General features: G+C 42.7%; 58 protein-coding genes (2 of these 58 only partly in view). 33 read left to right on the top strand and 25 right to left on the bottom strand.

The window, feature by feature from the left end:
- From glyS to AC0L6N_RS20115, 3 genes are all read left to right on the top strand, one after another.
- Positions 1–99, top strand: the end of a protein-coding gene (gene glyS / locus AC0L6N_RS20125) for a glycine--tRNA ligase subunit beta (protein ID WP_473477208.1). Its footprint begins 1,980 nt before the window's first position; only the last 99 of its 2,079 coding nucleotides appear in the window; its start codon lies beyond the left edge, outside the window; it ends in the stop codon at positions 97–99.
- Positions 100–135: 36 nt separating this feature from the next.
- A complete protein-coding gene (locus tag AC0L6N_RS20120) occupies positions 136–576 on the top strand; it encodes an early set domain-containing protein (protein WP_011572959.1) in 441 nt (146 codons plus the stop codon).
- A 73-nt stretch (positions 577–649) separates the two neighbouring features.
- Complete coding sequence (locus tag AC0L6N_RS20115) at positions 650–2,257, top strand: diguanylate cyclase domain-containing protein (RefSeq protein ID WP_473477205.1); 1,608 nt, start codon at positions 650–652, stop codon at positions 2,255–2,257.
- A gap of 114 nt (positions 2,258–2,371) precedes the next feature.
- Here the strand turns inward: AC0L6N_RS20115 and AC0L6N_RS20110 are convergent, their stop codons facing one another.
- The 5 genes from AC0L6N_RS20110 to dnaA form a co-directional block, all read right to left on the bottom strand.
- Positions 2,372–3,070, bottom strand: coding sequence for an aspartate/glutamate racemase family protein (locus tag AC0L6N_RS20110; protein WP_473477202.1), 699 nt, complete (start codon positions 3,068–3,070; stop codon positions 2,372–2,374).
- Between the two features lie 114 nt (positions 3,071–3,184).
- Complete coding sequence (gene gyrB / locus AC0L6N_RS20105) at positions 3,185–5,605, bottom strand: DNA topoisomerase (ATP-hydrolyzing) subunit B (protein ID WP_011572956.1); 2,421 nt, start codon at positions 5,603–5,605, stop codon at positions 3,185–3,187.
- A gap of 4 nt (positions 5,606–5,609) precedes the next feature.
- On the bottom strand, positions 5,610–6,701 hold the full coding sequence (gene recF / locus AC0L6N_RS20100; RefSeq protein WP_473477199.1) for a DNA replication/repair protein RecF: 1,092 nt from the start codon (positions 6,699–6,701) through the stop codon (positions 5,610–5,612).
- 22 nt (positions 6,702–6,723) lie between these two features.
- Positions 6,724–7,827, bottom strand: coding sequence for a DNA polymerase III subunit beta (gene dnaN, locus AC0L6N_RS20095; RefSeq protein WP_473477196.1), 1,104 nt, complete (start codon positions 7,825–7,827; stop codon positions 6,724–6,726).
- A 20-nt stretch (positions 7,828–7,847) separates the two neighbouring features.
- Positions 7,848–9,272, bottom strand: coding sequence for a chromosomal replication initiator protein DnaA (gene dnaA / locus AC0L6N_RS20090; RefSeq protein WP_011572953.1), 1,425 nt, complete (start codon positions 9,270–9,272; stop codon positions 7,848–7,850).
- A 507-nt stretch (positions 9,273–9,779) separates the two neighbouring features.
- Here dnaA and rpmH point away from each other — a divergent pair.
- The 22 genes from rpmH to AC0L6N_RS19980 all read left to right on the top strand — a co-directional run bounded on the left by rpmH (position 9,780) and on the right by AC0L6N_RS19980 (position 28,915).
- Positions 9,780–9,914, top strand: coding sequence for a 50S ribosomal protein L34 (rpmH, locus tag AC0L6N_RS20085; RefSeq protein WP_006994903.1), 135 nt, complete (start codon positions 9,780–9,782; stop codon positions 9,912–9,914).
- A gap of 9 nt (positions 9,915–9,923) precedes the next feature.
- Entirely contained in the window at positions 9,924–10,286 is a 363-nt protein-coding gene (gene rnpA / locus AC0L6N_RS20080; protein WP_006994904.1) for a ribonuclease P protein component, read from the top strand.
- Complete coding sequence (gene yidD / locus AC0L6N_RS20075) at positions 10,247–10,501, top strand: membrane protein insertion efficiency factor YidD (RefSeq protein ID WP_011576991.1); 255 nt, start codon at positions 10,247–10,249, stop codon at positions 10,499–10,501. Before rnpA ends, yidD begins: the two co-directional genes overlap by 40 nt.
- Before the next feature lie 111 nt (positions 10,502–10,612).
- Positions 10,613–12,244, top strand: a complete 1,632-nt coding sequence (yidC, locus tag AC0L6N_RS20070; protein ID WP_473477193.1) for a membrane protein insertase YidC — start codon at positions 10,613–10,615, stop codon at positions 12,242–12,244.
- 110 nt (positions 12,245–12,354) lie between these two features.
- Positions 12,355–12,837, top strand: coding sequence for a YajQ family cyclic di-GMP-binding protein (locus AC0L6N_RS20065; RefSeq protein WP_011576989.1), 483 nt, complete (start codon positions 12,355–12,357; stop codon positions 12,835–12,837).
- Between the two features lie 8 nt (positions 12,838–12,845).
- Complete coding sequence (gene mnmE / locus AC0L6N_RS20060; RefSeq protein WP_473477190.1) at positions 12,846–14,228, top strand: tRNA uridine-5-carboxymethylaminomethyl(34) synthesis GTPase MnmE; 1,383 nt, start codon at positions 12,846–12,848, stop codon at positions 14,226–14,228.
- A 279-nt stretch (positions 14,229–14,507) separates the two neighbouring features.
- A complete protein-coding gene (gene mioC / locus AC0L6N_RS20055; protein WP_473477187.1) occupies positions 14,508–14,945 on the top strand; it encodes an FMN-binding protein MioC in 438 nt (145 codons plus the stop codon).
- A 3-nt stretch (positions 14,946–14,948) separates the two neighbouring features.
- Positions 14,949–15,623 carry a DnaT-like ssDNA-binding domain-containing protein gene (locus tag AC0L6N_RS20050; RefSeq protein WP_011576986.1) on the top strand — a complete coding sequence of 225 codons (675 nt, stop codon included), beginning with the start codon at positions 14,949–14,951 and terminating at the stop codon, positions 15,621–15,623.
- A gap of 19 nt (positions 15,624–15,642) precedes the next feature.
- Complete coding sequence (locus AC0L6N_RS20045; RefSeq protein ID WP_011576985.1) at positions 15,643–16,458, top strand: ATP-binding protein; 816 nt, start codon at positions 15,643–15,645, stop codon at positions 16,456–16,458.
- A 1,057-nt stretch (positions 16,459–17,515) separates the two neighbouring features.
- Positions 17,516–19,417: a tRNA uridine-5-carboxymethylaminomethyl(34) synthesis enzyme MnmG gene (mnmG, locus tag AC0L6N_RS20040; RefSeq protein WP_473477184.1), complete on the top strand. Its 1,902-nt coding sequence runs from the start codon at positions 17,516–17,518 to the stop codon at positions 19,415–19,417.
- Positions 19,417–20,055, top strand: a complete 639-nt coding sequence (rsmG, locus tag AC0L6N_RS20035; protein WP_473477182.1) for a 16S rRNA (guanine(527)-N(7))-methyltransferase RsmG — start codon at positions 19,417–19,419, stop codon at positions 20,053–20,055. The genes mnmG and rsmG overlap by 1 nt, the downstream gene beginning before the upstream one ends.
- Before the next feature lie 111 nt (positions 20,056–20,166).
- Entirely contained in the window at positions 20,167–20,955 is a 789-nt protein-coding gene (locus tag AC0L6N_RS20030; RefSeq protein ID WP_006994914.1) for a ParA family protein, read from the top strand.
- Between the two features lie 33 nt (positions 20,956–20,988).
- Positions 20,989–21,861, top strand: a complete 873-nt coding sequence (locus tag AC0L6N_RS20025) for a ParB/RepB/Spo0J family partition protein (RefSeq protein WP_011576981.1) — start codon at positions 20,989–20,991, stop codon at positions 21,859–21,861.
- A gap of 101 nt (positions 21,862–21,962) precedes the next feature.
- A complete protein-coding gene (locus AC0L6N_RS20020; RefSeq protein WP_011576980.1) occupies positions 21,963–22,349 on the top strand; it encodes an ATP synthase subunit I in 387 nt (128 codons plus the stop codon).
- 48 nt (positions 22,350–22,397) lie between these two features.
- Positions 22,398–23,210, top strand: a complete 813-nt coding sequence (gene atpB, locus AC0L6N_RS20015; protein ID WP_011576979.1) for a F0F1 ATP synthase subunit A — start codon at positions 22,398–22,400, stop codon at positions 23,208–23,210.
- 53 nt (positions 23,211–23,263) lie between these two features.
- Positions 23,264–23,512, top strand: a complete 249-nt coding sequence (atpE, locus tag AC0L6N_RS20010) for a F0F1 ATP synthase subunit C (protein WP_006994918.1) — start codon at positions 23,264–23,266, stop codon at positions 23,510–23,512.
- A 39-nt stretch (positions 23,513–23,551) separates the two neighbouring features.
- Positions 23,552–24,022, top strand: coding sequence for a F0F1 ATP synthase subunit B (atpF, locus tag AC0L6N_RS20005; protein WP_011576978.1), 471 nt, complete (start codon positions 23,552–23,554; stop codon positions 24,020–24,022).
- Positions 24,023–24,036: 14 nt separating this feature from the next.
- Complete coding sequence (gene atpH / locus AC0L6N_RS20000; RefSeq protein ID WP_011576977.1) at positions 24,037–24,570, top strand: F0F1 ATP synthase subunit delta; 534 nt, start codon at positions 24,037–24,039, stop codon at positions 24,568–24,570.
- A 13-nt stretch (positions 24,571–24,583) separates the two neighbouring features.
- Entirely contained in the window at positions 24,584–26,125 is a 1,542-nt protein-coding gene (gene atpA, locus AC0L6N_RS19995) for a F0F1 ATP synthase subunit alpha (protein WP_006994921.1), read from the top strand.
- Between the two features lie 55 nt (positions 26,126–26,180).
- Positions 26,181–27,041 carry a F0F1 ATP synthase subunit gamma gene (gene atpG, locus AC0L6N_RS19990; RefSeq protein WP_006994922.1) on the top strand — a complete coding sequence of 287 codons (861 nt, stop codon included), beginning with the start codon at positions 26,181–26,183 and terminating at the stop codon, positions 27,039–27,041.
- Between the two features lie 31 nt (positions 27,042–27,072).
- Positions 27,073–28,458: a F0F1 ATP synthase subunit beta gene (gene atpD / locus AC0L6N_RS19985; protein ID WP_011576976.1), complete on the top strand. Its 1,386-nt coding sequence runs from the start codon at positions 27,073–27,075 to the stop codon at positions 28,456–28,458.
- Between the two features lie 43 nt (positions 28,459–28,501).
- Positions 28,502–28,915 (top strand): F0F1 ATP synthase subunit epsilon, encoded by a 414-nt coding sequence (locus tag AC0L6N_RS19980; RefSeq protein ID WP_006994924.1) that lies wholly within the window; start codon positions 28,502–28,504, stop codon positions 28,913–28,915.
- Between the two features lie 80 nt (positions 28,916–28,995).
- On the opposite strand, the gene AC0L6N_RS19975 is transcribed toward AC0L6N_RS19980, so the two are convergent.
- Both AC0L6N_RS19975 and AC0L6N_RS19970 read right to left on the bottom strand, forming a co-directional pair.
- On the bottom strand, positions 28,996–32,031 hold the full coding sequence (locus AC0L6N_RS19975; RefSeq protein ID WP_473477177.1) for a 7TM diverse intracellular signaling domain-containing protein: 3,036 nt from the start codon (positions 32,029–32,031) through the stop codon (positions 28,996–28,998).
- A gap of 223 nt (positions 32,032–32,254) precedes the next feature.
- Positions 32,255–32,845: a tRNA-uridine aminocarboxypropyltransferase gene (locus AC0L6N_RS19970; RefSeq protein WP_473477174.1), complete on the bottom strand. Its 591-nt coding sequence runs from the start codon at positions 32,843–32,845 to the stop codon at positions 32,255–32,257.
- 379 nt (positions 32,846–33,224) lie between these two features.
- On the opposite strand from AC0L6N_RS19970, the gene AC0L6N_RS19965 reads away from it, so the two are divergent.
- Positions 33,225–33,569: an MGMT family protein gene (locus tag AC0L6N_RS19965; protein WP_473477172.1), complete on the top strand. Its 345-nt coding sequence runs from the start codon at positions 33,225–33,227 to the stop codon at positions 33,567–33,569.
- Positions 33,570–33,595: 26 nt separating this feature from the next.
- Here AC0L6N_RS19965 and AC0L6N_RS19960 read toward each other — a convergent pair whose 3' ends face one another.
- From AC0L6N_RS19960 to AC0L6N_RS19940, 5 genes are all read right to left on the bottom strand, one after another.
- Positions 33,596–34,327, bottom strand: a complete 732-nt coding sequence (locus AC0L6N_RS19960; RefSeq protein ID WP_473477170.1) for a DUF6445 family protein — start codon at positions 34,325–34,327, stop codon at positions 33,596–33,598.
- Positions 34,328–34,336: 9 nt separating this feature from the next.
- Positions 34,337–35,815: a tryptophan halogenase family protein gene (locus tag AC0L6N_RS19955; protein ID WP_473477168.1), complete on the bottom strand. Its 1,479-nt coding sequence runs from the start codon at positions 35,813–35,815 to the stop codon at positions 34,337–34,339.
- A gap of 27 nt (positions 35,816–35,842) precedes the next feature.
- On the bottom strand, positions 35,843–36,874 hold the full coding sequence (locus AC0L6N_RS19950; protein WP_473477165.1) for a cupin-like domain-containing protein: 1,032 nt from the start codon (positions 36,872–36,874) through the stop codon (positions 35,843–35,845).
- Positions 36,875–36,889: 15 nt separating this feature from the next.
- A complete protein-coding gene (locus AC0L6N_RS19945) occupies positions 36,890–37,624 on the bottom strand; it encodes a SapC family protein (protein WP_473477162.1) in 735 nt (244 codons plus the stop codon).
- Between the two features lie 177 nt (positions 37,625–37,801).
- Positions 37,802–40,843: a TonB-dependent receptor gene (locus AC0L6N_RS19940; protein ID WP_473477159.1), complete on the bottom strand. Its 3,042-nt coding sequence runs from the start codon at positions 40,841–40,843 to the stop codon at positions 37,802–37,804.
- A 366-nt stretch (positions 40,844–41,209) separates the two neighbouring features.
- On the opposite strand from AC0L6N_RS19940, the gene AC0L6N_RS19935 reads away from it, so the two are divergent.
- Positions 41,210–42,376: an HD-GYP domain-containing protein gene (locus AC0L6N_RS19935; protein WP_473477156.1), complete on the top strand. Its 1,167-nt coding sequence runs from the start codon at positions 41,210–41,212 to the stop codon at positions 42,374–42,376.
- Here the strand turns inward: AC0L6N_RS19935 and AC0L6N_RS19930 are convergent.
- From AC0L6N_RS19930 to AC0L6N_RS19920, 3 genes are all read right to left on the bottom strand, one after another.
- On the bottom strand, positions 42,373–42,555 hold the full coding sequence (locus AC0L6N_RS19930; RefSeq protein ID WP_041714157.1) for a hypothetical protein: 183 nt from the start codon (positions 42,553–42,555) through the stop codon (positions 42,373–42,375). The genes AC0L6N_RS19935 and AC0L6N_RS19930 overlap by 4 nt on opposite strands.
- 466 nt (positions 42,556–43,021) lie before the next feature.
- Positions 43,022–43,312 carry a type 2 periplasmic-binding domain-containing protein gene (locus AC0L6N_RS19925; protein ID WP_473477153.1) on the bottom strand — a complete coding sequence of 97 codons (291 nt, stop codon included), beginning with the start codon at positions 43,310–43,312 and terminating at the stop codon, positions 43,022–43,024.
- Positions 43,313–43,453: 141 nt separating this feature from the next.
- Positions 43,454–44,317, bottom strand: a complete 864-nt coding sequence (locus AC0L6N_RS19920) for a YicC/YloC family endoribonuclease (protein ID WP_473477150.1) — start codon at positions 44,315–44,317, stop codon at positions 43,454–43,456.
- A 179-nt stretch (positions 44,318–44,496) separates the two neighbouring features.
- Here AC0L6N_RS19920 and rph point away from each other — a divergent pair, with 179 nt between their 5' ends.
- From rph to tusA, 3 genes are read left to right on the top strand one after another with little or no spacing between them, the layout of a single operon-like run.
- Complete coding sequence (rph, locus tag AC0L6N_RS19915; protein ID WP_006994938.1) at positions 44,497–45,210, top strand: ribonuclease PH; 714 nt, start codon at positions 44,497–44,499, stop codon at positions 45,208–45,210.
- A 38-nt stretch (positions 45,211–45,248) separates the two neighbouring features.
- Complete coding sequence (gene pyrE / locus AC0L6N_RS19910) at positions 45,249–45,902, top strand: orotate phosphoribosyltransferase (protein WP_473477147.1); 654 nt, start codon at positions 45,249–45,251, stop codon at positions 45,900–45,902.
- A complete protein-coding gene (gene tusA / locus AC0L6N_RS19905; protein WP_473477144.1) occupies positions 45,892–46,155 on the top strand; it encodes a sulfurtransferase TusA in 264 nt (87 codons plus the stop codon). Before pyrE ends, tusA begins: the two co-directional genes overlap by 11 nt.
- Positions 46,156–46,208: 53 nt before the next feature.
- On the opposite strand, the gene AC0L6N_RS19900 is transcribed toward tusA, so the two are convergent.
- The 6 genes from AC0L6N_RS19900 to AC0L6N_RS19875 form a co-directional block, all read right to left on the bottom strand.
- Positions 46,209–46,388 (bottom strand): hypothetical protein, encoded by a 180-nt coding sequence (locus tag AC0L6N_RS19900; RefSeq protein WP_041714154.1) that lies wholly within the window; start codon positions 46,386–46,388, stop codon positions 46,209–46,211.
- 23 nt (positions 46,389–46,411) lie between these two features.
- On the bottom strand, positions 46,412–46,864 hold the full coding sequence (locus AC0L6N_RS19895; protein ID WP_473477142.1) for a hypothetical protein: 453 nt from the start codon (positions 46,862–46,864) through the stop codon (positions 46,412–46,414).
- A gap of 178 nt (positions 46,865–47,042) precedes the next feature.
- A complete protein-coding gene (locus tag AC0L6N_RS19890; RefSeq protein ID WP_473477139.1) occupies positions 47,043–47,807 on the bottom strand; it encodes a class I SAM-dependent methyltransferase in 765 nt (254 codons plus the stop codon).
- Between the two features lie 117 nt (positions 47,808–47,924).
- Complete coding sequence (locus tag AC0L6N_RS19885) at positions 47,925–49,220, bottom strand: metal-dependent hydrolase family protein (RefSeq protein WP_473477136.1); 1,296 nt, start codon at positions 49,218–49,220, stop codon at positions 47,925–47,927.
- Positions 49,221–49,390: 170 nt separating this feature from the next.
- A complete protein-coding gene (locus AC0L6N_RS19880; RefSeq protein ID WP_473477134.1) occupies positions 49,391–49,915 on the bottom strand; it encodes a DUF1285 domain-containing protein in 525 nt (174 codons plus the stop codon).
- 12 nt (positions 49,916–49,927) lie between these two features.
- Positions 49,928–50,767, bottom strand: a complete 840-nt coding sequence (locus tag AC0L6N_RS19875; protein ID WP_011576958.1) for a DUF3014 domain-containing protein — start codon at positions 50,765–50,767, stop codon at positions 49,928–49,930.
- Positions 50,768–51,126: 359 nt separating this feature from the next.
- On the opposite strand from AC0L6N_RS19875, the gene AC0L6N_RS19870 reads away from it, so the two are divergent.
- A complete protein-coding gene (locus AC0L6N_RS19870) occupies positions 51,127–52,365 on the top strand; it encodes a sterol desaturase family protein (RefSeq protein ID WP_473477132.1) in 1,239 nt (412 codons plus the stop codon).
- Between the two features lie 86 nt (positions 52,366–52,451).
- Positions 52,452–52,760, top strand: a complete 309-nt coding sequence (locus tag AC0L6N_RS19865; RefSeq protein ID WP_473477130.1) for a DUF6482 family protein — start codon at positions 52,452–52,454, stop codon at positions 52,758–52,760.
- Positions 52,761–52,766: 6 nt separating this feature from the next.
- On the opposite strand, the gene AC0L6N_RS19860 is transcribed toward AC0L6N_RS19865, so the two are convergent.
- The 4 genes from AC0L6N_RS19860 to AC0L6N_RS19845 all read right to left on the bottom strand — a co-directional run bounded on the left by AC0L6N_RS19860 (position 52,767) and on the right by AC0L6N_RS19845 (position 57,182).
- Complete coding sequence (locus tag AC0L6N_RS19860; RefSeq protein WP_006994949.1) at positions 52,767–52,889, bottom strand: hypothetical protein; 123 nt, start codon at positions 52,887–52,889, stop codon at positions 52,767–52,769.
- Between the two features lie 85 nt (positions 52,890–52,974).
- The gene (locus AC0L6N_RS19855) at positions 52,975–54,099 is read right to left on the bottom strand and encodes an AI-2E family transporter (protein WP_473477128.1); all 1,125 of its coding nucleotides are present in this window, start codon (positions 54,097–54,099) and stop codon (positions 52,975–52,977) included.
- Between the two features lie 123 nt (positions 54,100–54,222).
- Positions 54,223–54,729: a DUF6702 family protein gene (locus tag AC0L6N_RS19850; protein WP_473477126.1), complete on the bottom strand. Its 507-nt coding sequence runs from the start codon at positions 54,727–54,729 to the stop codon at positions 54,223–54,225.
- 2 nt (positions 54,730–54,731) lie between these two features.
- Positions 54,732–57,182: a M1 family metallopeptidase gene (locus AC0L6N_RS19845; RefSeq protein WP_473477124.1), complete on the bottom strand. Its 2,451-nt coding sequence runs from the start codon at positions 57,180–57,182 to the stop codon at positions 54,732–54,734.
- Between the two features lie 301 nt (positions 57,183–57,483).
- On the opposite strand from AC0L6N_RS19845, the gene proB reads away from it, so the two are divergent.
- On the top strand, positions 57,484–57,671 hold the beginning of the coding sequence (proB, locus tag AC0L6N_RS19840; RefSeq protein WP_473477122.1) for a glutamate 5-kinase. 910 nt of this gene lie beyond the right edge of the window; only the first 188 of its 1,098 coding nucleotides appear in the window; the start codon lies at positions 57,484–57,486; the stop codon falls past the right edge of the window.

Below are 57,671 nucleotides of genomic sequence, written 5' to 3'. Positions count from 1 at the left end.
GATGAGAACGTAAGAAACAATCGCCTCGCCTTATTGTCAAAGTTGAGAACGCTGTTCTTACTCGTTGCCGATATTTCCATTTTGAATCAACAACAGTAAGGTAGTAGGATAAATTATGGTTTCAGGTACTCATCTATGAGCAAACTCAAGCAGCTATACAGCCTGATGGCGATTTGCCTACTTTCTGGTTGTGCTAGCTATACAGTAGAACCCTACAAAGATGTTCAGCAACTCCCTGAATTGTATTTGAGAGGGGTGTTTACTTGGTGGGAAGCAGATCCGCAATATATACTTAAAAAACAAGGTGGTAGCACTTATGCTACCACTATTGAGCTTATAGCTGATGGCCAGCCCTATGACTTTAAATTCGCAGATAAGGATTGGACGCCAGGCTCTAGCTGCGGTTACAAAAGCCAGTATCGAGATCAAAATATTTCATTAGGTGAAGCAGTCAATGCAGATTGTAATACCACGGACGAAAATTTTAAGTTTGTTCCTAAGGAAACTGGGCGCTATGAGTTTTCAATAGACTTTACAAATATAGATAAACCCATCGTAATGGTATCTAAGTTATAGACTGACCTTTTGATAGAATTTTCCCTATTTTTCAACATGTTATATTGATTGTAATAAATGGTGGTTCTGTAAATTGATAAATATTAGCGGCAAAATTTATATTAAAGTAGCGCTTTCCATCGCTATTGGCGCTATAGGTACGTCGTTAATTACATCGGTGCTACTTTATTTTAGTGCTGTTAGCAGCGAACAAAGCAAAGCTGAGGCCCTTATCGAGCAAATAGGGGCCACTATCCGTAGCACCGCATCTATCGCTTTGTATGTTCAAGACGAAGAGCTTGGGCAAGAGATAGTGCAAGGCCTAGTTATTAATGACTTGATAGCTGGTGCACAACTAACAGATTCCCTTAGTCTAAAGGTAAGTTTCGGTGACCTAGCCGATACCGACGGTTTAATTCACACTAACGTTCAGCATCCTTTTATTCCAGAGCAATCCATTGGGCAGTTGCTAATTCACCCAAACCGTCATTACATCCAAAGTATTGCAAGACAAAAAGCCACCAATGACGCTTTACTATTGCTACTTTATTCAGCTATCGTCGCACTTTTCGTTTCTATTTTAGTACATAAACTACTTACCCAACCTATTCAGAACCTTACCGCGAGTTTTCTTAAGATTGACCCGAGAAATACGCAAACGATGCGTACGTTGATCCATCACGATAACGATGAAATCGGACAATTAGTTCAAGGTATTAATGATCTAATGGGTGAATTGAAAGTCACTCTTGAAAACGAAACTGATTTACGTAAAAAAACTCAGGCGTTAGAAAGTAAGTTTAGACTTATATTTGAACAAGCCAGTGCTGGTATTTGCTTAATTAATAGCAACAACTTAGTTACAGCTGCTAATCCTGCGTTCTATCACATTCAACCCAACACTTCGGAAAGTACCCCTTTCATTGATCTTTTCGAAAACTCAAACCAATTAGAAAGTTTACTGATCAGAATGCGTAATGAAGAATCGGTAAATCACTTATCAATCGACCTTAAATGTAAGTCTCACAATGGCGCTGTGAATAAATGGGTTCATTGTCTGTTTTCACGGATCACTAGTCAGCGAGTTCAACAGCGCGATATTGATTCTAGTAATCATGGACCTATTATTGAAGTCATCATGTATGACGTTACCTCTCGGGCTGAGAAAGAGCTCAAAACCCGTTTTGAAGCTGATCATGACGCGTTAACTCACCTTAAGAATCGCCGCGCAGGTGAATTTGAAATCGATAATCTACTGCAAACCGTTAATTTACTTGATTTAAGTTTGGTCATTTTTATGATTGATTTAGACAAATTTAAGCCTGTTAACGACATCTATGGTCATGACGCCGGCGACAGAGTTTTAATTGAAGTGAGTAAACGTTTACAGTCGGTTTTTAATGGCAAAAACGAACTTTGTAGCCGCTGGGGTGGCGATGAGTTTGTAGCAGCTTACGTGGTAAACAGTGTCAATGTTGAAGAAATAAGGGCGTTAGCCCAATCGACACTGAGTAGTCTAAGTCACCCTATTGAAATTTCTGATGAAATAAGTTGTGAAATTGGTGGCAGTATTGGTGTTGTTATCGCTCCACAACATGCCAATAACATTAAAGAGTTACTCGCCTGTGCTGATATGACTATGTATAAAGTCAAAGAAAATGGCCGCGGTCATTTTAAGATCTATGATCCCAGTTGGAAATAAACTCGTTTTGATCATTTTTGTAAGATAAATATTTATTCTACTTACGCCACAAGCTCTCTATATCTTCCTTTAATATTTTTCATTTAACGAATGATTTTACACTTCTTGATATAACTACTCCTTCGTCAGCGCTAAATCGACTGCTGCTAATGCGTGAATTTTAGTTGTGTCATATAGCGCAACATGTGTATGCGACTGATTTACCAACATCGGTATTTCAGTACATCCCAAAACAACACCTTCGCATCCTTTCGCGTAGAGTTTATCAATAATTCTTAAATAGCCTTGTCTCGACTTATCATTGATAACGCCTTTACATAATTCATCATAAATTACGTTATGAATAAATGCTCTATCGTCATCATCAGGAACAATCACATCAATGCCAAATTTAGTTGCTAAGCGTGATTTATAGAAATCTTGTTCCATTGTGAATGCTGTGCCTAATAAACCCACTCGCTTAAACCTATCTGTTTTAAGCACCTGACCCGTAGCATCAGCAATATGTAAAATTGGAAGGCTTGTCGCAGCAGCAATCTCAGGCTCTACTTTGTGCATGGTATTGGTACAAATAATAATAAAGTCGGCTCCAGCGTGTTCCAGACTCAACGCGTCTGCACTAAGAATATCGGCCAAATTGCACCACTCAGCGGCTGTCTGTAATAGTTCTATGTCGTTGAAGTCTACGCTATTTAACACTATCCTCGCGCTATGTAGGCCGCCTAGGCGACGATTTAATTCTCGATTGATTAACTCATAATATTGAGCCGTTGATTCCCAACTCATTCCCCCTAACATGCCAATTTTCTTCATAATATTTATCCCTCGCTTTATTGAACCACTGCAGCTTATATTATTTCGAGCATAAAAAAACCCGCAAGTGGTAGCGGGCTTTTTATCGATGTATCACTTTATGAAAGAGTAAACCTACACATCTAGGTTCGCTACTCTTAGTGCATTTTCTTCAATGAACGCTCGTCTTGGCTCTACGTGGTCCCCCATAAGCGTTGTAAACAGTTGGTCAGCAGCTATCGCATCTTCCACTTTCACTTGAAGCATACGGCGAGATGCAGGATCCATAGTCGTTTCCCAAAGCTGGCCGGGGTTCATCTCACCCAATCCTTTATAGCGTTGAATATACTGACCTTTCTTAGATTCTGCCATCAGCCAGTCTAAGCCTTCGGCAAATGATGAAATTGCTTTTACTTTATCATTTCGCTTAACATAACCACCTTCTTCAATCAGCCCATTAATAGACTCATTCAATTCGCGAAGACGTGTATATTCAATTGATTCAATAAACTCTTGATCTATTTTATACTCAGTATCGATTCCGTGTAGACGAATAATCAACGCAATATAGTAGTTCTTACGCTCGTTGTTCAGTCTAACTTCGTAACGATACGTAGCGCCATCAACTTCATTTCTTGTTAAGCTTTCAGTATAGCTCTTAGCAACAACTTCCAAGCTTGCTTCGTCTTGTAAGTCTTGTAATGTAATAATCTTGCTATAAATTAGACTGGTTAGAATCACCTCAGGCATAACACGACTAACGCGTTTTATCATCTTCATACCGTTTTGATATTGGCTAACAAGCTTTTCTAAAGACGCACCGCTCAAGCCAGGTGCTTCTTCGTTGACGTGAATTGAAGCATTGTCTAAAGCAATAGCTGTTAAATATTTAGTGAGTGAATCATCATCTTTCAGGTACTGTTCCTGTTTGCCTTTCTTTGTTTTATACAAAGGAGGCTGCGCGATGTAAATATAGCCACGTTCAATAATTTCTGGCATTTGACGATAAAAGAAGGTCAATAACAATGTACGAATATGTGAACCATCAACATCAGCATCGGTCATGATTATAATGCGATGATAGCGTAGCTTCTCTGGGTCATATTCGTCACGCCCAATACCGCAGCCCAATGCAGTGATAAGCGTTGCCACTTCTTGAGACGATAACATTTTGTCAAAACGTGCTTTTTCGACGTTAAGGATTTTACCTTTAAGAGGTAAGATTGCTTGGTTCTTTCTGTTTCTGCCCTGCTTGGCTGAACCGCCAGCAGAGTCCCCTTCCACTATATATAATTCAGATAGAGATGGGTCTTTCTCTTGGCAATCTGCTAACTTCCCTGGCAAACCAGCGAGGTCCAGCGCACCTTTTCTGCGTGTCATATCACGTGCTTTTCGCGCCGCTTCTCTGGCGCGTGCTGCATCGATAATTTTACCAATAATAATTTTGCTCGCAGATGGGTTTTCTAATAGGAATTCATTTAGCTTTTCGCCCATCACCGTTTCAACGGCGGGACGCACTTCAGACGATACTAGTTTATCTTTCGTTTGTGACGAGAATTTTGGATCAGGTACTTTAACTGAAACGACCGCAGTTAATCCTTCTCTAGCATCATCACCGCTAGCGCTGGTTTTGTTCTTCTTGTTATGCCCTTCCTTCTCCATGAAGGTATTAAGCGTTCTCGTTAGCGCACCACGGAACCCAGCTAAGTGACTCCCACCATCGCGCTGAGGAATATTATTAGTGAAACAAAATACATTTTCTTGGAATGAATCATTCCATTGCAGCGCAACTTCTACTGAAATACCATCATCACGCTGGCTATTAAAATGGAACACTTGTTGGTGAACAGGTGTTTTGTTCTGATTCAAATATTCTACGAATGCTCGAATACCACCTTCATACATGAAGTGATCTTTCTTACCATCACGTTCATCTTCTAATATGATGCTAACACCTGAATTTAGGAAGGATAATTCACGTAGACGTTTAGCCAAAATATCGTAGTGAAACTCTATCCCCGTAAATGTCTCTTCGCTTGGCCAAAATCTTATACTTGTGCCGGTAGTATCGGACTCACCAATAACTTCTAGAGGCTTTTGAGGTACACCATGTTGATACTCTTGCTCGTGTACTTCACCAGCACGGCGTATCATTATTTGAAGTTTACGAGATAGTGCGTTTACGACTGATACACCAACACCGTGTAGTCCACCTGAAACCTTATAGGAGTTATCATCAAACTTACCACCGGCATGAAGAACGGTCATAATAACTTCGGCTGCGGAAACGCCCTCTTCTTCATGAATTTCAGTTGGTATGCCGCGTCCATCATCTTTAACTGACACGGAACCATCAGTATGAATTTTCACATTGATGTTAGTACAGTGACCGGCAAGTGCTTCATCAATAGAGTTATCTACAACCTCAAATACCATGTGATGTAAGCCTGTACCATCGTCAGTATCACCGATATACATACCAGGACGTTTACGTACGGCATCCAGTCCTTTTAATACTTTAATACTCGACGAATCGTACTTATTCTCTTCTGCCATTTGATTAACTCTCCTCTCTCACCTGGCCATGTTCCACGTGAAACATTTTTTTATTTTGGTATTTATCTATAAATTCTAGTTGATGCTCTTCTATCGCCGTAACGAAAAGTTGAGTATTTGATTCAAGAAGTCTATCAATAAACGCTTCTCGTTTTGCTGCGTCTAATTCCGCACCAACATCATCTAATAAGAAAATACAGGTCTTTTGTGTGTAGGACATTAAACACTGTGTGGTCGCTAACTGTAAAGCAGCTACAAGCATCCTCAGTTGCCCTCGAGACAACACCTCATGTGCAGGTTTGCCACTTATTTTAAATCTGACGTCAGCCTTATGTGGACCAACGCTAATGTAACCATTTTTATAATCACGGTCCGCCGACTTCGTTAAGGCTTCATTTAATTCGAGACCTTTTTCCCATCCCCTATAATACGAGATTTCGACACAAAACTCAGGTAAAAATTGCGCAAGATTGGAAGTAATTAACGGGATAAGCCGCGTCATCATCGCGTTTCGAAACTCTGTTAGCTCCGAGCCATATTGTGCAAGTAAATCCGTCCAATATACTCTTTGCGGACTCGCATACCCTACTTGTTGTTTGCGACATAGCGCATTGTTATGTTTAAGCAATCTCGAGTAAGCATTTGAGCAAGTAAGGAAACTATGTTCCACGTGAAACAAACACCAATCTATGTATTTCCGCCGGAGTTTTGGGGCCCCTAATAAAATATCGGAACTTTGAGGAGTAAATATTTGAACGGGTAAGAGACTAACTAAATCCGAAACCTTATTACCTTTTATGCCGTTAATACTGACGCTAACGGTGTCGTTGATGCTGCGAGATAAGCCTAATCGTTGAGTCGTACTATCTTCTAGACACTCGCAAAAAACAGTAAAAGATTCTTGCTCGTTTTGAATGACATTTTTATGTTTCGAGGTACGGAAGGAGCGGCCAAACCCAAGGTAGTGTATGGCCTCCAAAATTGAAGACTTACCACTACCATTGATTCCCAAGATGAAATTTACACCATGACTAGGTTTAAATGTAACATGCTGCAGATTACGCAAGTTGCGGATCTGGACTGAGTCCAGCTTCATAATAAATTCAACAAGAAGAGGACTACAGCCTCATTGGCATTATAACGTAAAGTGCAGAGTCATCGGACCCATCTTCAATTAGTGCACTACTATTTGAATCCGCAAGGGTAAATTTCACTTCTTCCGCATTCAGTGCATTGAGCACATCAATTAGGTAGGCAACATTGAACCCTATCTCTAAATCACCACCTTGGTAATCTACATCTACAATCTCTACCGCTTCTTCTTGTTCTGGATTATTAGCAGTAATTTTTACTTCACCAGATGATAAATTTAAGCGCACACCTTTGAACTTTTCATTTGAAAGGATCGATGCACGAGAAAAAGCATTTTTAAGGCCAAGCTTACTAGCAATGATATTCTTGTCACCGTCTTTTGGTAAAACTCGGCGATAATCAGGAAAACGTCCATCAACCAATTTACTGGTAAAAATAAAGTCATTAGAAAAAATACGTATATGGTTTGAACCCACCTGTACCTTTAATGATTTGTCACTGTCTTCAATAAGCCTAGTAATCTCCATAACCCCTTTACGAGGGATAATTACTTGACGATTAGGCAATGTAGCATCAGTGTAATTTAAGCGGCATAGAGCCAGCCTGTGGCCGTCTGTGGCAACTGTGCGAATAACATTGTCTTCAGTTTCCAAAGACATCCCATTAAGATAATAACGCACATCTTGTTGAGCCATTGAGAAATGAACACTGTCAATCAAGCGCTTGAGGTTTGCCTGAGAAATTTCAAATTCAAGTTCCCCTTGCCAATCCTCAAGATTCGGATAATCGTTCGCAGAGAGGGTAGATAAACTATATTTGCTACGACCACATCGTAGGATAGCTTTGTTGCCATCTACATGAAAACTAATCTCGCTACCTTCAGTCAAACCACGAATGATATCTAACAGTTTCTTGGCCGGTACTGTGATTTCACCTTCTTCAAAATCGCCCGTCAAAGTCACATTTGAAATTAGTTCAACTTCCAAATCGGTGCCTGTTAGCCACAAAGCACTATCGCTTACTTTGACCAATACATTGGATAGAATAGGTAATGTGTGTCTGCGTTCTACAGCGCCAGAAACTAATTGGAGCGGTTGTAGAAAATTTTCCCTGCTTATACTGAATTTCATCTAAATTCTCGTAACTTTTTTTATGAAGATAAGGTGCGAATTAAATTTTGATAGTCTTCTTTTATATCATGACTCTCTTCTCTAAGCTGCACAATTTTCCTACATGCATGCAACACAGTTGTGTGGTCCCTACCGCCAAAAGCATCGCCTATTTCTGGCAAGCTGTGGTTGGTTAACTCTTTCGACAAAGCCATGGCCATTTGCCTTGGCCGAGCCACACTTCTACTTCTGCGCTTAGATAAAATATCCGCCATCTTGATTTTGTAATACTCAGCCACCGTTTTTTGAATATTATCTATCGTGACGAGTTTTTCTTGTAACGCTAACAAATCACGTAACGCTTCACGAACAAAATCAATAGTGATAGGTCGGCCGGTAAAATTAGCATTAGCGATGACTCGGTTAAGCGCCCCTTCAAGCTCTCTCACATTAGATCGAAGTCGTTTAGCAATAAAGAAAGCCACCTCATCTGGCAACACAATTTTATTCTCTAACGCCTTACGCATTAAAATGGCAACTCGAGTTTCCAATTCTGGGGGTTCAATAGCAATTGTGAGTCCCCAACCGAACCGAGATTTAAGCCTGTCCTCTACCCCATCAATTTCTTTAGGGTAACGGTCAGAAGTCAGGATGATTTGCTGATTACCCTCTAACAAAGCATTGAAGGTATGAAAAAACTCTTCTTGTGACCGCTCTTTATTAGCAAAGAATTGAATATCATCGATCAGTAATGCGTCAACCGAACGGTAATAACGTTTGAACTCTTCAATCGCGTTGTTCTGCAACGCTTTAACCATATCTTGAACAAATCGCTCGGAGTGCATATAAACGACAGTTGCGTCTTTTTTGTTATCAATAATTCCATTACCGACGGCGTGTAATAAATGTGTTTTACCTAAACCGGTGCCACCATAAATAAATAATGGATTATATGCCTTACCTGGATTATCAGAAACTTGCTTAGAAGCGGCTCTTGCTAACTGGTTTGATTTACCTTCTACGAAGTTATCAAACTTGTAATTAAAATTGATATTGCTTTTATGAGACGCCGCAATTTTAACGTTAGGCGGGCTATTATCTGCCTGGACATTAACGTTACTTCGAGCGGCTTGATGCTTTTGTAAAGATTTAATGCTGTTTTCTACTGCTGAGGATTGATGAATGGCAGGAGCAGGATTTTGCGAATAACTTTGTTGTACGCTGGCAGCAGATTTTACCTCTATTCTAAGTTGAGGTACCGCATCATTGGCACAAAACTCAGCGAATAATGCTTCAATCTGAGCTATGTATTTATCACGTACCCAATCTAAAACGAATCGATTAGGAGCAAAAAGAGTCACTGCAGCAGCCTCTTCATTCGCTACCAAAGGTCTTATCCACATACTAAATTGCTGGGTCGGCAAATCTTGCTGAAGCCTTTCAAGACAACGATTCCATAAAGACATTAAAAAACTACTCCGAACCAACAAAATAAAGGGGAAAAAACAAGTCGAATAAGACAACAGAAGAATATCGAAAAAATAAAAACTGAGTTTAAGCGATTAATTATTCAGCATTCTTTGCAAAACAGGCGTTAATTATCACTCTAAACTGTGCATAAGTAAAATAACCTTTTCAGCATCGCTTAAATATTCTTTAAAAAAACAATAAGATTTTGTTTTATATATATATTATTATTTCAGGCTCGCATTGAAAAAGTCAGAACAGTTAAATATATAATCAAAAATCGAGCCAGGAAACACTCCCAAACTCAAATAATAATAATAACTGTGGATAAAATAGCTACGCATAGACGAGTTACCCAAAGACCATCAAAAACGCTAGATGATCATTAATTACACAATGATCTCAATAACTCATTGACAAACGTTAGGCGGATCTCTAGAATTCAGCGTCCTTTTTGAGCATGCAAGTGTTCATTTGTTTTTAACCTTATGTAGCGGAACTAGGTCATGAAAAGAACTTTTCAACCAAGTAACTTAAAGCGTAAGCGTTCACACGGTTTTCGTGCCCGTATGGCGACTAAAAATGGCCGCAAGGTTATTGCCAATCGTCGTGCTAAAGGCCGTGCTCGTTTAACAGCTTAATCATTTAAAGTGGGTGAAAATTCATTTTCTCGGGAGTTGAGACTTTTAACTCCCACCCACTTTGAATTTGTTTTCAAAAATGCCACTCCTGCCGTATCCCCAAACTTAACATTACTTGCTCGTCACAATGATAGTCCTAATCCCAGACTAGGAATAACTGTCGCTAAAAAACGTGTCAAAAAAGCACACGATCGCAATCGTATTAAACGCATTGTGCGTGAAAGTTTTCGCAATCATCAGCAAAGCTTACCTAACATTGATATAGTAGTGGTTGGTAAAAGTGGGCTTGATAAGCTCTCGAATCAGGAACTATTCCTAGTTTTAAGTAAGTTATGGAAAAAGTTAGCCAAGCGCTGCGAAAAATCCCAATAGGTTTGATTAGACTATACCAGCTATGGCTTTCACCCATGCTGGGGCAAAACTGTCGATTTCATCCAACTTGTTCTTACTATGCAATTGAAGCAATAAAACAACACGGAATCATAATTGGTGGTTGGTTAAGTATCAAACGCATACTAAAATGCCATCCGCTGCATTCTGGTGGAATCGATCTGGTGCCCGACAAGAAGAAGCAAAACAAGCACTAAAATATTTGAATTTGGCCCGTATAAAGATTACGGACAAATTTACAATCGAATGAAGGTCGTCGCCTAGGCAAAACGGCTTAAATTAATAATGTAGTTAATATAGAGTATTTTATGGAATCCCAACGCAGCTTTTTATTAATTGGCCTTGCCATGGTCAGCTTTCTTTTATGGCAACAATGGCAAGTGGATTATGGTCCTCAACCTGCCCAGCCAGTAGAAAGTCAACGAACAGCGGGGAGCGATGCCCCAAATAGTAATGGCGATGTACCTATTGCTACGCCAACAAATAAAAGTGCGCTACCGACTCAAAGCGTAGTTGGTAAGGTCATATCTGTGACTACCGACACGTTACAACTAAGCATCAATACCGTAGGTGGTGATGTTATTTCAGCAAACTTGCTTAAATACCCACTTGAACAAGGTTCACAGGGTACGTATAGCTTACTTCGCCCAAGCGGCCCAACGATTTTTGTGGCTCAAAGTGGATTGGTCGGTACCAATGGAATAGATAAAGGCTCACGACCTACTTATTCTGTAAGCCAAGATAGTTTCGTTATGGAAGGTGACTCGCTGACAGTCCCTCTAACGTATACAGCTAAATCCGGTTTACTCGTGACTAAAGAATTTATATTCAGTAAAAACAGTCACGAAGTGAAAGTAAATTATCACGTTGAGAATACCTCTTCAGATGTAAAAAGTGTTAAACAGTTCGGACAGTTAAAGCAAAGTACAGCGGATCAAGGCGGCAGCATGTTTATGCCAACTTATCGCGGTGGCGCATTCTCCACTGAAGACGAGCGTTACGAGAAGTACTCCTTTGATGACATGCAAGACAAAAACCTGAATCAAGTAACTCCTGCTGGTTGGACAGCAATGATTGAGCATTATTTTGTTTCAGCGTGGGTACCACCACAGGACCAAACTAATAGCCTCTACAGTAAAATGACCCAGAACGGTAATGCGATTATCGGCTTTATTGGTCAATCTGTAGATATAGAACCAGGTCAAAGCGTTGATATTCAAAGCTCACTTTACCTTGGTCCTAAAGACCAAGATACCTTAGAAAAAATCGCGCGCGGCTTAGATTTAACGGTTGATTACGGATTTCTGTGGTGGATTTCTAAATATCTTTTCGCCTTCTTGCAGTTTATTCACAGCTTAATTGGTAACTGGGGTTTCTCTATCATCCTCATCACTATCGTCGTTAAAGGCGCTATGTACCCATTAACGAAAGCACAGTATGAATCGATGGCAAAAATGCGTGCCTTGAAACCCAAAATGGACGCGTTGAAAGAACGTTACGGCGACGACAAGCAGAAGATGCAGCAAGCCATGATGGAAATGTACAAGAAAGACAAGGTAAACCCTATGGGTGGTTGCTTCCCTCTTCTTTTACAAATGCCTATCTTTTTAGCCTTGTATTGGGTGTTGTTAGAAAGTGTTGAATTACGTCACGCTGACTTCATTTTCTGGATCACTGATTTGTCTGTTAAAGACCCTTACTTTGTCCTACCGATATTAACTGGCCTTAGTATGTACCTTCTACAGAAGCTGCAACCTATGACGATGACAGACCCTATGCAGCAGAAAATAATGCAATTTATGCCTGTGGCTATGAGTTTGTTCTTCTTTATATTCCCAGCAGGTCTAGTGCTATATTGGTTAATCAGTAACATCATTACCCTTATACAGGCGAAGATCATTTATGCATCAATGGAGAAGCGCGGTTTAAAAACCAAGTAAGTCGCCACTCTCTATAAGCAAATAGCCCGCCTTACACAACTATGTAGGCGGGCTTTTTTATATTCACACCTAGCATTACAATGTGTTCATTTAATCAATAGGAAATCAACATGCCCTCATTTGATATTGTGTCAGAAATTAAATTAGAAGAAGTGAGAAACGCCGTCGAAAACGCTAACCGCGAGCTTTCCACCCGTTTTGACTTTCGTGGCGTAGAAGCCAGTTTCGAGCTTAAAGAAAACATCGTTACTATGTCTTGTGATAGTGATTTTCAGTTAAAACAAATGCTGGATATCTTGCGCGGCACTTGTGTAAAACGCGGCGTAGATACAGCAGCCTTTGAAGAAAAAGACGTTCAGCACATAGGTAAGATATACAAACAGGCTATCGCGTTTAAAGAAGGCATTGAACAGCCTGTGGCCAAAAAGCTGATCAAGATGATAAAAGACGCCAAGATAAAAGTGCAAGCTTCGATACAGGGCGATCAAGTGCGTGTCACGGGTAAAAAACGTGATGATTTACAGCAAGTCATGGCGTTAGCGAAAAGCAGTGACCTAGAGCAACCCTTACAATTTACCAATTTTCGAGATTAGGCAATACCGTGACAGTTGAGCAAAATACTCCAGACCAAGACACCATCGTCGCCCAAGCAACCGCAAGTGGGCGTGGCGGGGTTGGAATAGTGCGCGTATCAGGCTCGCTAGCAGCAAAAGTCGCCGAGCAACTAATTGGCCATGTACCGCCCGTTCGTAATGCCCAATACGTACCATTTAAGTCCAATGCCGGCGAACCGCTTGACCAAGGTATAGCGTTATTCTTTAAAGCGCCCCACTCCTTTACTGGCGAGGATGTTTTAGAACTACAAGGCCATGGTGGCCAAGTTGTTTTGGATATGCTCATCAAAGCAACTCTACATGTTCCTAATGTGCGTTTAGCAAGGCCAGGTGAATTTAGTGAACGCGCCTATTTAAACGACAAACTAGATTTAGCCCAGGCTGAAGCCATAGCGGATTTAATTGATGCCAGTTCAGAGCAAGCCGCTCGCGGGGCTCTACGTTCTTTACAGGGCGAATTTTCAACACAAATTAACTCGCTTGTTGAGTTGCTAACGCATTTGCGTATATACGTTGAAGCAGCGATTGATTTCCCTGACGAAGAAATCGACTTTCTTAGTGACGGCAAAGTACAAAATGACCTTAAGGCTATAACGAAACAATTAAGCTCAGTAAAAAGCAAAGCCCGACAAGGCAGTTTGCTGCGAGAAGGTATGCGCGTTGTTATTGCTGGTCGACCCAATGCAGGCAAATCGAGTTTATTGAATGCTTTAGCGGGGCGTGACGCAGCAATTGTTACCGCAATAGCAGGCACCACACGTGACGTGTTGAAAGAGCACATCCACATTGATGGCATGCCACTGCATATTATCGACACTGCTGGCCTTAGAGACAGCTCAGATGAAGTAGAACGCATTGGCATTGAGCGCGCTTGGCAGGAAATTGAGCAAGCAGATCGTGTTTTGTTCATGTTAGACAGTACCGAAACCCATGAAAACGACCCATATAAAATTTGGCCAGAATTTATGCGCCGCTTACCGAAAAATATGGGGCTAACCGTTATTCGTAACAAAGCGGATCTCTCTGGTGAAAATGTTGGGAAGGTACAATACGATGACTATCCGGTTTTCCGACTCTCAGCGAGTCATAAACAAGGCATAGAGGTACTGGCAGAGCACCTTAAGGAATGCATGGGTTTTCATTCATCAAATGAAGGTCAATTCATCGCAAGGCGGCGCCATATTGATGCTATTGAGCGAGCAGAAGAGCATTTATTATTGGGTAAGCAGCAATTAGAAGACAACCTAGCGGGTGAGTTGTTAGCTGAAGAACTGCGCCTAGCCCAAGCATATTTGAGTGAAATAACCGGTGAATTCAGTTCTGATGACTTGCTAGGCAAGATATTCTCATCTTTCTGCATAGGTAAATAACTCTTAGCACGCTCTAATCTGCTGGCCGGTGCTAGCTAACCACTTTATATCGAGACACACTGACTCGCGCGGCTCGTTACTATTGTTTGACATATCATGTTGAAAAAACACTCAGATTAATCATTAACTTAATCACGAAGTGATTAATGGCAAACACTAGGTTAAATTTACTTTACTTGGTTATATTTATCAGCCTATCTCTTTTATGACTTGAGTTAATACGTAGTCGCGCCAATCTATGCAAGGTACAATGAATTCAGTCAATAACGAGAGAGAATAATGGTAGATTTTGAAATAATTGTCGGCAGCATGCTCGGTGCCAGCGAATACGTTGCAGAAGCGTTACAGGAAACATTGAGTAAACATCAACTAGCTTCGAATGTACATTTGACTCCTGACTTACCTGATATTTCTCATTCAGCTATTTGGATTATTTGTACCTCTACTCATGGAGCAGGTGATTTACCAGACAATATTCAGCGCTTCGCAAAGCAAATAGAAACCACAGACGTCAGCGATGTATCTTTTATCGTCATTGGATTGGGAGACAGTAGCTATGACACTTTTTGTTATGGCGCAGCCAAAATGGAACAAGTATTAAAAAACAGTGGTGCAAGATTGGATGCTCCAGCACTACATATTGATGTACTTCATCACCCTATTCCAGAAAACACCGCCGTGGAGTGGTTAGAAACTTGGATAAGCAGTAGAGGTTAACAATTGGACACCTGGTTAAACGAAGCAGAGCAAAAAGCACTTAATCAAGCCGTGAGCAACGATGCCAGGGTGTTATATTTGATGGGTTTGAGACCCACTGTTGATAGAACAACAGGTAATACGCCCGCATTAAATTACAAATCGCTATTAAGCATGCTCAATGCAAAAGAAAGTAAATTCAACCTTGGCCGACAAGTGAATAACCTAATCAAAGAATTGCTTCATGTTGAGTTAGTCAGTTTTGTCGAAGAGGTTGATTTGAATAAGAGTTTTAATGGAAAAATTCTTACCTTACCCTTACTCATGATCAAACCTGATGATTACAGCCAGCTCCATTTACAGTGGCAAAAGATGAGTGCAAACTGGACCCCAAACGCAACTTTGTATCAAGATTTAGCTAAACTAGTAGGCATCATTGATAGTGACTTCTCTGACCACGAACTGGGTGATTTTGTAGCCTACTGGTTAGGACGCCCTCAAACTCAATTTACGCAGTTTCAGTGGACGCAGAAATTTGTATTTAACGTTAAACAAAAACGCTTAGCTAAAAACATCAAGGCTATTCACAAGGTGGGTAATCAAATCGTCACGGCCAAAGCAGGCGTTGTTGCGGATGAAAATGCCAAAAACCTTGTTGCTAAATACAGTAGCAAAGCAAAGACTACCTCTAACTCATGATCATTAGCGGAAAATTAACATGCTAAGTTTGAAAGACAGAATCGCTCAACTCGGTAAAACGCTTGGCAGGAAACACATTCCTGATACCTATACTGATTATAAGACGGTAAGGCTCGAACACGAAGCCCTTGCCAACCGTGACGTGCGCCAACTACAAAAAGACGGCAAACGCGCTCGAATTCAAACTTTACATGGACGTTCTGATCTTAACCCTAAGTGGACCTTCGACAACCTTATTCAAGACAGTGACGATGTAAAAGAAGCGATAAGTATCGCTCATTCCTTTATCGCAGCCCATGAGGATCCCGCTTGGCGCAAAAGTGGCTCGCATATGATGATCTTTTATGGGGATTATGGCCGTGGAAAATCTCACACCGCTGGTGCTATTGCGCACGAGTTGATCAATCAATACGAGATCACCGTTTTATACAGACAACTTTCAACACTGCTAGAAATGCGCTTCTTCTCATACGATTACAGTGCGACAGATAAAGTAGGCGAGAAATTTCGTGAAATAAACCAAGAACTACTCGACGTCGATTTATTAATATTGGATGAAGTGTGTGTCAATGAGTCTTCACTTAAGAAGAACGCCCAAAGCTGGTTGGGGAATTTATTAAGACAGCGTCTAGCACACAATAAAAACTGCATACTGATCACCAACCATAACCTGGCTGAACTCGAACAAGCCCTAGGTAGCTACTGTTTTGAGTCAATCAAAGAATACGATACCTACAAGGTTCGCTTTGAAGGGCCAAGTCGCCGCAAAGAGATTATTCCTTCACAAGTAGAAACTCATCGAGCCACCGGTTATCAGCCTAATCAAGTAAAATAAGGGATAGTAATTCGTCGCTAGATATACCCATATAGCGGCGTTTTCTTGGCGACAAATAAAACCGTAAAAGCCATCTTTCGATTTCTGCTCTCAAGTTGGCCCTATAATCACGCGCTATCCCTATCCTCTTGTCCCATAAAATTAAGCTAGTCAATGCGGCACAAGTGGTTACATCTCTTTAATAAACCATGTCCGCTCACGAGTATTTAATCTGTGCGTTTCACGCTTAAATAGGCGATATGATCCTCACTCAACCATCATCGTAGGTTATGCCGAACGGTATAAGTGGACACCTTTAACATTAAGAAATGCAGATAAATAGCCGGAAAAGAAAGCTCATGCTTATAAGAAAGGATCCTCAGAAACAAGATCTTTGTTAATTGGATCTTACTTTAGGATCTTTCTAGCCGCTCATTTACTGTCTTTTATAAAAATTTTCAGAAAAATTGCGCCCCAATATCTTGCTCAACTCTAGATGAGAAATGCTCTAGCGGCCTTAATTAAGTATTTTTAGCGCTGTTTTCCATTTATTTTAAAAAAATCGTAATTTAATTTTTGCTTAGATCCAGCAGTTATACACAACTCGATCGAAAATCGTGATCTAAAAGGTATAGGTCATGTAGAATAGGGTTTCTGGACTGATCTTGCGGAAGAAGATCACATTTTATACACAGTTAGATCAAACCTTATCCTTTATTGTGCACAAAATACTGAATAACTGCTGTATAATCACTACATATCCACTTGATAAATATAGGCGCGGATCCGCTTGTGGATAAGATCGCTACTTACCCCCAAGCTATACAAAATAGATCAATGAATGATCACAACAAAAAGTTCAACGTAAGTTACTGATAATATTGTATTAATAATGCTTACACACAGATCCAGCGATCACTAATAATAATAACATTAAGTAAAGATCTAAATAGATCATATAAAGATTAAGCAAGATCGGTTCGATCTTCTGAATGAATTTTAAGCATTTCACTTCTGCAAAATAACATATAGAATACGCGCCCCTTTTTTGGGATATACATGATTGAAGAGGTACTAAATGTTTTATCAACAACAATTTGACGTAATCGTAGTTGGTGGTGGTCACGCAGGCACTGAAGCGGCCCTTGCTGCTGCGCGTATGGGATCAAAAACCCTGTTACTGACACATAACGTTGAAACTTTAGGTCAGATGTCATGTAACCCAGCAATTGGTGGGATCGGCAAAGGTCACCTTGTAAAAGAAATTGATGCTTTAGGTGGCAGTATGGCTAAAGCTATCGACAAAGGCGGGATCCAGTTCAGAACACTGAATTCAAGCAAAGGGCCTGCCGTAAGAGCAACGCGCGCACAAGCGGATAGATCCTTATATCGATCAGCTATTCGCGATATCGTTGAACATCAGGACAACCTCACTCTTTTCCAACAATCTTGTGATGATCTTATCGTGGAAAACGATCAAGTCACAGGTGTGGTGACTCAGATGGGTCTTAAATTCCGTGCGAAATCCGTTGTAATCACTGTAGGCACGTTTTTAGGTGGTACCATTCACATCGGCATGGAAAATTACAAAGGAGGCCGTGCCGGCGATCCTCCTTCGATTGCGTTAGCAGATCGCTTACGTGCTTTACCTTTTCGTGTATCACGTTTAAAAACGGGTACTCCCGCACGTTTGGATGCCAGAACACTTGACTACAGTGTGATGCAAGAGCAATTAGGTGACAGCCCTACTCCTGTATTTTCATTTATGGGAAAAAGGGAAGACCATCCAAGACAAATCGCGTGTTACATCACCCATACAAACAGTAAAACCCACGATATCATTCGTGGTGGACTAGACCGCTCCCCTATGTACACTGGGGTGATAGAGGGAATTGGCCCACGCTATTGTCCTTCGATAGAAGACAAAATTAATCGCTTTGCAGATAAAGATTCTCATCAGATATTTGTAGAACCTGAAGGCTTGAACAGTATTGAAGTATATCCAAACGGAATATCGACAAGCCTCCCATTTGATGTTCAGTTTGAGCTCGTTCGTTCAATCAAAGGTTTCGAAAATGCACATATTATTCGTCCAGGATATGCGATCGAATATGATTTCTTTGATCCGCGAGATCTAAAACAAACTCTTGAGACCAAGTTTATTAAAGGCTTGTTCTTCGCTGGTCAAATCAACGGTACCACGGGCTATGAAGAAGCTGGGGCACAAGGTTTAATTGCCGGAGCAAATGCATCTTTACAGTGTCAAGGTAAGGATCCGTTGATCCTGCGTCGCGATGAAGCATACATGGGAGTACTGATCGACGATCTGGCTACCATGGGCACCAAAGAACCCTATCGCATGTTCACTAGCCGCGCTGAATACCGCTTGTTGTTACGTGAAGATAACGCAGACATTAGGTTAACGGCCAAGGGTCATGAGCTAGGTTTAGTTGACGAAGAACGCTGGCAAGCATTCAATATTAAACTGGAAGCCATCGAGCTTGAACGTCAGCGTCTGCGCGATACTTGGGTACATCCTAAGCATGCAGCAGCAGAAACACTGAATCCATTGTTGAAAAATGCATTAAGTAAAGAAAATACCTTAGAAGATTTAATCCGTCGTCCTGAAATGACGTATGAAACGTTAATGAACGTCACTGAATTTGGCCCTGGGATCACCGATCCTAAAGCGGCGGAGCAAGTAGAAATACAGATCAAATACGCGGGCTATATTGAACGCCAGCAAGATGAGATCGCAAAATCACGTAAAAATGAAAATACTTTGATCCCTCTTGATTTCGATTACAGCCAGATTTCAGGTCTATCAAATGAAGTTGTGGCGAAGCTAAGCGACGCCAAACCTGAAACATTAGGTTTAGCTTCACGTATATCAGGTATTACCCCAGCCGCTATTTCTTTGCTTCTGGTCTATTTGAAAAAGCACGGCTTGCTTAGAAAAACAGAGCGTAAAACTGCATAATGTCAGATAACACAGAGTACTTAACAGGTTTACTTAGTACACATATCAAGCGCACTGATCTACAGGTAACAAAAGATCAGATCAGCCAGTTAGTTGGTTTTGTGCAAATGATCGATAAATGGAATAAGACCTACAACCTAACGTCAGTACGAGACGTTGAGTCTATGTTGTTAAAACACATCATGGACTCCATCGTTGTTGCACCGCATCTTTCTCAACGTCACTACATTGATGTGGGAACAGGTCCTGGTTTACCAGGGATACCACTTGCTATCATGTTACCCAAAACGCATTTTACCTTGCTTGATAGCCTGGGGAAGCGTGTTAGATTCATGAAGCAAGTTGCTTACGAGTTGAAACTCGATAATATTCAACCTGTTCAATCTAGAGTAGAAGATTATGTCAGCCCTCATCAGCTCAATGGTGTTTTAAGCCGAGCGTTCGCGTCACTAAATGACATGTTGAACTGGTGCCAGCACTTGATTGGAAACGATGGAACTTTCATCGCACTTAAAGGGCAATTACCTCAACAAGAAATAGACGATTTGCCTGCGGGCTTTGCTGTCACTGAGATTGTTCAGTTGCAGGTACCTGAATTGGATGGCGATAGGCATCTGATAAAGATTGTTAAGTCATAAATGAACATTTCTTTTTAACGTTAAAAGCATTATCTTCTGCAGATAATTTTTTTATCGCGCTATTTGACTGAATGTCACTCAATAGCGTCAAATAACCACTGGAATACTATTTTGGGAAAAGTCATTGCCATAGCCAATCAAAAAGGTGGCGTAGGTAAAACCACTACTGCGGTGAACGTGGCTGCTTCAATGGCGGCAACTAAGCGTAAAGTCTTATTGATCGACTTAGATCCACAAGGTAACGCCACCATGGGTAGCGGTGTTGATAAATACGACGCCCCCAATACCTGCTATGAACTATTGATCGAAGAAAAACCGATCAAGGATGTGGTTATTTCAGATACGTCAGGTAAATACGACTTGATTGCCGCTAACACAGACGTTACCGCTGCCGAAATTAAACTGATGGAAGTGTTTGCTCGCGAAGTGCGGTTGCGCAATGCACTCGCTCCTGTACGCAATTACTATGACTTCATTTTTATTGATTGCCCTCCTTCGCTTAATCAACTAACCGTTAACGCTATGGCGGCGGCTGATTCAGTTTTAGTACCTATGCAGTGCGAATATTATGCGCTTGAAGGGCTAACCGCATTGATGGATACCATTAAAAAGCTTGCTTCAGTGGTAAATCCAGAATTAACAATTGAAGGGGTGTTGCGCACCATGTACGATCCGCGCAATCGCCTTGCTAACGATGTATCCGAGCAATTAAAGCGTCATTTTGGTGAACAGGTATATCGCACGGTTATTCCGCGTAATGTACGTTTAGCGGAAGCCCCAAGTTTTGGTACTCCTGCAATGTATTACGACCGCTCTTCAACAGGGTCAAAAGCGTACTTAGCACTTGCCGGTGAAATACTGCGTCGTAGTAAAAAAGAAAATATAGCTAACGTTAGTTAACTTAACATCAATACGGGTCGAATAGAGAAATACATGTCAGCAAAAAAACGAGGATTAGGAAGAGGGCTAGATGCGTTGTTGGCAACAAGTCAGGCATCACGAAATGCGGAAGGTCAGCAGTCGCAACAAAATGACAGCGAATTACAGCAGTTAGCTGTTGAGTTTCTTAAGCCCGGAAAATACCAACCCCGTAAAGACATGTCGCCAGATGCCTTGGAAGAATTAGCATCTTCTATTCGCTCACAGGGTATTATTCAACCCATTATCGTGCGCGCGGTAGGCATTAACGAATTTGAAATTATTGCCGGAGAGCGTCGTTGGCGTGCATCGCAGTTAGCTGGTTTAGAGACGGTGCCTTGCTTGGTCAAAGACGTACCCGACGAAGCTGCTGTTGCTATTGCGCTTATTGAAAACATTCAGCGTGAAGATCTTAACGCAATGGAAGAAGCTCAAGCATTAGAGCGCCTCATGAGCGAATTTGAATTAACTCACCAAGAAGTGGCCACCGCAGTCGGCAAATCTCGTACGACCGTGACGAACTTATTGCGCCTCAATAATTTGCATGACGATGTTAAATTATTATTGGAGCACGGTGACATTGAAATGGGTCATGCTAGAGCGTTACTTGGCCTCGAAGGTGATTCCCAGCTAGAAGCTGCTCATATCGTGTCAGGTAAAGGCTTGACCGTCAGAGACACTGAAAACTTAGTTCGTAAATTCCTAGAGCCAGCCAGCCCTAAAGAAGAGAAAAAACTTGATCCTGACGTGGTGCGTTTACAAGACGAATTGTCGCAAAACTTAGGTGCTCCAGTACAAATTGCGCACAATGCTAAGGGGAAAGGCAAAGTCGTGATTAATTTCTCCAGTTTAGATGAATTAGACGGAATTTTGTTGCACATAAAGTAATGTTACAAATAGGCAGTCGAAATACCCTTTTCAGTTGTAAATTCGTCGCAGATAAGTATACTTTCGGCGCTTTTGAAGGTATCAGCAAGTAGAGGAATAAGTTGATAGCGAGTTTAACCGCACCAGGTCGAGCGTTGGCAAAAAATATTTTTTACTGCCAAATGACTATTATCATCGCCTTAAGTGCATTTTTTGCCGTAATTTACGGACAAAACTCGGCAATATCATCCTTGTTTGGTGGAGTTATATGTTTACTCCCAAACGTCATTTTCGCTTACTTTGCCTTTAGATACGCAGGTGCTAGTAAGAACAAACTGGTTGTGCAGCAATTTAACAAAGGCTCAAAACTCAAATTTTTCGCCACCATAGTGTTATTCATCGTGGCATATCAATGGAAAGATCTTCAGCCTCTACCATTGATGTTGAGTTACGTAGTGACTTTGGTAAGCCAGTGGCCAGTAATATTATTTTTAGGTCGCGTTAAATAGTAACGAGACCAACACAGATTTTTTAACTTTACATACTTGGGTGGCAAAATGGCAGGATCTGCTGGCGAACAAACCATTAGTGGTTATATTCAGCACCATTTGACCAATGCATCGGTCGGCGAAGGTTTCTGGACCTTTCACGTCGATACATTAGCGTGGTCTGTGGTACTCGGATTAGTATTTATATTAAGCTTTCGCGCAGTTGCGAAAAAAGCAAGTGCAGGCGTGCCGGGTAAATGGCAAGCCTGTGTTGAACTGATTGTTGAGTTTGTTGACGACACAGTTAAAAGTACTTATCACGGAAAAAGTGCCTTAATCGCACCGTTAGCGTTAACCATATTCGTATGGGTACTGCTAATGAACTTGATGGATTTAATTCCAGTTGATTTCCTTCCTACGGCTGCGGCATTAATCGCTGGTGAGTCGATGGACGTTATTGCTGCTGGTCAGTCTCATACTTACATGAAAGTGGTACCAACCACTGATGTAAACATGACTTTTGCATTGTCGTTAGGCGTGTTTGCACTCATGATTTTTTACTCTGTAAAAATCAAAGGTTTCGGCGGCTTCATGAAAGAGCTTTATGCTCATCCGTTTAATACGCCTTGGTTATACTGGTTCAACTTTATTCTTGAGTTGGTATCTTTGATTGCCAAGCCGTTGTCATTATCACTTCGTTTGTTCGGTAACTTATATGCCGGCGAGCTTATCTTTATTCTTATTGCAGGAACTTTAGGCGTGTGGCAGTTGCCAATTCACTTCTTATGGGCTGCATTTCACTTGTTAGTTATTCCATTACAGGCGTTTATTTTCATGATGTTGACCATCGTGTATTTAAGCCTAGCGAGTGAAGAACACTAGTTTTACAACGTTTTATTTTTTTAACATTAACTTAAACACAAAGGTGAAAATCTATGGAAATCTTAGGAAATCTTTATATCGCGGTTGGTATTTTGATAGGACTATGCGCATTGGGCCCAGCGATCGGTTTCGGTCTTCTAGGTGGTAAATTTCTTGAGTCAGCTGCTCGTCAACCTGAGCTAGCGCCTCAACTACAAGTTAAAATGTTCATTGTTGCTGGTCTTATCGATGCAATCGCAATGATCGGTGTTGCTATCGCTCTTTTCTTATTGTTCGTTGAAAGCGCGAAGTTTGCTGTTTAAGCACCTAACTAGACAATAACGAATATAGGAGGAGCGGTTTTGAATATCAATGCCACTCTATTTGGCGAACTTCTAGCATTTATATTCTTCGTGTGGTTCTGCATGAAGTTTGTATGGCCCCCAATTATGGGCGCGATTGAAGAACGCCAAAAGAAAATTGCTGATGGTCTTGCTGCGTCTGAACGCGGTGAAAAAGATCTAGAACTAGCTCAAGCGAAAGCAACAGAGCAGTTGAAAGAGGCGAAAACTCAAGCAGCTGGAATTATCGAGCAGGCTAAAAAGCGTGGTTCTCAAATAGTTGATGAAGAAACGCAACGTGCCCACCAAGAGCGTGAGAATATCATTGCTCAAGGTCATGCTGAAATCGAAGCTGAGCGTAACCGTGCAAAAGAAGATTTGCGTAAGCAAGTCGCAGCGTTAGCTGTTGCCGGTGCTGAGAGAATTCTTGAGCGTCAAATTGATGCTGCAGCGCAAAGTGACATAGTTGAAAAACTTGTCGCCGAGCTATAAGGGGAATTTGAGCTATGTCTGAATTGACAACGATTGCTCGCCCTTACGCAAAAGCTGCGTTCGATTATGCGGTTGAGCAGAAAATCATTGCAGGCTGGCAGGAAATGCTAGTTTTTGCAGCGCAAGTTGCACAAAATCCGGATATTAAAAACTTAATGTCCGGTGCGGTTGCTCCTGAGTCGCTAGCAGAGATTTTTAACAAAATCTGTGGTGAACAACTTGACCAACATGGTCAAAACTTTGTGAAAGTTTTGGCTGAAAATAAACGCCTTCAAGCGTTACCTGATATCGCTGAATTGTTTAGTGAATTCAAAGCTGAATTCGACAAAGAGATTGAAGCTGATGTTACATCAGCCACAGAACTCAATGCCAAACAACAAGCAGACATCAGTGCGGCTCTTGAAAAGCGTCTTGCACGAAAAGTTAAGCTGAATTGTAGCGTCGACCCTACTCTGATTGCCGGAGTTAAAATAAAAGCCGGTGATACAGTGATTGATGGATCGGTTAAAAGTAAATTAAACCGTCTCACAGACGCGTTACAAGCATAACGGGGAAAAGAGCATGCAACTGAATTCCACTGAAATTGCAGAACTGATCAAACAGCGAATTGAACAGTTTGAAGTAGTAAGTGAAGCTCGTAACGAAGGAACTATCGTTGGTGTAACCGACGGTATTATCCGTATTCATGGCCTTGCAGATGTAATGCAAGGTGAGATGATTGAGCTTCCTGGTAATCGCTACGCTATCGCATTGAACCTAGAGCGCGACTCTGTAGGTGCGGTTGTTATGGGTCCTTACGCTGACCTTCAAGAAGGCGCAAAGGTGACTTCATCAGGCCGTATCCTTGAAGTACCAGTGGGTCGTGGTTTGCTAGGTCGTGTTGTAAACACACTTGGTGCTCCGATCGATGGTAAAGGCGCAATCGAAGCTGATGGTTTTGAACCTGTAGAAAAAATTGCCCCTGGCGTTATTGAACGTCAATCGGTAGATCAACCAATCCAAACTGGTTATAAATCAGTTGATGCCATGATCCCAGTAGGTCGTGGACAACGTGAATTGGTTATCGGTGACCGTCAAACAGGTAAAACTGCTTTGGCCATCGATGCGATCATCAACCAGAAAGATTCTGGCGTTAAATGTGTTTACGTAGCGGTTGGCCAAAAGGCATCAACTATCGCTAACGTAGTACGTAAGCTTGAAGAGCACGGCGCAATGGCTCATACCATTGTTGTTGCAGCATCAGCTTCTGAATCAGCAGCATTGCAATACCTTGCTCCTTATTCTGGTTGTACTATGGGTGAATACTTCCGTGACCGCGGTGAAGATGCGTTAATCGTATACGATGACCTATCTAAACAAGCTGTTGCGTATCGTCAAATTTCACTATTACTACGTCGTCCGCCGGGTCGTGAAGCATATCCTGGTGACGTTTTCTATTTGCACTCGCGTCTTCTAGAGCGCGCTGCACGTGTTAACGAAAACTACGTAGAGAATTTCACCAAGGGTGAAGTAAAAGGTAAAACAGGCTCTTTGACTGCATTACCGATTATCGAAACTCAAGCAGGTGATGTATCAGCATTCGTACCTACTAACGTAATCTCAATTACCGATGGTCAGATTTTCTTAGAAACTGACTTGTTTAACTCAGGTATTCGTCCTGCGGTTAACGCCGGTATTTCAGTATCACGTGTTGGTGGTGCAGCCCAGACTAAAATCGTTAAGAAGTTAGGTGGTGGTATCCGTCTAGCACTTGCTCAGTACCGTGAATTGGCAGCTTTCTCTCAATTCGCATCTGACCTTGACGAAGCGACTCGTGCTCAATTAGAGCATGGTGAGCGTGTTATGGAATTAATGAAACAGAATCAATATGCACCGCTTTCAGTGGCTGATATGTCTGTTTCATTGTTCGCTGTTGAAAAAGGTTACTTGAAAGACGTTGAGCTAGACAAAATCTTAGATTTTGAAGCTGCGTTGCACTCGTACATGAACAGCGAATACGCAGAGCTGATAAAAACTATCAATGATACAGGTAATTTCAACGGTGAAATTGAAGCCACGTTAGCTGAAGCTTTAGAGAAATTTAAAGCGACACAAACTTGGTAATCAATGGCACTGCCTTTACTGGCAGTGCATTCGTTGAATAATCGGAGATAGATTTATGGCTAGCGGTAAAGAGATAAAAGGTAAGATCGGGAGTATTAAAAATACTCAGAAAATCACCAGTGCTATGGAGATGGTTGCTGCGTCCAAAATGAAAAAGGCGCAAGACCGTATGACTGCAAGTCGTCCATACGCTGAGAATATTCGAAACGTGATCGGTCACCTGGCTAACGCTAACCTTGAATATCGCCATCCTTATTTAGAAGACCGTGAAGTTAAACGTGTCGGCTATATCGTTATCTCAACTGACCGTGGTTTGTGTGGTGGCTTGAACACCAACGAATTCAAAAAGGTCACGAAAGATGCGAAGAAATGGCAAGAACAAGGTGTAGAAGTTGATTTTGCAGCTCTAGGTTCTAAATCATGTGCGTTCTTTAATCGTTTCGGCGGCAATATGTTGGCTGCTGAATCGGGACTTGGTGATGCACCAAGTGTGAAAGACGTGATTGGTTTAGTGCGTATTATGCTTAACGCCTTCAACGAAGGTAAAATCGACCGCCTGTATTTGGTGTTTAATAAGTTTGTTAACACCATGGCTCAAGAGCCACTGATCGATCAATTGTTACCTTTGCCTAAATCTGAAGATAAAGCATTAAAGCACCGTTGGGATTACATCTACGAACCCGATCCAAAACCAATTTTGGATACGCTACTGGTTCGTTACATTGAATCTCAGGTTTATCAAGGCGTAGTAGAAAATGCTGCGTCTGAGCAAGCAGCTCGTATGGTCGCGATGAAAGCGGCCACAGATAACGCTGGTGACTTAATTGATGACTTACAACTGATATACAACAAAGCACGTCAAGCAGCAATCACACAGGAAATCAGTGAGATTGTAAGCGGCGCGGCGGCGGTGTAGGCAAAGGTTTTAGAATTTAAGAGGAATTAACATGAGTCAAGGTAAGGTCGTCCAAATCATTGGCGCCGTTGTGGATATTGAATTTCCACAAGATTCGGTTCCAAAAATATATGACGCATTGCGTATCACCGAAGGTGATCTGCAAGGTTTGACCCTAGAAGTGCAGCAACAACTTGGTGGTGGCGTAGTGCGTACAATCGCATTGGGTACGACTGATGGCTTGCGCCGTGGTTTGACAGTAGACAATACTGGTGAAGCCATTCAGGTTCCAGTTGGTAAGGCTACTCTTGGTCGTATCATGGATGTATTGGGTAACCCAATCGACGAAGCAGGCCCTATTGGTGAAGAAGAGCGTATGTCTATTCACCGTGAAGCGCCTACTTATGAAGATCAATCAAGTTCAATTGAACTACTTGAAACAGGCATCAAAGTTATCGACTTGGTATGTCCGTTCGCTAAGGGTGGTAAAGTTGGTTTATTCGGTGGTGCCGGTGTTGGTAAAACCGTAAACATGATGGAACTTATCCGTAACATCGCTATCGAGCACAGTGGTTACTCTGTATTCGCTGGTGTTGGTGAGCGTACTCGTGAAGGTAACGATTTCTATCATGAAATGAACGAATCTAACGTACTTGATAAAGTATCGTTGGTTTACGGTCAAATGAACGAGCCTCCTGGAAACCGTTTACGCGTGGCGTTGACTGGTTTAACCATGGCTGAGAAATTCCGTGACGAAGGTCGTGACGTACTTTTCTTCGTAGATAACATCTACCGTTATACGCTTGCTGGTACTGAAGTATCTGCATTGCTAGGTCGTATGCCATCTGCGGTAGGTTATCAGCCTACATTGGCTGAAGAGATGGGTGTGCTTCAAGAGCGTATCGCATCGACTAAGACGGGCTCAATCACGTCTATCCAAGCGGTATACGTACCGGCGGATGATTTGACCGATCCATCACCTGCAACTACCTTCGCTCACTTAGATGCGACGGTTGTATTGTCACGTGATATCGCCTCTCTTGGTATCTACCCTGCTGTTGATCCACTTGATTCAACTTCACGTCAGCTTGACCCACTTGTTATTGGTCAAGAGCATTATGATACTGCACGTGGTGTTCAATCGGTTCTTCAACGCTATAAAGAGCTTAAAGACATCATTGCTATTTTGGGCATGGACGAGTTATCAGAAGAAGATAAATTGTCTGTATCACGTGCTCGTAAAATTCAGCGCTTCTTGTCTCAGCCTTTCTTCGTTGCTGAAGTATTCACCGGTTCACCTGGTAAATACGTATCATTGAAAGATACGATCAGCGGCTTTAAAGGCATTCTTGAAGGCGAATTTGACGACCTTCCTGAACAAGCTTTCTACATGGTTGGTTCAATCGAAGAAGCATCTGAGAAAGCCAAAAAAATGTAAGCGTATCTTCGGATACGTTTAACTTTTTTTGTTAGGAGGGTATATGGCAATGACAATTCAACTGGATGTGGTAAGCGCAGAAGACAGTATTTTTTCTGGATTAGTGCAGAGCATCCAAGTCACCGGTAGTGAAGGTGAGCTTGGTGTTCAGTATGGTCATGCTCCTTTGTTGACTACCATCAAAGCTGGAATGGTTAATGTGGTTAAGCAGCACGGCGAAGAAGAATTGATTTATGTTGCTGGTGGTGTACTTGAAGTACAACCCGGTCATATATCAGTACTTGCAGATACCGCACTTCGAGCTGGTGACCTGGATGAGCAAGCCGTTCTTGAGGCGAAGAAACGTCTTGAAGAAAATATTGCAAATCCTAGTGCTGATTTCGAGTATGCAGAAGCTGCTGCAGAGCTTGCCGAAACCATCGCGCAGTTACGATTGATTCAAAAGCTACGCAAATAATTGAGCAAGTTATTGAGATAGAAATGTTTCATGTGAAACCCGGCTATACGCCGGGTTTTTTATGTCCGCTAGTAACGCTATTACTCTATATTCTTAATATGGCTTTTTAGCGCCCTATTGATGCTCTCCAGCAGACTTCTGACCTGTTGCAGTGCGGTGATGTGATAATCAGAGTTATAATCCTTACGTGCGATTGAGGAGCTTATTTCATCTAACAAAGATGCCCCTTTCTCAAAAGCATAGTGATTGAACATCTCTTGCGCATTTTTAATCAATTGCATCGTCTTGATGTCATCCCCTGCACGTAACGCTTGGGCAATATCTCCAAGTTGGTTTTCACATTGGCTTATGGCATCAGGTAACTGGGCTAGATAAAGTGGAAATGAATGGTTGAAGTTGACTATTGCTAACGCTACATCCACGCCTGGCAAATTAATACAAGCATAAGCATGCCTTAACGATTGAGGAAGCATCGTCAGTAAGGCGACTTCGTCGTTGTTTTTAACTGATGTCTCAATTCGGCTGAAGACATCACCAATATTAGCTAAGCCGAACGAGCCCGCCGCGCCCTTAATTTTGTGTATTGAAGCCGATATTTTGGCTAAATCCCGCTTACCCCAGGCTTGCTCTATGGCACCCAGTTCTTCTCGTAAATCGGTAATATAACCTTGCACAAGTGGCAGCATTTTATCGTTGTCGATATTTGATTGGTCTGCTTTTGCCAGATTTAAATAACGACTGACCTTGCTGAAAAACACGTCTCTATCAATGGGTTTGGCCAAGTGATCAGTAAATCCTATTCTCAAATAGTGGTTTACTTCGTGTTTCATGGTATTGGCGGTTAACGCTATAGCAGGTGTTTGGTTGCCAGAACAACGGATCGCTTTAAGTGTTTCAATGCCGTCTAATTCAGGCATATGAATATCCAGCAATAACAAATCAAACTGGCCGATGTGCATAGCCTGAAGGGCTTGATGGCCATCAGACACTTCCACTACGTTAATATTCATACGCTTAAGTAACAAGGCAACAAGCTCTCGATTATTGGGATGATCATCTGCAAGAAGTACCTTGCATGCTCCAAATTTAGGCACGTCTGTTTCGTGGGTAATTTGGTGAATATTAGACATATCAATTTCACCAACGGTGCTTAGCCAAGGTACGTTTTTGGGTGTGACTAACGTAATACTGACAGTGAATGTGCTGCCTTTTCTGAGTTGGCTAAGTGCGGATATATCACCGCCTAAGCCTTGAGCTAATCGTTTGGCAATACTTAAGCCTAAGCCGGTTCCGCCAACCTGACGGTTTATCACGCTGTCTGCTTGGGTAAAAGGATGAAATAACTTGTGCATATCGCTTTGGCTTATCCCTTCACCTGTATCGATTACCTTAATTATTAAGGTGGTATTGGCGATACTTACATTTAACGTGATATGACCGCTGTGGGTGAATTTAAGGGCGTTATTGGTTAGATTAAACAATATTTGCTTAAGCCTAACGGCATCAGTGATAATTTTATCTGGTAACGGGAAGTCATAATTAACATGAAAGCCTATGCCCTTGTCTCGCGCACGTTTACCTGCGACCGATTCAATCTCTCCTAATAAGGTAAATAAGTGGCAAGGCTGGGTGTCAAATTCCAGTTTATTCGCATCTATTTTACTCAAATCTAATATGTCGTTGATGATGCGAAGTAAATGCGCTCCATTTTGATAGATAATATTTGTTACGCGCTCTTGTTCGGCTTTGTCTATATCGCCTAATAGGATCCCGTCAGCGTAACCTATGATCGATGTGAGAGGGGTACGTATCTCATGGCTCATATTAGCTAGGAAATAATCCTTAGCGGAATTAGCTTCAACGAGTTCGTGATTAGATTTGGCTAATTTTCGATTAGCTTCGCTTAGGGCTTGGGTCCTGATTTTGACTTTGTGTTCCAATTGTTGCTTGAGTAAAGCATTTCTAGAGTTTACTAATCGCATCTTTTCAGCTAAAGCGAAGGCAAGGATCAAGGTATCTGCTGCTATGCCAACAAAACCTAGCAAATATATATCGAGGCTGATATCTGTCAGTATTCTCAGATTAAGTAAATTTCCGATAATATTCGGGATGATGACGCACAGTATTGCGATAGTGAAATAGCGCGCTGGCCGATAACCCTTGATCCAAGACATGATGCCAATGGTCAAGCCTGTCAATAAAACCGCAGAGGTCATAATCGATACAATAATAAGGCCCAGCGCTTGACTGTAAATTGCTAAGGGCAAAAACAACAAACATAGACAACCAAGTACAAGTAATAAGTACATGGCTGGTTTAGATGACACATTTAAGCGAAAAAACGCGATCTGAAAAAAAGCCGAAAAAGCAGAACCCAAGAGAAATCCGGCCATCAGCCAATCTTTAGCGCTGAACATGTGCAAATACTCAAACACCCCGAACACGGCTGCCCAGCTACTGGTATAAAAAAGCGTAGACAGTGCGTAATAAAGGTACTGATTGTCGCGCATAACAATAAATATAAATAAATTGTATATACCTAATGCCAAGCACACGCCGAAGCAGATAAATAAAACAATATTATCTGTTGCGACTATGTCGCGCATTTGCTGTTCGCTTTGTAATGCTATTTTTAGTGGCGCAAAAAAGAAGTCACTGCTAAATACCATCAGCACAGTCACGCTTTGTCCTGGGGGGATCTTAAGTTTGCTTCCGTAATGAAGAGGGTAGACATTAGTGTGATCTAGCCCGCTCAATGACGTAACTACAGGGCTGTAGTCTTGATAAACCGAAACTTGAATTGACTCTACAACAGAGCCATAGGGATGAATAAACCATTCGCTATTTTGCGTATCGTTGTAAATCTCGAACGCGGTGACATATCTGTCTTTGAACACGTCGTGCATGTCGTGTTTATCAAACATCAGCAACCAATCGTCTAGAGGAGATCTGTAATTTGGCAGCTGTGCATGACCGATGCTCAAGTAGGTGAGACGTTGACTAATATCTTGTTGTTGAATTTCAGATGCGGTGAATTGCGCAATTGAAGTGTCTCGTGCTTCAATCTCGAAACTAAAAAATGACAAAAACAAAATGGTAAAAAATACAGACTTCACATTAGCACCAACTAACTAAAGCGGTTCTGAAAGCTGAGCTTTGATCCGCAAACTGTAAACGCAACATCCAGTGATCTAAACCGAAGTATGTCGCTGATCTACGACTACAGTAAAGTATGCACGACAATCACATTATACGGTTAGCGTTTTTACCAATTTGCTCGTATTTCCTGATGATATGACCAAAAAATAGGCACTTATTACATTGATTCAAATCACCCTATTAGGTTTCGTGCTTCGAGGTATGGCGGGCAAAAACGCGATTTTGCATTTCACCAAATGTAGTTACCAACTCACTTGTATCTATCTCTTGGGTTAACGTAAGCGCATGAGCTAAGGCTTCTAACGTTGATAAACCGCCTTCAATGGATGTTTTACGAATGACATATTGACTTGCAGGGGGCTTAGCAAAATGCCACGACGAATATTGCTTTAACCACGGATTTAGCTGCCATATCTTGTATGCCTTACGCCATGTGGCATCAATCAGGATCAGCGTGTCAATTGATGTCCGTTGCTTTTTAGTCAGCGATTCCAACGCTACGCTGTCGTCATTAGGGTACACAACGGCCACCTTCCCTCCACGCGTTTTGATACCTCGATGAAGGTGTGAAAAGTCTTCGGCAGATTCTCCTAACCAGATTTCACTCTCGGGGATACAAAGCTTGACTAACTTTGCACTATTCTTAGCATGCTGTGCCTCACTGGGATGTTGCAGGATGACAATTCGCTGTAAACTAATAATCTCGCATAATAAATCGCAGATACATACGGACAGAGGGTAATCACAACGACGACAAATGGCTCTTTTCACTCTTAAAATCCTATACAACGCAATGCTTCGCGAAGCTTAATGGGGGTAACGTGTAATATAACGCAGTAGAATATTAGTCTGTTTAATACCATTTTACGTTACTAAGTGATTACTCAGCGATAATGTAAAAGGGCGTAAACACGGCGCATGACTGAATGAATAGTTGCTCTCTTTCGAACTCATGCAACGCAGTGTGAGCCTTTTTAAAACTCGCCTAAAAGGAATGTCCCAGCGGCTTTTGCTTTGCGTTCTCACTATTTGAAAGGGAACAACCATTACGACGCCTTAATAAAAACCACTGGACGGATTCTGAGGGGGTACTTAATAATGCGGATTGGTATAATGTCTTACCCACGCTCGCTTTTAGGTAAATAATGCCATGTCACACAATCCCCATTATAAACAAATTTGGCAAACAGTTTGTGCTATTCCCGCCGGTAAAGTCGCTAGCTATGGGCAGATTGCTGATCTTGCTGGTTTGCCAGGCCGTGCACGCCTAGTGGGTAAATCTCTGGGTTACGTTCCCTCTAATATGAACGTGCCTTGGTATCGCGTGTTACGTTCCTCGGGCCAACTGGCTTTTCCTAAAGGGTCAGAGCAAGCCATGAAACAGACAGGATTACTACAAGACGAGAATGTGGCGGTGTTAAGCAACAGAGTCAAATTAGCCAGTTTTCAGTGGCAGCCCACATTAGAAGAGATGCTTTGGAAGCTTCAGAAATGAAGTTTATAAATGATAGTATGCACTTACTAACGGAATTTAATAAACATATTTGCAGTAAGGCGGCCTGACATCGGGTCAGCGTCGATGTCTTTATTATTGATAAGTGCGCTGTGCAAGATATTTCCGGGGTAAAGCAGCAGCCTATTTTGCTTATAAGGTATCTTATGAATACAAGTATAAGCGTGATGGGCCGTTGTGCAGTATTCTCGCGTGTCGGACGAGGCCAAAATTCCGGTCACTTCTGTTCCATAGGCTTGTTCATTGCTCTTGGTGACTCGTTCAATACCACTGCGATTATGGCGGTAGAAACCGGTTCCACCATGCTCGGTTGAATTCAAATAGTGTACAACGGCCAAGGAGTTTGGATCGTTAGTATCGAAATGAGGCAGTGTTTGTTGGGGCAACAATTGGTTAGGTTGTTTCGTGACTAATGAAAAGTAGTTGTCTACTGGGGCGGGCGTTAATTCCGGGGCGATGTCAAAAATATTATACAGCCCTTTCATCAAAGGTTTTAGGCTAGCGAGTACATATTCCTTCGGTAACTTACTACGAACACCTGGATAGTAAGTGGCTTCATCGGGGATAAAATGTGCAGTGTGCTGAGCGAGACCCAGCACACTGGTTAGAGAGTCAAAGTAATCATCTATGATCAACACAGGTGTTCTTTGACGTCCTATCCTGATCACTTGGATCTGATGATCTGGGTTTATCCGCGGTTGTTCTGCGGTGGATTTTATAATCGGCCCTCCCATATTCATTGCCCTCTTTTACTGACAGTAGTAACGGATAAAATCTAAATGATTAGGCAATTGACTAACGCGTCGCTCAGTTTGCTGTTTTATGCTGGCTAAGAATTTAGCCAGCTCTTGTTCTGGCATTAAATCCGCTATGGGGTGATATGCTTTTGGTGTTATACCCTGTCCTAGCATCACTTGTAACCAAGAAGCTTCTCCGAATAGTTCACCATTACCTTGATACACGTGGCCGCTTTGGGCAAATTGTTCCATTCGAGCCTGCAGTGAGTCAGGTATTGGCATATCTTTACAATAGCGCCAAAACGCTGAGTCTTTACGTGCGGTCGCATGGTAGTGCAGAACAATGAAATCACGAATATTATCGATTTCTTCGCGCATGGATGCATTAAATCGAGCGCTGAGCGCTGCTTCCATTTTCTTGGTGGGTAAAGACTGCATTAAACGTATAATGCTTTGTTGTATAAGATGGATGCTGGTGGACTCGAGCGGCTCAATAAAGCCACCAGCCAGACCAATCGCAACACAATTCTTATTCCACAGTTTACGCCTTACACCCGTCTTAAATTTCAGTACTCTTGGGGTATTTAACGTTTCACCCTGAATATTCGATAAAAATTGTGTTTTGGCCTCATCGTCGCTGATATATTTGCTACAAAACACCATGCCGTTACCCATACGAGTTTGCAGCGGTATTTGCCACTGCCAACCTGCTTGATGGGCAATCGAGCGCGTATATGGAACCGTTTCGTCGTTCAATTCAGTTTGAACAGCGACGGCACTATCGCAAGGTAACCAATGGCTCCAGTCTTCGTAACCTGTGTTCAGTGCTTGTTCAATCAGTAAACCCCTAAAGCCGGTGCAATCGATAAATAGGTCACCCTGGATTTGATGTCCATTATCTAGGGTAAGTGACTGAATAAAGCCACTGTCGTGGTCAAGATTAACGTTGTCGATTTTGCCTTCAATTCGCTCTACCCCGCATTGCTGAGCGATATTGCGTAAAAATTTGGCATACAAGCCGGCATCAAGATGAAAAGCATGATTACGCTCTTGTTTCGGTGCCGTTGCGAACTTCCCCATTCTGCAGGCTACGTGCTCTGGGCAGTAGTCACCTATCTCAGATGCGATGTTTAACCTTTTTCCTCGCAACCAAAAATGTTGAAAACCAGCCGCCCAGCAGCCATGGTTGAATCGACCAAAAGAGTGAATATAGGATTGCGGCTTTTGGTACCAACCATCGAATTTTATACCCAACTTAAATGTTGCATTGGTGGCAGCCATAAACTCTGATTCTTTAATTTTCAGCAGGTCGTGGAACAAGTGCAGAGTCGGTATGGTTGCCTCACCGACGCCCACTGTGGGGATAGCGTCTGACTCAACGAGTGTTACGTCTATATTTTTACCAAATAGCTTGCCAAGCGCTGCCGCTGACATCCAGCCGGCTGTACCTCCGCCAGCAATAACGATTTTCTTTATCGCGTCCTGTTGCATCAATTTTTACTCGATTTGTTAACGTTATTATCGTCTGAGTTTATTTTGTAGATCAGCGCGCAGTTTTCTAATGTTTGTGTCATCCATTGGGCTCGCCAGTATGCTTTTGGCTGCCTCTGGGATATGCGAAAAATCCTCTGGATGGTGCTTAAAGACATAATGGTCAAACTGGTTTTTCCACGCACTTCGCTGCTGCTCAGGTAAGTCACGAATACTCATCATGGCTAATAACAAGGCATTCATAGGTCTACCCATTTGTGCTGGCGTGTCGCGCCACCAATGGGTAATAAGCACATTAAACTCGCTTAAGCCTTGCACATGGTGCCACCACAAACTGGGGAGGATAAGTGCGTCTCCTGCTTCTAATTCAGCCATTTGAGCCGCTTCTAACGCCAGTGCGAATTTTGGATATTTCACTAAGTCGGGCTGATTAAAATCCACAGTACTAATTGCTTGACCACCTGGGGCCTTGTCTAACGGACCAACGTATAGATTTTCTAATTGCTCAGGAGGAAACAAGGTAAAGCGTCGTTTACCAACCGCGCAGCACGCTAGGTTTTGGGCAACGTCATAATGCGCGGCTATACGACACGCATTACCCAACCAAATATTCACTAGTGGGGAGTTGAGCTCAGGTAAGGTGTCTATTTGCTCGAGTAAACCAGGCAAACTTTGCTCAAGGCTGGTGGCGCTAACATACACGCTCTGCCCCGTTTTATTGTGAGCGTTGTGCAGAATATCTGTCAGTATTTGTGGCAAGCCTTGTAGGTTTGATTCAAAGTTAAACCCTGTCATTGCAGCATTATAGAACACTCGCCCTTGGGCGGTGCTCGGCAAATAATGAGTATGAAAAGAGGCACCTTTATCGAACTGTAAAAGGTGTTGTGCCGCCGCGTCATCAGAACGTTTAGCGGCTTTTACCAATGGCCAGTGGTTGCAATAACCTTTCAGTACAATGGGTTGTTGGCTGTTGAGCAAAGCTTCGGGGATATTCTTAGGCGTTATCCCCTCAAGATGTTTGACCTTTTGAGTAATCTGCTTCACGTTGGATAAGGGCACGTCAGTGTTCTCCGATTATTCCTCTTGTGTGACTCGCTTGTTTTTCAAGGCCACTAAATCATTGAAATGCACTTGCGAGGCTAAAATCAGATAAGCAGCTTGCAAATACCCAGCTTTATGTAACTGCACTATGTTGTCTGAACTAAGGGTATTGAGTACGTCTTCATTAATGGTATAGAAACCCACTAATTGATGATTAGCGCCATTATCTAAGGTGATATCAAGTGTCATGGGCTCCAATAAATTGAGGCTTGTTAGCGCATTTGCAAAGTTGTCATTGCCTTGCAGGCCATGATGCAAAGTTTCAAGTATGGCGGCAATGTCTTCCAAGTATTGACTATTTCCACCGTATTCTAAAAACAACTCGATACCCTGCGTTTTACTAACGCGTGGAGAATCAATATCTAAGGTAATCACACGTTGCTGCTCAGTGACGCCATCGGTAGTCACATCTTGCCTACCAATGAAGAAAGGCATGCGTTGAACAGACAAGGGGATGTAGGTTGCACACCATTTTGAGGATTCTAAAAATAGATTTTCTTGCTGCTCAAGACCAAAAAGAGCGACCGGTGTGAACTGGCCACTGTTTTGGTCTTTGTGAAATACGATAGGGTAATGCGCTTGTACACTGCGTATCTCGTCAACAAAGGTGGGCGAAAACCAAAGATTATCACCATATTTCTCGCTCCGGGTGGTGATAATTTTTAGGTCGCTGTGTTCAACGCTGTTGAGTAATACATGGTTTGCCATAAAAGCCCCACTTTTTAATTGTAATTGCTGACGTGTTTTTGCGCCTTGTAATGGCCTGGTTCGAGTCATTGGCGAAAAAGCCGCGGCACTCATGACAGTTCGCGGCTAAAATTATTTAACTATAAGACGGCTTCCGATTCTCGAAGCTTGATTCGCAGAGTGCGAACATCTTGAAAGTTAAAACGTGTATCGAGCGCCAATGTTATATCGGGCACCAGTTTGTGTGAGTTTGTAGATCAATTGGCTGTCCCGACCAAACTCATTGGTATATTCATCGGTGATATTAATACCTTCTAAAAATACGGTCAGTCCCTTTAGCTGTTTTATTTCGTAACTTAAGTTAAAGTCAATTTGATAATAAGCATCGGTAAAAACGGGCGCTGTTAAATCTCCATTGACACGTCGCTCATTTAAAAACTCGTCGCGCCAGTTGTATGCAATGCGCGCTTGCAAACCCTCTTTGTCATAGAATAAAACTAAGTTGGCTGTATCGCTCAAACCCACTAAGGATTCGGTATCACCTAACGACGATTTATCATATTTTAAACCTGAATCCACCATAGTGTAGTTAGCGATACCGCCAAAGCCAGATTCACCAAACAGGTGCTGAACGTTAAATTCAATGCCATCAATGGTATGTTCTGTGTCGCCATTGACAGGAACATTAATTCTAAAGTTGACTGTGTTATCGGTGGCTGGATCACCCAAAATAATACCGCCGTCTAATTCGCCATTTTCGTCAAAATTAGGGGTAACGTTAGGGTCATCAGCATAATTTTCGAAAATATACGTCCGAATCTGTTGGTTACTCGCTCCGGCGCCTAAGGCGGCAACAGCGGCGTCAAATTTTTCACCATTCAATGGGTTAGCAAGATTGAACACAGTTGAGTTGGTTGTACCAGTGGTAATCCATTTGGTCACATCTTTTCTGAAATAGCCTAAAGAAACATAGCTTCCTTCATCGTAATACCACTCAGCAGAAAGATCATAGTTTATAGACTCTAAAGGTCGAAGCCCCGGATTACCTGAGGTACCAGAATATCCACTTAAACTGCCTGAGGTATTGATAGTCGTACCCCCTTGCAGTGCGCCGTAACCGGCTCTTGATATGGTTTTCCCCACAGCGGCGCGCATTATGACATCATCTGTAACTGATATATTGAAGTTGAAACTTGGCAAAAACTGCGAGTAATCTGCTTCTTGGCTCAGGGTTTCAATGCCTGTTAGTCCTGTAACCGCAGTCGAAGTATCTTCTGACCATTCAACGCGGTTATAACCCGGTGCCGAAGCGGTTGAGGTAACATCGGTTTTTTCGAAGCGCATGCCTAAGTGAGCATCGTATGGCATGTCCCCTAATTCGCCGTCATAGTGCAATTGAACAAATGCTGCTGTGGTTTCTTCTTCCGTAAAGCGGTTGGTGTCGGCATCCCAATCGGTTGAAGCACAAAAATGTCCTTCTCCATTAGGGCCAGCAGATGCGCCGTCTGGAGCCAAACAATCACCCCATACGGTGTCTACGTTGGCAACCGGATCAGCAAACTCTGCAGCTCTGACAATTTCATCAAAATCTGCATACCAAATGCGGTTGAATAAGTCATAGTCGCCTTGGGTTGCTGTTCCTTCAAAATTCCCAGCGTTGGCGTTGAATTTGTCTAATATTGTGTCTTCCGTCCAGTCAACGTCAGCGAAATCCCCTTCTTTACCTACACCGCCCCAATCTGCTCTTTGCACTTGGGTATGGCGGTAGCGATTATTGACGGTGTTGATTGATACACCGAAGTCGATACTGGCCTCGTCAGTTAAAAAGTACTTACCGCTGACTTGGGTTTGGTCTATCTCTGAGGTGTAAAAATCATTGGCAAACCAACTGCCCGATAAACGCATGGTGTTGGGATTAAAGTTTTCTATGTTACCTGTAGCAATCCCTGGTAACTCTCCTGTTAAGTCTAGTCCGGTTCGGGTTCGCGTGTAAGAGGGGAGTTGCAAGTTGTTACGTGTGCCATGACGCGGATCGGACGCTCTCATTTCAGCTTCTGAACTATGGTGATCTAGTGTGAGTTGCAAGGCATCACTGACCTGCCAGTCTAGATTCAGTCCGATAGAGTCGATGCTTTCTTCTCGGCCCCAAGCGCCAACAGTTAATGAGGTATCTTGCAGATCAGCGTCGCTGTTGATTTCGTATATTTCAGAGTAAATCAAAGGTACAGCATTAGGTTCACCAGCCCATACGGATTCACTTCGATCCCCAGCATAGTTAAACCAAACAGACGCATCTGTATGTTGCTCTTCAATATCATTGCGAATAAGTGTGTAATCTAACGTGGCAGTAAGGTTATCGGTTGGTCTAAATTGTAAAACTAGCTGCCCATTTGTGCGTTCTCGTTGACGCTCTTCGAAGACATATCTTGGTTGTTGAGGATTAGAATAAATGCCGGATGTTGGGCGGTTTATTCCACCTTCAGCGCCTGCAGGAACACCACCCCAGCCGGTATTCGTATATTCACTCGCGCGATAACCTTGGTCTGCTAAAAACTGCTGCATGCCGCTTTCGCGTTCTTGATAACTACCAGATATTGAAATACCAACGGTTTCATCAGCAAACGTTTGCGAGTACAAACCGCTGATCTCGGGTGTGACATCACCCTTGTCTGTAGATTTATCGTCCACTAATTTAGCGCCAAACGTTGCTTTTGTGCCGGGAGAATGGAATGGTCTGTGAGTGGATAAGTTGATTGTTGCGCCTATCCCACCTGAGGTAACGCTGGCATCAGCGGTTTTATAAACCTCAACGCCTGATACACTTTCAGACGCTATATTTGCAAAGTCGAACGTTCTACTACCCGTTGTGGTCGGTAGTTGACGGCCATTTAAGGTAATTAAGTTGTTGGCGGCGCCAAAACCACGAACCGTCACTTGTGACCCTTCACCACTTGCGCGGTCAATAGAGACGCCCGTGATACGTTGTAATGATTCAGCTAAGTTAGAATCAGGGAATTTGCCCATGTCCTCTGCTGAAATTGCGTCCACTATGCCACTAGAATCACGCTTAATGTCCATTGCGCGTAATAAGCTGCCACGAATACCTGTCACCTGTATCACTTCTACATCTTCTGGTGCTATTTGCCCTTGCGCAACCGAAGGCATTATCGCTGCACTACTTAGCAACATTGAAATACTGCTGGTCAGCAATGACTTTTTGAAATTTATATGTGTGTTCATAACGTGTACCTTGTGAGCCCTATTATTATCATCAAAAGAGTCGCGTTCCTTGGTGTTCCAAACAGCCTTACACAAACAACAAGATGTAAACGCTGGATTACGTTAAAGTCATGTTAACTATATGTCAATCTGCAGTATTTAACTTATCATTAACAAAAATTGTTATTAATTTGTTTTTTTTCGTGAATGGTCGCTTTGCAATGTAATTGTAAGATTTTTACGCAAACTAAAACCCAAACATGAATAAAATATCGGCAAATACTCCACCGATTAAACGCCGGAATTGCCACTGGATTTGCGCTAATTTGTAAAATCGTTTATTTTTCTCTCAACCTGCGTTTTTCACCCAATTGGAATCTATTTTTAGTGCTAAAAACTATCCCGGTGAGCGATTTAGAAGTCGGCATGTATGTAGACTCAATTGCAGAGCAAAATGGCAACCTGAAAATCAAAAGCAGAGGACGGGTGACGACAAATACGGCGATTACTGCCATGAAGAAGCAGGGTATTGTTTCGATTGTCATTGATTTGAGTAAGCAACTGGTAAAGGAGGAAGAGCCCGCCCCTGATGTGGAACCACCTTCAGAGCCAGATATTCCGTTTGCTGACGAAATAGGTAAGGCGGCAAAGCTTCACGAGAAAGGTAAAATACTGCAACGGCGAATGCTACAGGCGGCTGACAAAGGCTTGCCTATAGATATTGCCATTCCAAAAGAGTTTACCTCTAATTTAGTGTCTTCTATTGACCGTAATCCAAATGCACTTTTGTGCATGACTAAAATTCGTGAAAAAGACAGTTACCTGCTTGAGCATTCCTTAAACGTCGCTATCTTGCTAGCCAACTTTGCCAATTACTTAGAAATGCCAGAAGAAGAAGTGCAAGAACTCGCGTTATCAGGTTTCCTGCATGATATAGGAAAAATCAAAGTCCCCGATGAGATCCTACATAAGCCGGGTCGTTTGACTGACCAAGAAATGGTGATTATGCGTGATCACGTATATTACGGTATCCGAGTGTTAGAAGAGATGGGTATACCAGAGCGTATGATTGAAACTATTTCACAACACCATGAGCGACTCGACGGTTATGGTTACCCAGATGGTGCCCGGGGAGATGAAATAACCAAATTTGGTCGTATGATAGCCATAGTGGATACCTACGATGCCATCACCGCAGATCGTTGCTATAAAGCTGGAATGCCTTCGCAAAAAGCGCTGAAAATACTTCATGAAGAAACACCGTTAAAGTATGATCAACACTTAGTCGAGCAGTTCATAAAATGTATTGGTGTGTACCCAGTGGGAAGTTTAGTGAAACTTTCTAGCGAGAAAATAGCTGTTGTGATTAAGCAAAATGAGAATAACCCCCTTAAACCACAGGTGAAGGTTTTTTATTCAGTGCGCAGCGCTCACTATTTGCCACCCGTGGAGATTGACTTACTTCACTCTCAGTATCGCGTTGAAAAGGCGGTGCTGGCCAGTGAATTTAAATTAGACTTCAATCGTTACTTCAACGAATCTATCGCCATTTAGCTACTACGGGCGTCCTGCAGAATCACTTTAACCTGATCGGTTGTGACATCTGAAGGGCATACGCCTTTACTCACAAGTACATTGCGAATTTGCTCTGCATCGTTAGCGGCTAATACATTGCTATTTCGTTGGATATAACGAGTAAGCTGCTGCTGTAATTTTCGTGTTAAACAAGACATCTGCGCATTTAAACCAGTTAGTTATCTATCAGTTAAAATAGGTATGCCATGTTAGGGCATACTCAGTACTACATCTCTTCTTAATAAAAAGCATATAGCAAGCCACATAATTAAAAATGATAAAAATCAAGGTTTTAATTTCAGCATTCAAGATTTTTTACAGTTACTGTTAAATTTTTCGACACTCATATCCATGGTATTCGCCATGTATTTGACCCTACTGAAATGGCTAAATAGTGATATTGAGATGAAATAGCGGCTAACTCGAATGCTCGGCATACTAGGGTACTCGCCCATGTAATTAAACCTCAGCGTTAGTGGAAATGCTGCTTATATATGCAGTTAGGTTGTAAAGCACATGAAGTACGATTGTCAGAAGTTTAAGAGCTTCTGTGTTTCACATGAAACACAGGCTCGGGCATGTATTCGAGAAGTAAGAAAATGAGTAACACGATTATTTTTCATATTATGGCGGCGACATTAACCTTTTTATGTCAGATTTACGCTCAGCTAGCAAGGTCACGAAGCTAGACACGGTTGGATTCATGGGAAAGTGCTTAAACTGAGCAACGAATGGAATAGGTACGCTAATTTCATTGATTTTAACGAAAGCACAACTATTGCTAACCAATCGTTTGATGCAATAGGGTGCCACGCCTATACCGAGCCCTGCACCCACTTCAACCAGCAAGGTTTGCATTGAACGTGGCTGGCTAGAGATCGCAGGCGTCACGCCGGCCGCTTCAAATGCATTCAATGTTTGCTCGTATAAACCAACAGCGCAATGCGGGGAATGCCGCTGAAGCAATAATCTAAGCGCTGTTCAACTTGAATAAAAAACGCCCCAGTGTTTCATAAACACTGGGGCGTTTTTATGAATAAATTTATGGGTATGTGGTTACTCTATATTCGCTATCTGCTCGCGCATTTGCTCAATCAAAACCTTTAACTCGACCGCTGATTGGGTGATTTCGCTATTGATTGACTTAGAGCCTAGTGTATTTGACTCACGGTTAAACTCTTGCATCATAAAATCTAACCGACGACCTACAGGGCCGCCTTTTTTTAAAATTTTACGGGTTTCACCAATATGTGATACTAAGCGGTCTAGCTCTTCCGCCACGTCGACTTTTTGCGCCAGCATGATCATCTCTTGCTCTACGCGAGTGGCATCAAGTTCAATCTTAGCCTCTTCAAAGCGGGCAAGAATCTTGTCTTTTTGCCACTTGAGCACATCAGGCATGTGCTGGGTCACTTTATCGACTTCCACTTGAATGCCATCAAGACGCTGTTCGATCATCGCTCTAAGGTTGGTACCTTCGGTGGCGCGGGCCGTAATAAAATCACTTAACGTGGCGTCGAATTCAGCTAAGACATCGGCTTGAATCCCTTCCATATCAGTTTCTTCTGCGGCGATAACACCAGGCCAGCGCAGTACGTCTAATGGGTTTACACCTGATGATTGTCCATGAGATTGCACCCAGTCAGCTGCGTTCATCACTTGGCGAGCTAAATCTTCATTCAAACTTAATTTACCGACCGCTGCATCGTTTGCTACAAAACGTAGCGCACATTCTACTTTTCCGCGCTGTAATTGTTTACGAAAACGTTCACGCAATATGGGCTCTAGGCTTTTGAATTGCTCTGGAAGACGAAAGTAGGTTTCAAGAAAACGTTGGTTAACAGAGCGGATTTCCCATACGGCTGTACCCCACTGTGCTTTAAGTTCGCGACGGGCAAATGCGGTCATGCTGTAAATCATTAGGTTCATTCCTTGGTGAAAACTAATGGGTATTATACCCCTGTGACACCCATGCGCGATAGCTAACATTTTTTCAAACGTTTTCAGTGGCAGAATAAGTGCAACATTGGCCATATTTTTGTAACAACCCGCGGCATCAATTCGGTATAATGCGCGCAAATTATTTATAGGAGTTATCCATGCGCCCGAACGACAGAACCGCAAGCCAAATTCGCCCAGTTACTATTACCCGTAATTTCACTTGTCATGCAGAAGGTTCTGTATTGATTGAGTTCGGCAACACGAAAGTACTGTGCAACGCCTCTGTGACTGAAGGTGTGCCCCGTTTCATGAAAGGCCAAGGTAAAGGCTGGGTGAATGCTGAGTACAGTATGTTGCCACGTGCGACCCATACTCGTTCAGATCGTGAAGCGGCTCGTGGTAAACAAGGTGGTAGGACATTGGAAATTCAGCGGTTAATCGCTCGTTCGTTACGTGCCGCGCTTGATTTAAAACTGCTTGGCGAAAACACCATAGTTGTAGATTGTGATGTCATTCAGGCTGATGGCGGTACACGCACTGCATCCATCACTGGCGCGTGTGTGGCACTTGTTGATGCGCTTACATGGATGCGCAGCAAAGGGATCATCAAAACCAACCCTATGAAGCACATGATCGCGGCGATTTCTGTGGGTATATACAAGGGCAATGCGATTGCTGACTTGGAATACACAGAGGACTCAGAAGCAGAAACCGATATGAATGTGGTGATGACCGATACGGGTAAAATGATCGAAGTACAAGGTACTGCTGAAGGCGAACCTTTTAGTATTGAAGAAATGCATGAAATGCTAGAGCTGGCAAAACACGGTATCCGTGAATTGTTCGACGAGCAAAAAGCTGCACTTAACTAAGAATTGGCCAATCAACATCTCAATACATAGGTAGATTAATGCTAGATTATCAAAAAGAGTTTATTGAATTTGCCTTGGGCCGTGGTGTGCTCAAATTTGGTGAATTCACTTTGAAGTCTGGGCGTAAAAGCCCGTACTTTTTCAATGCAGGTTTGTTTAATACAGGCCGCGATTTGGCTAAATTAGGTCAGTACTATGCTCAGGCACTGCAAGCGTCGAATATTGAATACGATTTGTTATTCGGCCCTGCTTACAAAGGGATCCCCATTGCAACAACAACCGCTGTAGCATTAGCTGACAAGCACGATGTTGATAAGCCTTACTGCTTCAACAGAAAAGAAGCCAAAACCCACGGTGAAGGTGGAAATTTAGTGGGGAGCGCGTTAGCTGGCAAAGTAATGTTAGTGGATGATGTCATTACAGCGGGCACGGCGATACGTGAATCGATGGCGTTAATCGCTGCCCATGATGCGAGTCTAGCGGGTGTGTTGATTGCACTTGATCGCCAAGAGAAAGGCCAAGGTGAGTTGTCTGCCATTCAAGAGGTTGAGCGAGATTTTGCTACGAAAGTGGTGTCTATTGTTAGTCTGGCTGATCTAATTGAGTACTTACAAACCCAAGTTTCAGCGCAACCTGAGTTGGCTGAGCATTTGGCAAATATCAAGCAATACCGTGTTGATTATGGGATCTGAAGTGACATCCGATAATTTTGGGGATGCTAATCACCAGCTTGATGCTATTGGTTTACGTTGCCCCGAGCCTGTGATGATGGTGCGGTTAAGTATACGTAATATGCAACTTGGGGAGACGTTGGCAATCAGTGCCGACGATCACTCTACTACCCGCGACATCCCTAGCTTTTGTCGCTTTATGGGGCATACTTTACTTGCCAGTGACGTGGACACAAAGCCCTATCGTTACTTGATCCGCAAAGACCAAAGTTAGTACTTACTTTCTATATTTATTTAAAGCAATCTAATTCGTTACGAACCGCTGTGCTAAACAGCAGCGGCTTGCAACAATAGATTCATTAAAATGCGTTTACTGTGAGTACAATCACAATGCAGTTCTTCAGCGCATACGTTGTGCTCAGCTAACAAGCGTTTAAGTACGTCTACCCGTAATTGAATGGGCACGAACTGTTCTTGGTCTCGTGACTTAGGGCTATAAGTTTGCATGTTCTATCCACCCGTTATAAAGATTAATGAAGAGCGTGTTCCTCGTTGAGCTGCGAATGCATAAACTTCTGATGAAAGCCCGCCCCTAACGCCAAAGACTTTATACAATCGATAATACAACGCTGTAGTGTAGGTTCCTGATAACTTAGGGTCAGTTCTGGCTTGAGGCGTTTTTGTGCCTGCTCGTAGACGGCTAAGCTAAGGGTCTTTTTTCCTAGTTTTTGCAGAGTATCGGCCAATAGCACTGCGGTGGCGGTGAAATCAACAACGTTTGAAGAGGTTTGCCTTTCAGCTTGGGTCATCACTATTTCAGCGGTTTCATAGGCGCAGCCAAGGTAAGGTAACGCTTGTTGCCAAGCACCTTGCTCACGATAGTATTGGCCTGTGTCTTGGGTTTCACGCAGATGAGTATGTGCGGCCATGGGGTTGGTTGCTAACCACTGGCGGTGGTTGGGGCATAGAAAGTTCTGTGACATATCGATTCTCGTGTTAATTGCGTAAAATCAAATTAACGCAAATGAGAATGATTATCAATTATTATTGTTAAATTATTTAACCTTTCTTGAGTGACCTAGAATAGTTACTCAAGGAAGGTTAATAGCGGTTTTTAACTAATTGTTTTAGTTAGTTAATTTTTCACTACGTCTTTTTAAACTAGGGCTTTTTAAATTTTAGCGTCCAGCGATCGGTATTCCCTGTTACGCTTTTTGCACCGACTTCAAACCTAAGCTCATCATCTTCTCTGTAATGTAAATCGCTGACATCCACCAGCTCAAAGCCTGCCTGCTGAATTTCATGAATGGCTAACACTGGGTCTACTCTGCGGCGATTTGCATTACTCGCTGGCTCGTTATGGCGCGCAGTATGGTCAACGACCGCATAGATACCGCCTGACTTGAGTGCAGCAAAAGCGACTTCATTCATTTTACGGCGGCCTTGTTCATTAAAATTATGGTAATTACGAAACGTAAGCACCATATCTATATTGCTTACACCGAGTGAATCAACATCAAGAGAATAGAAACGGGCCCCATCTTCGCGCCACAAGCGGGCATTTTGTGCAGTCACTTTCGCTTTTTCAAATCCAGGCTCTTTAAATAATGTGTCACCAACGTGATTTGCGCCTATTGCTGCGTAGTATTGCCCTTCTTCATTAACCACAGGGGCTAATATCTTGGTGTACCATCCCCCCCCTGGAATAAGCTCAACAATGTGCATATCAGGTTTTAATCCAAAGAACGCTAAGGTTTCTAGGGGTTTGCGGTTTTCGTCCCGTGCGGTCTCTTGGGTGCTTCTTATGTCACTGGCCATAGCGGCCTGGACTTTTTCTTTAAGGGGGTGCTGATCGGCCATTACCGAGCCTGCAAATAAAAAACTGCTGGCAGTCAAAACAGTTAATGCTAGTTTGCTCAATTTCATGTGTCGCTCCAAAGTGATAAATAGTGTTGTGGCGCTAAGGGATTCAAATAAGTCACCGAGTTGAGCGTGCCGCGCTATATTCTTATTAAGGCAACCCAACCCGATGGTTCTCAATTTCTATGCTTCAGGTGTTTTATATATCTGGCCGTTTTTCATCACAAAGCTGATCTGCTGCATCCTTTTGATATCGTCTAGCGGGTCACCTGATACCGCGACTAAATCTGCTAACTTGCCATCTTCTATGGTGCCTAAAGAATCGAGTTGGTCGATTAATATTGCGCCATGATAGGTTGCAGCTCGAATAGCCTCTATGGGTTTCATGCCTGCTTCGACCATAAGCACAAACTCTAAGCCATTATCACCGTGAGCGGATACACCTGAATCCGTACCAAACGCAATTTTAACCCCGGCTTTATGTGCATTAGCCAACGTTTGTAGAATCAGAGGCCCTATAGTCGCGGCTTTGGGGCGTACTAACTCTGGAAAGAAACCATCAATTTTGGCCTTCTCAGCTACCCAATTACCAGCCATCACTGTAGGAACATAGTAAGTCTGATGCTTTTTCATTAGTTTGAAGGTTTGTTTGTCCATGTAGGTGCCATGCTCGATGGATGTCACACCTGCTTCAATCGCGCGCTCCATGCCTTCTTTACCGTGGGCATGAACGGCGATTGTCATACCATAATCTTTAGCGGTATCAACAATAGCCTTTAATTCATCGTCCATAAACTGCGGATTCTGACCACTTTTAGCGACAGATAAAACCCCGCCAGTGGCCGTGATTTTGATTAAGTCTGCGCCGTCTTTATAGCGTTGACGAACGGCTTTACGTGCCTCGGCTACGCCATTAATTACGCCGTCAGCGGCGCCTGGGTCACCTTGAATTTTCTTTGCTGTACCATTGGTCGGGTCAGCATGCCCACCCGTTGTGGCAATTGATTTTGCCGCGGTAAAAATACGTGGGCCTTCCACGACACCTTTGTTGATCGCATTGCGTAGGGCTACCGACTCGTTATAACCATCGCCTAAGTTGCGAATAGTGGTGAAACCCGCGAGAAGTGTACGCTTGGCGTACTGAACGCCTTTTATGGCATAGTCGGCTTCATTTAGGGTAAAGCGCTCCATGTAACTCGATGGACCATTGTGTTGCGAGGTAACGTGGGTGTGCATATCCATCAAGCCAGGCATAAGGGTGTGCGTTTTAAGATCGACCAGTTCATCTTGTTCGCCGCCGGAAATATAGCCTTGATGGATTTTGCTGATTTTATTGCCATCGACCACTACGGTCACTTCACTCATTACCCTGTCTGAATTGGCGGGGATAAGCTTGCCTGCTTGTATATAGGTGGCCGCTAGGGCTTGGGTGCATATCAGCGAAGCGGCTAAGGCAACGCTGATCATTGAAACTCGCATAGTATTATTCTCGTTTTAGCTAGTGAGTGTTCAGATTAGGGGAATAAGGTCGGCAGGTCAAAACGATGCTGGGCACTAAATGTTAACAAAATATTATTTCGATAAGCCATCTACAAAACAATGATTTCAATGAGCAAAAGTCAACTCGAAGGGGTAAAAACGCAGGGTAATTAGAGCTTACCTAGGCAAAAACGATAATCCCCACTACTGATAAACAAGGCGTCGTCTTCTTGCTCGGCTTGTTCAATTAATTGGTAGTAAACGTTTTGATGCAATCGCGCCCATAGATTGCGCCTTACCTTGATATAAGGCAAAGCAAGGTTATTTTTGCTGTCTTGTTTGAGTTCAACAGGATTTTGCGCGCTAACGATTATTTGCTCTTCAGTTTGAGTCGTAAATAGCAGTAAATCACCTTGTTGTTCCCATTGGGTGATCACGTAAGGTACGTCTTCTACTGTAATACCGAGCTTTTCTACTGGGGTGACCAAAAAGTATTGGTCACCCTCTTTTTTCAACACACTAGCAAACAGTTTCACCAACGCTTTTCGACCGATAGGCGTACCCATGTAAAACCAGCTCCCATCGTGCTTTATGACGAGATCCATATCGCCACAAAAATCTGGGTTCCACTTATCAACCGGTGGCAGCTTGCCTTGTTGATCGCCAAGCTGCTTTTGTAGTGTTGCTAAGTCCATATTGACTGAAACCTATTCTTGATCTGCAGCGATAGCGGTCTTAAGCTCTCGCAGTTTGGCTTTAATACGGCGCATATTTTCAGGACCGGTGCGCAGTAATTGTTTTTGGGGTGACGCTAAGGCTTCTAAACGCTCATCTTTAAACTTGAACATGACGCTGTCAGTATAAACCTCGACAGGAACAGGCACTTCTGGCGTATCAAGTAATAAGTCGATGGCATCGAGTAGAGTGTCATCGAAATCCTGCCCAGGACTGCTGATCTCTGCAAATATCTCGTTGATAGCGGGCTTGTATTCTTGATAAAGCTGCTCTAACGACTCAGGATCAAGTGACTCAAGTACATCAACATAAGGGGTATAACGCTTGTAGCTAGCTGGGTCTATCCATTCTTTGTCTGCTTGTTGAAAAGTGCGGAACGTCTGTTCAGGCTTTTTTAATACCTGATGATTCGCGGGTAATTCTTCATCTGCCAAATTGTTGGTGGTAATAACAAAGCGTTGTAGCAAGTCGTCATTCACCAATAAACGTGCTAGCTCGCCATAATCTGACAATTTTAATAGTTCGGTTTTGACTGCGCCGTCGCTGGTATCAAGTGGCTCCGGCTCAGGGATAGGCTCAGGTGTTGCTTCTGGCTCAGGCAGTTCTTCTGGCTCTTGTGCCATAGGTTCTTCTTCTGGCAAAGGTAATGGAGCAACTTCAGGAATAGTGGTAACAGGCACTTCAACCGGAGGCTCAGGCTCAACTGGTTTGTCAGCAGGCCAGAAAAGCACAGCGCCAATCACTACGATTAATACAACCGCGATCGCTACATAAGGCACTAATGATTTATTTTTTACGTCTTCTTCACTCATAAAAACTCCTTTAGAGGCATCAACTTGGCCTGGAACTGTGACTGTGCACATTTGCACTTTATCAAGAGCCTTCGCTTTATACTGGCTAACTTATAGTGTTGTGATAAAAGATCAATCTATCAAGGGCTATATATCTCAATTCGTTGAAATTATACCAATTCCATTAATTTTCGCTGAGTGGCTAATTATTTAATGGAGTGGGTATTAATCTGACAGGCTGCAACCTTGTTAAACTCTGTTCTCATAATCTTTTGAATTATGGCGTTGTTGAACTTTATTAATAAAATGTTGCTAACGAGCATCGAACACCTTAATTTAGAAGGTATTAGTCGAAATAAGTTCGTTTAGGCAGCAATGCAATGAGTTATATAATTTACGCCATACCCTTTTTCTTTTTATTGATTGCTTTAGAGCTAGTGGCTGAGTATTTCAGAAAAACAGATTACTACCGGACTAATGATGCGATTAATAGCTTAACGGCGGGAGTGTTAAGCCGTATGTTCGGAATTTTGAAAGCCTTAGTGCCCTTTACTTTGTACGTGGTCTTATATGATAACTATGCGCTTTTCACCTTGGGAGATAACATCTGGCTAGGGCTGATTGCATTTGTGCTTTATGACTTTTGCTATTACTGGAATCACAGGTTTGGCCATGAAATGAGTATTTTGTGGGCCGCTCATGTGGTGCACCACTCTAGTGAAGAGTACAACCTCACCACCGCCTTGCGACAAACGAGCGGCAGTTTTTTAAGTTGGATATTTTACCTACCCCTAGCCTTTCTCGGTGTCGACCCGATGCTGCTGCTTACCGTGGGCTCACTCAATCTTATTTATCAGTTTTGGGTGCACACACGTCACATTGGCAGGCTAGGCTGGTTGGAATGGATATTCGTAACACCCTCTAATCATCGAGCTCATCATGCGCAAAACCAGATCTATATTGACCGTAATTACGGGGGAGTTTTCATTATATGGGATCGGTTGTTCGGCTCATTTCAAGATGAGTTGGACGAAGAGCCCCCTATTTACGGGATCCGCAAAGCGCTACACAGTTGGAACCCTATCTATGCCAATACCCATGTTTATCAGCAACTCATAAAGGATAGCTGGCGAACCAAAGCGTGGTCAGACAAATTCAAAGTATGGTTTGGTAAAACTGGTTGGCGCCCCGCTGATATGGAGCGCGATTATCCTCTGGGGCGGGTAGATTTAACGCGTTTTAAAAAGTTCGACATAGCCATTTCAACACGACGTAAAACTTATGCACTGTTACAGCATGGGCTAACGACTTTTATAGGCTTAGTATTTTTACTAAATATTACCCAATTAGCGCTTATGCAACAGGTACTCGTAATTGCTTGGGTCATATTCGCCAGTCTGTCAGTAGGTGAAGTATTGGCGATGAAAGTATCAGGTTGGTGGCTAGAGGTAGCAAAATACGTAGTGTTAATAAGTGTGCTCGCGACTCAGCCGATCCCTTTATGGCTAATGTTAAGCATTTCATCTTTTACTGTGCTGAGTATTGCTATGTGGCCGAGCTTAAAGAAAGAATACACCAACATCGTTGAGCAAAAAGAAAATATGGCGATTACTGGATGATCTGACTTCATCCTATGTGAGTAAAAAAGCCATCAACTGCAAAACGATCTTGGCATGTGCTTAAGGTCATACTCACTGGAGTCATTATGCTTAAGTATATGTTACAAGACATTATGTCAAACAAACCTAACATTGAGGTGGCCTCAGTTGAGTCTCACGACATGAGCCTTTATATATTGCGCTTAACCATAGCAGGCAAGCAAGGCGTGGTGTATGACAAGTCGACGCATAGGCCAATGTCATTTAGAAGCACGGAGCATATCCGCGACGCGCTAAGTGAATGCTGCGTTAATCATGCTGAGTTGATTCACTTGTCACCCTATGACGAAATGATTGGCAATCCAAAATCTGAACGCGCTATGGTATTGCCGTTCTCAATACATAACCAAGCATAATTAAGCTTAGCGATTTTCGATAGTGTTATGCACGAAAAGGTAAGCGTAATAACAACACAACGCCACGATTACGCCTATGCCAAGAATTGAGCCCCAAGCAACCGGATCGGTTAATATTAATGCCATCATGATTATTTCCCCTCAATGATTTGATAACGTAATGCTAGCGGATCGCTGAGGGGCAGAATTGATCTGAATCAATTTTTACAATGGCTTAGTGGCTTTTCGCTTCGATGATTTTTAACCAGTGAGTCCAGATATTTAATTGGTCCAGTGTTAACTTTATACACACTAACAAAGGTACTGCTAACAAAACGCCGACTGCACCCCACAACCAGCCCCAGACCAACAACCACAAGACAACGATAAGCGGATTAAGCTGCATATTACGACCTAGCACAGTAGGAGTAATAAACTGAGACTCAATAAGATTTAACCCAAAATAAACGGCTGGAGGAATAAGCGCAGTCACCTGCACGCCAAACTGAACTAGGCCTGCTAGGGTTAAAATGGTTGCTCCAATAAGTGAACCTACATATGGAATAAAGTTTAATAGACCTGCCAATACCCCCCAAAGAAGCGCATCTTCAATGCCGATTAAGTACAGCACAAAAGCCGTGCTCAGACCAAGACCGGCGTTGATAATACTGACGGTCACTATGTAGCGAGATAATTCTTTTTGAATGGTCGCCACTAAGCATCGCGCTTGATCTTTATCGGTAATTTTCGGAAAGTGCTGGATAAACGCTTCAAATAGTTGAGGGCCAAAAATAAGCAAGAAAAGTGTTAAAATAACCCCTGTCATTAGCTGAGCCAATATTAAAGGGGTACTTGATAGCACAGAGAGCATGATCTCTAACCCCCCTTGCTTTAAGCGTTGAGACATCACGTTTTCATCTTTCTCAACGGGCCTCTGTTCTGCCTTATTTTTGAATAAACCGAAGAAGCTAAATTCTTCATCATCGGCTTTAGCCGGTAGGTTACTTTCGTTTTCACCTTCCATAGCATCACTGATCGAATCGAGTTGCTCGGTAACATGTTGGGTCAACTCCGGTACTAACTTGGCCCATTTTTGTGCTGGCTCAGCTAGTTCTGCGCCAAGAAACGTAAAAGGCGCTATCAAGGTTGAAACAAGTAAAAATGCAGACACTGTTCGAGGAATATGTAAACCTTGTAGCGCAGCGACAAGTGGGCTCAAAAGCAGCGCTATAAGTGAAGTAACGACCAGAGGCATCAATAAACTTTGGGTGAAATAGAGCGTGTATAAAACGCCTAAGAAAAGTAACCAAACCGCAGGTTCGGTTCTTTTTGCTCCTGGTTGACCAGAAAGTGTTGCCATTGATGTCTCTTAGAATGTAGGTAATTGTTTATAGAATACACGGGAAATGTATTTGGTGAGATATAAAAATGCCCGTTGGAACTTTCGGGCATTGGTGTTTGGTATGTTATGGGTTTGACTTAATCAATGATGCTCAAACTCAACCTTTAAAAGCTCAATAGAATCTTCAAAAGTCAGGGTTTGAATATCGCCCTTACCTTCTACATTGATGGTATTGATTTGGCTGGGCCATAGATCACGCAACGCGTTGTGGCTAATCACTAGGTTATCCAATTGCTCGGGTTCAGCTGTTTCTTGATACACCCAGAAGAATTTACCTTCTATTTCAAAGCCAGCGGATTTAAGTGGTATCGATTGGCCATTTTCTTTGCTCATAGCAAAGCGCTTGCTCACGTAATCGCTAAATTGTTGTTGCGTTTTAGCTGATCCAATAATGTCTGCATTTTTACCAAAAATATGCCGTACAGCATGCTCTGCGTCATGCAGATTAAACCTATGCATCACTTCTATGTTTTCAGTGCGAGGATTAAACAACACGGTACTAATGGCTGTTTTCTGTTGATGTGCAAAAACCGCACTTGTTGCTATCAGCAACAAGGCGGTTAAGGTACGTATGAACAATTTAGGCATGACTAGTCGTCATTCTCGTCTTCGTCATCGCTTTTAAGCTCAGTTTTGATGTCTTGCATGATATCGCGAGACACTTTTTTGGTACTCTTCTTCGCTTTGTACGCTTCGATACGTGAAGGAATAATCTTACGAGGGTAATCATTATTGCTTACATCAACGTCAGCGGTTTCCCAACGCGGATCGACTGAAACGCTAACCAATTCTTTGTCCTTGTCAGTCACGATCAATTTGCTCACCGCTTTAGGGGTACGACGCCAGATTTCAGCTGGGATATATTGATTCTCCTTGCTGCCATCGGCAAAGGTAAGCTCAAGAATGATTGGCATGACTAAGCCACCTTTGTTTGAGAAATCAAGCACGTAATAGTTTTTGTCTTCTTTGACGGCACGATCAAATGCTGTGCGTTCCCAAGGCTCAAGGTCTTTTAGGAATTTGTTGTATTTATTACGTTCTTTGTTGGTCACTGTGAAGCGATCATTCTCGTCATAGAAGTCGGTAATGTCAGAGAATCTGTCAACCCAAAGCTCTTTACCTTCGGCTTTATTACGCTCGTCGGTCAAAGACAGAGGCTTATCTAACTCTTCTTGGCGCTGACGATCAAAATCGATGTCTGGATTTTTGGTATCTAAACGCAGTTTAGAGATCTTATCCAAGGAGATATCAACGTGATCTGTGGTGTAAAACCATCCACGCCAGAACCAATCTAAATCAACACCACTGGCTTCTTCCATGGTGCGAAAAAAGTCTGACGGTGTTGGGCGCTTAAACATCCAGCGTTGGGCGTATTCTTTAAAAGCAAAATCAAATAGCTCACGGCCAAGAATAGTTTCACGCAATATATTAAGGGCCACGGCTGGTTTGGTATACGCGTTAGGGCCAAGGTGCAATACGCTATCAGATTGGGTCATCACAGGCACCTGAGATGAAGATTTCATGTAACCTACTACATCACGCGGTTCCACACCCCAAGGAATTGTTGGATCCCATTCGCGACCAGCAACGCCATCTAAAAAGCTGTTTAACCCTTCATCCATCCAAGACCATTGACGCTCATCTGAGTTAACAATCATTGGGAAGTAGTTATGTCCTACTTCGTGAATAACGACACCGATCAAGAAGCGCTTTTCAGCCTGAGAATAGGTACGGCTGCCGTCGTCCTGTAATTCAGTACGCGGGCCGTTAAATGAAATCATGGGGTATTCCATACCACCGACAGGACCATTGACCGACTGCGCCGTCGGGTAGGGATAATCAAATGAAAAGCGAGAGTACACATCTAATGTATGCACTACTGATTCAGTCGAATATTTCTTCCATAAATCGCCGCCTTCTTTAGGATAAAAAGACATCGCCATGACTAATGACTGCTCTGAACCTTTTTGTGGATGACCTTTGGCATCCCACATGAACTTACGTGACGATGCCCATGCGAAGTCGCGTACGTTTTGAGCACTGAATTTCCAGGTTTTTTCTTTACTGGTACCGGCCTTTTCATTTTCCAATGCTTCATCAGCGGTTACGACAAACACAGGACGTTTTGCGGTTTCAGCTTCTTTCAAACGTTTACGCTGAGTTGAAGTAAGTACTTGCTTAGGATTTTGTAGCACACCTGTAGAGCTTACGATGTGATCCGCTGGAACGGTCATTTCAACATCATAATCACCAAATTCGAGAGTGAATTCACCGCGGCCAATAAACTCTTTGTTGGTCCATGCTTCATAGTCGGTATAAGCATGTAAACGTGGGAACCACTGGGCAAGTAAGAAGATATCATTGCCGCCATCACGTTCGTCATCAGGGAAGTGCTCATAACCAGAACGAGCCGATACGGCATCTTCTTCCACTATGTTGTAGGCAAAATCAATCGCAAAATCGACAGACTTTCCAGGCGCTAAAGGCTGTGCCAAATCGATACGCATGTTCGTGCCGACAATAACGTGGTGCAGCTTAGAACCAGTAGAATCAACGACTTTTTGGATGTCGTAGCCAAGTTCATGATCGGCCACGAATTGGTCTCGTCGCAATGCGGCTAAGCTCAATTGTGCAGGCTTACTGCTGGTCGCGCCTTGAGTAGCAGGACCACGAGCGCCTATACCACCAAAGGTGGTCGTCATAGCTGACATGGAGTCATTTCTAAATTTATTTTGATCTAACTGCAGCCACAAATATCTTAACGTGTCAGGCGAGTTATTTTTATAAGTAATGCTTTCACTGGCTTCTAAACGACGCTTTTCCTCGTTTAAATGCACTTTAATTTTGTAGTCTACAGCTTGCTGCCAATATTGATGCCCCGGTTGCCCAGCGGCGTTTCGGTATACATTTGGCGTAGGAAGTGACTCATCTAACTGGCGGAACTTATCTTTAAAGTCGCCTTTGGTTTGTTCGATAGCGGCATTCGCAGCACTGATCGATAACAGCGAAATTAACGCTGTAGTGACTATTTTATTAAACATTTGATTCCCTGATTTTGTATTTCGAGCTGCATTGAATTCGTTATTATTTTCCAACACGAAGGTGATAATATAACAAAAAAATCAGCAAATCTTGAACACGTGAACAATCGCGCACAATAACATTGTAAGCAAATTGTACACATAAGCTGACTTTTACCTTCAAATTGTGAGATTGGTATTTTAGCGGGTTTATCTGATAAATATAATTTCTTCCTAAAAGACCATAGCTTATAACGACTAATGCTTGTTTCTAGGCGGGTTTGTCGTACTCTAAAGGCATATTAACTCGGTAGGATTTCTCATGTCACAACTCTCGTGGCAACGGGCCGTTATCAAAGTCGGTAGTGCCCTTATCGCCCCTGACGGCAAAGCGTGTAGTAGTAAATACTTGTTACCCATAGCGCAATTTATTGTGACCAGCCGCGCTCAGGGGAAAGAGGTGATTTTAGTCTCTTCAGGTAGTGTTGCAGCTGGACGCGGTAAAATTGG

The sequence above is a fragment of the Paraglaciecola sp. G1-13 genome (assembly GCF_055809255.1).
Note: the sequence above shows the minus strand (reverse complement) of the source record. Positions and strands in the feature narration are given on the sequence as shown.

Bases quoted from the DNA above. Each gene is read 5' to 3' on its own strand.
- AC0L6N_RS20120 (WP_011572959.1), top strand. From the start codon at position 136: ATGAGCAAACTCAAGCAGCTATACAGCCTGATGGCGATTTGCCTACTT.
- AC0L6N_RS20110 (WP_473477202.1), bottom strand. From the start codon at position 3,070: ATGAAGAAAATTGGCATGTTAGGGGGAATGAGTTGGGAATCAACGGCT.
- gyrB (WP_011572956.1), bottom strand. From the start codon at position 5,605: ATGGCAGAAGAGAATAAGTACGATTCGTCGAGTATTAAAGTATTAAAA.
- recF (WP_473477199.1), bottom strand. From the start codon at position 6,701: ATGAAGCTGGACTCAGTCCAGATCCGCAACTTGCGTAATCTGCAGCAT.
- dnaN (WP_473477196.1), bottom strand. From the start codon at position 7,827: ATGAAATTCAGTATAAGCAGGGAAAATTTTCTACAACCGCTCCAATTA.
- dnaA (WP_011572953.1), bottom strand. From the start codon at position 9,272: ATGTCTTTATGGAATCGTTGTCTTGAAAGGCTTCAGCAAGATTTGCCG.
- rpmH (WP_006994903.1), top strand. From the start codon at position 9,780: ATGAAAAGAACTTTTCAACCAAGTAACTTAAAGCGTAAGCGTTCACAC.
- yidD (WP_011576991.1), top strand. From the start codon at position 10,247: ATGGAAAAAGTTAGCCAAGCGCTGCGAAAAATCCCAATAGGTTTGATT.
- yidC (WP_473477193.1), top strand. From the start codon at position 10,613: ATGGAATCCCAACGCAGCTTTTTATTAATTGGCCTTGCCATGGTCAGC.
- AC0L6N_RS20065 (WP_011576989.1), top strand. From the start codon at position 12,355: ATGCCCTCATTTGATATTGTGTCAGAAATTAAATTAGAAGAAGTGAGA.
- mioC (WP_473477187.1), top strand. From the start codon at position 14,508: ATGGTAGATTTTGAAATAATTGTCGGCAGCATGCTCGGTGCCAGCGAA.
- AC0L6N_RS20045 (WP_011576985.1), top strand. From the start codon at position 15,643: ATGCTAAGTTTGAAAGACAGAATCGCTCAACTCGGTAAAACGCTTGGC.
- mnmG (WP_473477184.1), top strand. From the start codon at position 17,516: ATGTTTTATCAACAACAATTTGACGTAATCGTAGTTGGTGGTGGTCAC.
- rsmG (WP_473477182.1), top strand. From the start codon at position 19,417: ATGTCAGATAACACAGAGTACTTAACAGGTTTACTTAGTACACATATC.
- AC0L6N_RS20025 (WP_011576981.1), top strand. From the start codon at position 20,989: ATGTCAGCAAAAAAACGAGGATTAGGAAGAGGGCTAGATGCGTTGTTG.
- atpB (WP_011576979.1), top strand. From the start codon at position 22,398: ATGGCAGGATCTGCTGGCGAACAAACCATTAGTGGTTATATTCAGCAC.
- atpE (WP_006994918.1), top strand. From the start codon at position 23,264: ATGGAAATCTTAGGAAATCTTTATATCGCGGTTGGTATTTTGATAGGA.
- atpH (WP_011576977.1), top strand. From the start codon at position 24,037: ATGTCTGAATTGACAACGATTGCTCGCCCTTACGCAAAAGCTGCGTTC.
- atpA (WP_006994921.1), top strand. From the start codon at position 24,584: ATGCAACTGAATTCCACTGAAATTGCAGAACTGATCAAACAGCGAATT.
- atpG (WP_006994922.1), top strand. From the start codon at position 26,181: ATGGCTAGCGGTAAAGAGATAAAAGGTAAGATCGGGAGTATTAAAAAT.
- atpD (WP_011576976.1), top strand. From the start codon at position 27,073: ATGAGTCAAGGTAAGGTCGTCCAAATCATTGGCGCCGTTGTGGATATT.
- AC0L6N_RS19980 (WP_006994924.1), top strand. From the start codon at position 28,502: ATGGCAATGACAATTCAACTGGATGTGGTAAGCGCAGAAGACAGTATT.
- AC0L6N_RS19965 (WP_473477172.1), top strand. From the start codon at position 33,225: ATGTCACACAATCCCCATTATAAACAAATTTGGCAAACAGTTTGTGCT.
- AC0L6N_RS19960 (WP_473477170.1), bottom strand. From the start codon at position 34,327: ATGAATATGGGAGGGCCGATTATAAAATCCACCGCAGAACAACCGCGG.
- AC0L6N_RS19955 (WP_473477168.1), bottom strand. From the start codon at position 35,815: ATGCAACAGGACGCGATAAAGAAAATCGTTATTGCTGGCGGAGGTACA.
- AC0L6N_RS19945 (WP_473477162.1), bottom strand. From the start codon at position 37,624: ATGGCAAACCATGTATTACTCAACAGCGTTGAACACAGCGACCTAAAA.
- AC0L6N_RS19940 (WP_473477159.1), bottom strand. From the start codon at position 40,843: ATGAACACACATATAAATTTCAAAAAGTCATTGCTGACCAGCAGTATT.
- AC0L6N_RS19930 (WP_041714157.1), bottom strand. From the start codon at position 42,555: ATGTCTTGTTTAACACGAAAATTACAGCAGCAGCTTACTCGTTATATC.
- AC0L6N_RS19920 (WP_473477150.1), bottom strand. From the start codon at position 44,317: ATGATTTACAGCATGACCGCATTTGCCCGTCGCGAACTTAAAGCACAG.
- rph (WP_006994938.1), top strand. From the start codon at position 44,497: ATGCGCCCGAACGACAGAACCGCAAGCCAAATTCGCCCAGTTACTATT.
- pyrE (WP_473477147.1), top strand. From the start codon at position 45,249: ATGCTAGATTATCAAAAAGAGTTTATTGAATTTGCCTTGGGCCGTGGT.
- tusA (WP_473477144.1), top strand. From the start codon at position 45,892: ATGGGATCTGAAGTGACATCCGATAATTTTGGGGATGCTAATCACCAG.
- AC0L6N_RS19900 (WP_041714154.1), bottom strand. From the start codon at position 46,388: ATGCAAACTTATAGCCCTAAGTCACGAGACCAAGAACAGTTCGTGCCC.
- AC0L6N_RS19895 (WP_473477142.1), bottom strand. From the start codon at position 46,864: ATGTCACAGAACTTTCTATGCCCCAACCACCGCCAGTGGTTAGCAACC.
- AC0L6N_RS19890 (WP_473477139.1), bottom strand. From the start codon at position 47,807: ATGAAATTGAGCAAACTAGCATTAACTGTTTTGACTGCCAGCAGTTTT.
- AC0L6N_RS19885 (WP_473477136.1), bottom strand. From the start codon at position 49,220: ATGCGAGTTTCAATGATCAGCGTTGCCTTAGCCGCTTCGCTGATATGC.
- AC0L6N_RS19880 (WP_473477134.1), bottom strand. From the start codon at position 49,915: ATGGACTTAGCAACACTACAAAAGCAGCTTGGCGATCAACAAGGCAAG.
- AC0L6N_RS19875 (WP_011576958.1), bottom strand. From the start codon at position 50,767: ATGAGTGAAGAAGACGTAAAAAATAAATCATTAGTGCCTTATGTAGCG.
- AC0L6N_RS19870 (WP_473477132.1), top strand. From the start codon at position 51,127: ATGAGTTATATAATTTACGCCATACCCTTTTTCTTTTTATTGATTGCT.
- AC0L6N_RS19865 (WP_473477130.1), top strand. From the start codon at position 52,452: ATGCTTAAGTATATGTTACAAGACATTATGTCAAACAAACCTAACATT.
- AC0L6N_RS19860 (WP_006994949.1), bottom strand. From the start codon at position 52,889: ATGATGGCATTAATATTAACCGATCCGGTTGCTTGGGGCTCAATTCTT.
- AC0L6N_RS19855 (WP_473477128.1), bottom strand. From the start codon at position 54,099: ATGGCAACACTTTCTGGTCAACCAGGAGCAAAAAGAACCGAACCTGCG.
- AC0L6N_RS19850 (WP_473477126.1), bottom strand. From the start codon at position 54,729: ATGCCTAAATTGTTCATACGTACCTTAACCGCCTTGTTGCTGATAGCA.
- AC0L6N_RS19845 (WP_473477124.1), bottom strand. From the start codon at position 57,182: ATGTTTAATAAAATAGTCACTACAGCGTTAATTTCGCTGTTATCGATC.